Genomic DNA, 57,671 nt, shown 5'->3' on the forward strand with positions numbered 1-57,671 from the left:
CAAAACGCCAGTTGTACCAGAGCCATCATCATCAGCACCATTATTTACTTTGTCAGTTGCATTTGGGTCGGTTACTAAACCAATATGATCATAGTGACCAGTTAGCACCAATACTTCTTTTTTAAGAACAGGATCAGAACCTTCTAAATATCCAAGTACATTTTCGCATCTAACAGGTATTTCATTTTTAGCTGCACTTGCAGAAAAAGGAACATTTAATACCGATGAAGATGGAGCTTGGCTATCTATAATTTTCTTTTGTAAATCTGCAACTGTAGTGTTCGATGCTTTTAATAACTCATTTGCTACAGCTGTAGAAATAGAGATTCGGGGCGTTTCATTTTGTTTTTGCGCTTCAATTGCAGCATTGGTTTTAACCATTACTCTACCTTTATTTTGAGCACTTTTGGTGTTTTCGGTTATTCTATCAACCATTGGGTCGATAAGGATAATTGCTTTTACCTGGTTATCTGCAAAATATTTTGCTCTCTTTTCTAGCATAGCTCGGTAAGCAGCTCTGTCAATTCTTGTTCCCGGTTTCATTGTTGGGTCTCCAGAACTGAACATCATCACAACTTTTCCTTTAATATCTACACCAGAAAAATCGTTATAATTATCTTTATTGATGGCATAACCAACAAAAACAATTTGGTCGGTAGAAAAAGTAAATCCTTTATCGCTAATTAAGCTGGGCGATACAACATAATCTTTTTGGTATTCTTTTGGTTGACCGTTTACAGTTAATTGGCTTTGCTTTAAAGTAACATTTACTAAATCTATTTTCTGAAAATATCCACCATCAACAGGGCCTTTTAAGCCAATAGATTTAAAATAATCGCGGATGTAATCTGCAGCCATCCAGGCACCTTTTGTTCCTGTTTCACGGCCTTCATATTCATCAGATGCTAAAATTGAAAGATGTTTAAGTCCATCAGCAGGGTTTATAGCCTTACTAAATTTCATTGCATCCTTATTCGGCACAAGTGGTTTAACTTGAGCAAAGCAACTCGCTGTAAGAAGCGACGCAATACTTAGGGTTAAAAATTTTTTATTCATTATGTAGTAAAAGTTAGTTATTATTAAATCAGCAAGATATTTTATCAACCCGATTTTGGTGGCGACCACCTTCAAACTCGGTATTTAAAAAAGTTGTGGTAATTTCTTTTGCAAGTTTGTCTGACACAAACCTAGCCGGAATGCACAGAACGTTAGCATCGTTGTGTTTTCTAACTAAAGAAGCAACCTCGTTTTCCCAGCATAAGCCAGCTCGGATATTTTGATGTTTGTTTGCAGTTATTGCTACACCATTGGCCGAACCACAAAGTAAAATTCCGTATTTAAAATCACCACTTTCTACAGCAGATGCAACTGGGTGTGCGAAATTAGGGTAGTCAACAGAATCTAAAGAATGTGTTCCGAAATCTTCAACCTCATAATCTGAAAGGTAATCCTTAAGCATTTCTTTAAATTCAAAACCTGCATGGTCTGCACCAATGGCAATTTTTATCTTATCGTTTGGCATTATTCAAATTTATAGAGAATTATGAAATCTATTCGTAATGTTTTTGTTAGTTAGCATAGAATGCAGCATCGGCTTTTTTCTTCTTTCTTTCGATGTATGCAGAAACAAAAATACTCAACTCATACAGCAAAAATAATGGGGTTGCTACAATAAGCATCGTCATAATATCTGGCGTAGGCGTTACAATTGCCGAAATAATTAAAATAATTACAGCTGCGTATCTTCGGCTAGATCTCATTAGTTTTGGTGTCATCAATCCTAACTTTGAAAGCACAAAAATTATGATTGGCAGCTCGAAAATAATCCCTGTTCCTAAAGTAAGTGTGGAAACTGATGATAAATAAGAATCGACAGTAAATGTATTTTTAATTTCACTACTTACCGTGTAACCCGTTAAAAAATTAACCGATAGTGGACAAACAACGAAATAACCAAATAAAATCCCAACAATAAATAGCATTGATGCGAAAAATACAAAGCCACTTGCCGATTTGCGCTCAACCTCATGTAGTGCCGGTTTAATAAAACGCCAAATTTCCCAAAGTAAATAAGGGAAGCCGGCAACAATACCACACATTACACACACATTCAATTGCAGGTTAAACTGTCCCGCCATTTCGGTGTTAATAATTTCACCATTTATTTTGGTGATACACATATCTTTACCTAGTGATGGAAATTGCTCTACCAGTTTACACATCATCCTGTATGTCCAAAAATCGGGCTTTTTTGGGCCAAAAATTATCTTATCTAGAATTTCTTCGTTGAAGTAAAAAGCGATTCCTGTGAATACAGCGATAGCAATTACTGCTCTGATTAAGTGTTTACGCAATACATCGAGGTGATCAAAAAAGGACATTTCTGCCTCTAAGGTTGTTCCTTTATTCCCGATAGCTTTTAAAAGTGATGATTTGTTAGTGTCGCTCATGTTGAAAACAAAAATACCATTCTAAATGAATAGAATGGTATGTACGTGCTAAATATAGAAATAGTTTAGGTTATTCTGAAAATTCAAACGTTTCCATAAACTTAGTGGTAAAATTCCCTGCTCTGAAATTCGGGTCTTTCATCAATTGTAAGTGAAATGGAATGGTTGTTTTTACACCTTCAATTACAAATTCTCCTAAAGCTCGTTCCATTGTGCAAATGGCTTCTTCACGAGTTTGTGCAACGCAAATTAACTTTGCAATCATCGAATCGTAGTTAGATGGAATTTGGTAACCAGCGTAAACATGAGTATCTACACGAACGCCATGCCCACCTGGCGAATGAAAGTTGGTAATTTTACCTGGTGAAGGGCGGAAATTATTTGCAGGGTCTTCTGCATTTATGCGACATTCAATCGCATGCATATTTGGAAAATAGTTTTTACCTGAAATCGGAATTCCGGCAGCAACTTTAATTTGTTCTTTTATTAAATCGAAATTAATAACTTCTTCTGTAACCGGATGCTCTACCTGGATTCGGGTATTCATTTCCATAAAGTAGAAGTTGCGGTGTTTATCCACTAAAAACTCAATTGTTCCTGCACCTTCGTAATTTACAGCAGTTGCACCTTTAATTGCAGCTTCACCCATTCTTACACGAAGTTCATCCGTCATAAATGGTGATGGAGATTCTTCTACTAATTTTTGATGGCGACGTTGAATAGAGCAGTCGCGTTCTGATAAATGGCAAGCTTTTCCATATTGATCGCCAATAACCTGAATTTCTATATGGCGTGGGTCTTCAATATATTTCTCTAAATACAATCCATCGTTACCAAATGCAGCGCCTGATTCCTGGCGAGCACTATCCCAGGCATTTTCAAAATCTTCATCTTTCCAAACCACACGCATACCACGACCACCACCACCGGCAGTTGCTTTAAGTATTACCGGATAGCCCATCTCATTAGCAATAGAAATGCCCTCTTTTACGCTAGTCAATAATCCCTCAGAACCCGGAATGGTAGGAACACCTGCAATTTTCATTGTTTCTTTAGCAGATGCTTTATCGCCCATGCCATTTATTTGCTCTGGTGTAGCGCCAATAAATTTAATGTTGTATTCGCGGCAGATATTTGAAAATTTAGCATTCTCAGATAAAAATCCGTAACCAGGATGAATTGCATCTGCGTTGGTTAATTCTGCAGCAGAAATAATATTCGGGATATTTAAATAAGAATCTTTACTTGGTGGTGGGCCAATACAAACCGCCTCATCTGCAAAACGTACATGCAAACTTTCTCTATCTGCAGTAGAATAAACAGCAACTGTTTTAATGCCCATTTCCTTACAAGTACGAATGATACGCAAAGCGATTTCGCCCCTGTTGGCAATTAGTATTTTTTTAAACATAGTTTTTTAATTGATGATTATACTGATTATGAGATTACACTGATTTATACAGTGAAAAATAATAGAGATAATCAAATTCTAAATTAAATGCCATGAATCGTGTCTCTACGAGCCATTTTATATTTTATTCGATTTTTATAAATACAAAATCGAGGCGTAAAATAGACAATTTACTAAATAGGTTCTACTAAAAATAACGGTTGGTCATATTCAACCGGAGATGCATTATCTACCAATATTTTAACTATACGGCCAGAAACTTCACTTTCAATTTCGTTAAAAAGCTTCATTGCTTCGATAATACAAATTACTTTTCCAGTACCAATTTCATCGCCAACATTTACAAACATTGGTTTATCAGGACTTGCAGAACGGTAGAAAGTACCAATCATTGGCGATTTTACCGTAATGTAATTTGATGTATCTTCTGCAGCAGGTGCAACTGGAGTAGCGGCAGGTACAGTTGGAGCGGTAGCAACCGGAGCAGCTGCTTGTAAAAGCGGAGCTTGTGGTACGGTAGCATGCACAACTGTTGGTGCCTGATTGGTTTTAATCGTAATCTTAAAGTTTTCTTGCTCTATGGCAACTTCGTTTACACCTGAACGAGAAACAAATTTAATAAGTTCCTGTATTTGTTTGATATCCATTTTTTAAGCTTGTTATGTAAAAAATAGTGTTAATGAATTAACTAAGTTATACTTTTTTTGTTTTATTTTTAGTTGTTTAGTTTTTGGGTTTTTCTTTGTTAGTTATTAATGTTAGATATTTAATTTACAAACACCAACAAACTAAAATAGAAACAACCAACTAACTATTGTAAGCCCATTTAAGGTAAATAGAACCCCAGGTAAATCCACCTCCAAAAGCAGCTAAAATAATATTATCGCCTTTTTTTAGTTGACTTTCCCATTCCCATAAACATAAAGGGATAGTACCATTTGTGGTGTTTCCGTAGCGCTCAATATTTATCATCACTTTATCGGTACTTACACCCATGCGGTTTGCCGTAGCATCGATGATTCGTTTGTTGGCTTGGTGCGGCACTAACCATGCAACATCATCGGCTTTCAATCCGTTGCGTTCCATAATTTCGGCTGCAACATCTGCCATATTAGTTACCGCAAATTTAAATACAACTGGTCCTTCTTGATGCGCGTAATGTAATCTTGCATCAACACTTTCGTGTGTAGCAGGAATAACTGAGCCACCGGCTTTCATGCCTAAGAAATCTCTTCCTGAACCATCAGTTCTTAAAATTGAATCTAAAACACCCAGTCCTTCCTCATTTGGTTCTAATAAAGCACAGCCACAGCCATCACCAAAAATAATGCAAGTTGTGCGGTCTTCGTAATTTATGATTGATGACATTTTATCGCCACCTACAACCAACACTTTTTTATGTCTTCCAGATTCTATGAATGACGCTCCTGTAGATAAGCCGAAAATAAAACCAGAACATGCTGCCTGTAAATCGTAACCCCAGGCATTTATTGCACCAATTTTATCTGCTAAAACATTTGCGGTTGCCGGAAAAGTAAAATCGGGGGTGGTTGTACAGAAAATAATTAATTCAATTTCCTTCGCGTCAATTCCTCTTTTTTTAAGTAAACCATTTACAGCATGAACTGCCATATCTGATGTCCCTAATCCTTCTCCTTTTAAAATTCTACGTTCTTTAATTCCCGTTCTGCTGGTTATCCATTCATCCGAAGTTTCAACCATGGTTTCTAACTCTGCGTTTGTAAGCACATAGTCGGGGACGTAACCATTTACTGCGGTAATTGCAGCGTGAATTTTACTCATTTTAAATATTTTATAAATTATTTAAATGCCATTCTAATTTTTTCTACCAATCCGGTAGTAATCATTTCTCGGGATTGGAGAACCATATTTTTTACAGCACGTGGACTTGAAATTCCATGTCCGATAACTACTGGAGCATTAACACCTAAAACCGGACTGCCGCCATATTGCTCATAGTTAAAACGGTCGAAAAATTCATCTTTCATCCCCTTTTTAACCGTTAATACATAAAATGATTCTGCTAATTTAAGCACTACATTTCCTGTAAAACCGTCGCATACAATTACATCAGCCTTCTCATTAAATAAATCTCTACCTTCTACGTTGCCCACAAAGTTGAATAAATTTGTTTCTTTCATTAAAGGAAAAGTAGCCATACTTAGCATATTGCCTTTTTCATCTTCCTCGCCTATATTTAGTAACGCTACTTTTGGCGAATTTATTTGCCATAAGTTTTCTGCATATAAGCTGCCTAGAACACCAAATTGAAGTAAAATATCGGGCTTGCAATCTGCATTTGCACCAACATCAAGCAATAAGCCTGTGCCACCTTTAATTTTTGGAAGTATGGTACATAAACATGGGCGAATGATGCCAGGAATTGTTTTAACGCTAAAAACTGCGCCAACTAGCATTGCGCCAGAATTACCTGCGCTGGCAAAAGAATCGATTTTTCCTTCTTTTAAAAGGCTAAAACCAACAGCAATGCTCGAATTTGGTTTTTGAACAATTGCTTTTGTGGGATGTTCGCCCATACCAATAACTTCATCAGTATGAACGTATTCAAAATGATCCGGATTAAAACCCTCTTCTGTAAGAATTGGTTTAATCAGTTCGGTATCGCCGATAAGAACTAAATGTTCACCAGCGTTTAGCGATTGATGAGCTGCTATTGCTCCTAAAACAATTGCTTTAGGAGCATAGTCTCCGCCCATTATGTCGAGGCCTATTTTCATAGAAAAAATCTGTCTGTGTTAGTTTTAGGTTTATCCTAAAATTTTCAGTTGACTAAGGTATGACTAAAGCCGCTGAAAACACAAACAATTTTTTAAGAAAATTACCCGATTTGAGTATTTTCGATAACCAATTTACCGTTATAGTATAGGTTACCATCAACGTTGTAAGCACGGTGAGGTACGTGGATAGCACCTGTTGCTGAGCATGTTGCTAAAGAAGGAGTTACTGCTTTATAGTGCGTTCTTCTTTTATTTTTTCTCTGTTTCGAGATTTTCCGTTTTGGATGTGCCATTGGTGTATAATCTAATTATTTTTTTAACTTATTAAGTGCTTCCCAACGTGGGTCGCTATTTTGTTTATTTTCTTCTGCTTGCTTATCGATGGATAGTTGCTCCAATCGCTCAATCATTTCCTGGTCGCAATCTTTACCTGCTTGCTCGCAGTTTTTAATATATGGCACTGCTACGTTAATCATTTCGTATAGCGGACCTGATATATCAATTGCGGTTTCTTTTCTGCTTAATGAAATAATTTCATCATCGTCGCTTTCTAAATCATCACCAGCAAATTTTACAATCTGTCTTTCGTACAAATTTATTGGTAATGGAAATTCAGATAAGCATTTATCGCAATCTAAATTTACGGTGCCAATAACTTTAAATCTTAACAGCAACATGGTCTCCTGTTTATCAAGTTCCAGGTCAACCTTTAAATTACCGCTTTTAATTAATGAGTACTCGAAAGCATTAAAAAAGGTGTCATCAAGCTCATATTCAAACTGATGGATTCCCAATTTTAATCCGGTAAACGGTACTGAAAATTGTTTTAGCGGGTTCAAAGTACTATAAAATTTTAGCCTGCAAATGTAGGGATAAATAAATTAGATAAAAAATGTTTTTTATAAATTGTTATCTGTTAAAAAGCTGTAATTCTTTTAAAATCTCATGGATTTAATTTTTTAGAACCATTTCCTTTTCATTTCTACTCCATTCGCTCCATGAGCCAACGTAAAGTTTTGGAATTTCCAATCCAGCATAATCCATAGCTAAAAGCGTGTGGCAAGCTGTAATACCAGAGCCACAATGAACAATTACGTTTTCAGGTTTAATTTTTCCTAACGCGGAAGTATATTTTTCTTTTAAAATTTCTGAGGGCAAAAACCGTCCTTCTGCGTCAAGATTTTCGGTAAATGGAATATTTATTGCACCCGGAATATGCCCTGCAATTAAATCAATTGGCTCTGTTAGGCCGGCATAACGGTTTGCATCTCGAACATCAACAACTAAATAATCATCTGTTTTGGCAATTTTTTCAACTTCGTGGATATTTGATAACGGTAAGTTCCAATCTTGCACATCGTATTTTTCGACTGATTTAGGTGTTTCAATTTTGCTTGTTGTTGGGAAGCCAGCCTTTACTGCAGCCTGAAAACCACCATCAATTACCCGAATTTTTTGATGCCCAATTGCTTTTAGCATCCACCATAATCTAGCTGCCGCATTTCCGCCATTTTTATCATCGTAAACAATTACATAAGTATTTTTGGTGATTCCAAATTTTTGTAAAACAGCAGAGAATTGTTCGGCAGTTGGTAATGGGTGTCGACCACCAATAGCAAAATCGCTAATATTTGCTAGGTCCTCGTTAACATCTGCAAATAATGCTCCGACTAAATGTTGTGAATCATATCTTGCTTTTGAACCAGCACTGGCATCAATAATAACAATCTCTTCATCCTGATTTAGCCAGGCTAACTCTTCCGGTTTTATAATTGGTGATAATATCATCTCTTTATAAATTTCTTATTGGTTTCAATACTAATGAAATCATTTTATTTTGAAATTAAGTTTAATGCAAAACTTTAACAAAAATAAACCTGATTGGACGAAAAGCCCCAATTCTTCATTGGGCTTGTAGGGAAAGCAGGACTACAGAAACCGATAAAAATAGAACCTTGCTTTACAAAAACGTATTTTAAGAATGGTAATTATCTTTATGTTTTACTTCAAACATTCACACCCTCAGCCTTATGAAGCATCATCCTTAATGTCGAATTGTGTTTCTACCACTTTACCGCCTCCGCGTAATTGGTTGCTGAGCAATTCTTCTTGCTCTCTGCGGTTTTTAACAATATGTATGGCTGCAAATAGTGCTTCGGTAAACGATGTAGAATCTGCTAAATCTTTACCTGCAATATCATAACCCGTTCCATGGTCGGGAGAGGTGCGTACAAACTTTAAGCCAGCTGTATAATTAACGCCATTATGAAAAGCCAAAGTTTTAAATGGAATTAAGCCTTGGTCGTGGTACATGGCTAAAACAGCATCGAACTTTTTATAGCTACCGTTGCCAAAAAAGCCATCCGCGGGGTACGGACCAAAGCAAATAACGCCTCTATCATAAGCTTCTTGTATTGCTGGAGCAATAATTTCTGCCTCCTCGGTGCCTAATAAGCCATTATCGCTAGCATGAGGATTTAAGCCTAAAACCGCTATTTTTGGTTTCTCAATCCAGAAATCCTTTTTTAAACTTTCGTTAATCAATCGGATTTTGTTAACAATTTTTTCTTTTGTAATTGCTGCCGGAACAGCTGACACAGGAATATGACCGGTAACTACACCAACGCGTAAGCTTTCGCTAATTAAAAACATCAGCACATCTTTACTGCCACATTTTTCTTGTAAATATTCGGTATGACCAGGAAAAGAAAAATTTTCTGACTGGATATTGTGCTTATTAATTGGTGCCGTAACAAGGGCATCAATATCGCCGTTTACCAAATCGACAGTTGCTCTTTCTAAAGATAAAAGCGCATATTTTCCGCCTGTTTCTGTAACCTGGCCAAGTTCAATTTTAACATCTTCTTCCCAGCAATTAATCATGTTTGCTTTTTTAAGCTGCGCTTGATTTGCGTGATTAATTACGTTAAAACTAAAGTCGCCAAGATTATTTGCTTTTCTATGAAAAGACGAAACTTTTGTATGACCATAAACAATTGGTGTACAATAATTTAAGATAGCCGGATTAGATAATGTTTTAATAATTACCTCTAAACCTATGCCATTTACATCGCCTATACTAATACCAATTTTAAGTTTATTGCTCATAATTAATGGAAAATTTTAGCGCAAATTACTGATTTTTGTTTAAAGACTTTAAAAAAAATGAAACCGCAAAGAACACTAAGTTATTTGCAAAGAAATATTAAGCCTATCTTTGATACATAATTTAATTTTAAAAGTCCTGATTTATCGGGATTCGGGGTATGAGTTTAGTAAAAGCGAAAAAACATTTAGGTCAGCATTTTTTAACCGATAAAGGCATTGCTAAACGCATTGTAGAAAGCTTGGTAAGTACCGATAAATATAACCAAGTTTTAGAAGTAGGGCCAGGAATGGGGATTTTATCTGATTTTTTGTTGCAACGCGAAGATTTACAAACTTATCTTATTGATATCGACACGGAATCGTTCCATTTTCTGAATGAAAGGTACCCGCAGCTTGGCGATAAATTAATAAATGGAGATTTTCTTAAATTAAGTTTTGATGATATTTTTCCAGATAAGTTTGCCATCATTGGTAATTTCCCATACAACATTTCGTCGCAAATTTTATTTAAGATTTTAGATAATCGCAATAAGGTTGTAGAAATGGTGGGTATGTTTCAAAAAGAAGTTGCCCAACGATGTGCTTCGCCTTCGGGAACAAAAGAGTATGGAATTTTAAGTGTGTTTTTACAGGCGTATTATAAAATCGAATACCTTTTTACCGTAAAACCAGGTACTTTTAATCCACCACCTAAAGTTCATTCTGCAATTATCCGTTTAACAAGAAATGAAATTGAGGCTCTAGATTGTGATGAGAAATTGTTTTGGCGTGTTGTAAAAGCTGGCTTTAATCAAAGAAGAAAAACCTTGCGAAACGCACTTTCGGCAGTTATGCCAAGAGATAAAATGGATAATCATATTTATTTTGAGAAGAGAGCAGAACAATTAACTGTTGAAGCTTTTGTAGAACTGACAAAGCATGTGAGTTCTTTAACAATTTAATTTTTTGAAAAGCAGGTTTCGCAGCTTTTAGGTTACAGCAGCTCCGCTTTACATTTCAAGTCCTCGCTACGCTCTGGGCTTTCCATTTCAATCGGGTTTAGAAACTTACACAGAGTGCATATGGTACAGATTAAAAGTTAGTTGACTTATTAATAGTCGAATATTTTCATTTATATACTTCTTGCAAATCAATGATTATTTTGATTGATTTTCTCCTTTTCTTTGCGCTATAATTTTAATTATCATGATTAATTACAACGAAATTTTTAACGAGCAAGGAATGGATTATTTAACATACCGTGCTTTGATAGATAAACTTTTGTTAGAAGGAAAAGCTACAGGCGATGTAACTTACGATTTGCACTACACAAAAATGAATGTGCAAAGAATGAGTCGTGTTGATAAAACGATAAGCTTAACCAATGAGTTAACATCAACTGTTGAGCATCTTAAAGAGAATTATAAGTTTTTAGTAATTACCGAAGGTTGGTGTGGTGATGCTGCCCAGATTGTTCCTGTAATTAATAAAATTGCAACAGCATCTTTGGGTAAAATTGATTTAAAATTTGTACTTCGTGATAAAAATCTGCCTTTGATTGATGCTCATTTAACAAATGGCGGTAGGGCGATTCCTGTTCTTTTAGTTTTGAATGAAACTGGTGATAAAGTTTTGGCAACTTGGGCACCAAGACCACAGGTTTTGCAAGAACTTTTAAAGGAATGGCGAAAGGAAACTACTGAAATGACAATCTTATCAGAAAAACTTCATGGCTGGTACGCAAAAGATAAAACGCAAAGTACTCAGCAGGAATTAAATCAGCTTTTGAAAGGGTTAATTGCCTAACCAGCTTGCTGCTGGCCAGTTTTTTGTATCAAAGAAATGAGATAGCACTGGCTTCATAATTTTCAATCCGTTGGCGCTATTTGTGAAACATACCAATATTTCATCTTTTTCAGGATTGATCATAAAAAAATTTTGAAAATCGCCATTATCACCCCAATGCCAAAGCATTTTTCCTAATTCATTTTCTTGGATGCCAATGCCCAAGCCCCAAAATAAACTTTTTGCTGAAGGTTTAGGTTCTTTTGCGTCGTAAACAGCAACTGAATCTGAAAGTAAATTTGATAGATATTTATGGCAAAAAGCGTTCAAAAAAGTCTGGTAATCGGAAGCCGTTGTTAAAAGTGAAAAAGCTGCATTTGGTAAAAAGAATGGCACTCGCTGTGTTTGTTCTGATTTGTCATCATGTCCGAAAGCAGCAACAGATTCAAATTCCTCCTTCCAGATGAACGAAGAGTTGTTCATCACTAATGGCTTAAATACCATCTCCTCTGCAATTTGCTCTAAATCCTTCTTTAAAATATTTTGTATTGCCAACTGCAGAAAAACAAAACCTTCGCCAGAATATTTCCAGTAGGTTCCGGGCTCAAAACTAGTACTTAACGGAGATGTTGCCCAAGATTTCTTCAACGGATTTTCCGTCCAGTTTGGTAGTCCGCTCGTATGCATTAAAACCATTCTTGCAGTAATCATTTTAGCTGCAGAATCATTTTTTATTCTCGGATATTCATAATAAGAGATTAGCGGTTTATCTAAATCGATTTGCTTTTTATTAGCCAATTCTAAACAGATGTAAGCTAAAACAACTTTACTTAATGAAGCAGCTTGAAAGATAGTTTTTGATGTAACTTTTTGTTTGGTTTCACTATCTGAAAAACCAGCAATAATAGTTGTGATTTTTCCTTTTTTAGAATAACTGATTTGTAAACCAGTTACACTTGAATCTGCTAATAATTTATCAGCAAATGATTGTGCGTTTGTTTTCTGAACGATAAAAGAGAATATCAAAAAACAAATAACTCGTTGCATTCTAATCAACCGTAACACTTAACCCTTCTTGCTGCAAAATTTTTCTATAAACTTCCATTTCGGTAAATGAACCTTCCAAAACCGGGCATTTACCGTCATTATGAACTTTCCAGGCAATTTTTTCAGATTGAGATTCGTTATAATCCAAATACTTCATCATACAATATATAACGTGTTCAAAAGTATTTACATCATCATTCCACAAAATAAGGCGATGTACGGTTTTTAGAGAAGTTAAAATTTCTTCGAGCGTAAAGGTCTCTTCTTTGGTTTCTGTAGACATGGCGCAAAAATAAACATTAGTATCAAGTATTTAGTATCAAGTATCAAGATTTTGTTCTAACATGAATAATAATACCTTCGCTGATAAATGATTAACTTTGATTAACCAAATTATAATAAACATGCACCAATCCAAAATTGCAGGAATCGGATATTACGTTCCGAAAAATGTATATACCAACAATGATTTAAGTCGCTTTATGGAAACCAGCGATGAATGGATCCAGGAACGTACCGGAATTAAAGAACGCCGATTTGCAGATAGATACGAAGAAACGACTACAACAATGGGCATCGAAGCTTCAAAAATTGCGATAGAAAGAGCAGGAATAACAGCTAAAGATGTTGATTTTATTGTGTTTGCAACTTTAAGTCCTGATTATTATTTTCCGGGTTGTGGTGTGTTATTGCAACGCGAAATGGGTATGGGCGAAATTGGTGCATTGGATATTCGCAATCAATGTTCAGGCTTTGTTTATGCATTATCTGTGGCAGATCAGTTTGTTAAAACTGGCATGTATAAAAACGTTTTGGTTGTTGGTAGCGAAAAACACTCTTTCGCAATGGATTTTGAAACCCGAAGCAGAAACGTATCTGTAATTTTTGGCGATGGAGCCGGAGCTGTGGTTTTACAACCAACTGATGAACCGGGCAAAGGCATTTTGAGTACGCATTTGCATAGCGATGGTGCTGATGCAGAAATATTGGCCATGTACTATCCCGGTTCTCATGCAAATAAATGGATGAAAGATAAACCTGCCTTTCCAGATCAGGAATTGGGAGGTTTGTTTATGACGCCTGAAATTTTAGCAAGTGGTGCTGCATTACCTTATATGGATGGGCCATCGGTTTTTAAAAAAGCAGTTGTAAAATTCCCCGAAGTAATTAAGGAAGCTTTGGCTGCAAATAATTTAACAGAAAAAGATATAGATATGTTGGTGCCGCACCAGGCAAATCTAAGAATCAGCCAATATGTACAGCAATTGCTTGGTTTAAAGGATGACCAGGTATTTAACAACATTCAAAAATATGGTAATACAACAGCTGCATCTGTACCAATCGCATTATGCGAAGCTTGGGAAGCGGGCAAAATTAAAGATGGTGATTTAGTTTGTTTGGCGGCTTTTGGTTCAGGCTTTACCTGGGCAAGTGCGCTTATACGTTGGTAAATTCCATTTTAGTATGTAATTTTTGATATTTCGTGTAAAATAACTGTAATTCAACAAGATAATGTTTAGTTTTATTTCGTCCCTACAGTTACTATATGGCAATAAACGTTTACTCAGGAAATTTCGGGTCTAAAGAATTAAATCATTTATTGAAACGCACTTTATTTGGCGCCAAAAGAAATGATATTAACACACTTGTGGGTCAATCGGTAACGCAGGTTGTCGATTTGCTTTTAAAAGATTTGCCACTTCCAAATCCTCCAATTAATAACTATAATGATACAGGTTACACCGATGCGAATGTTCCAGCAGGGCAAACCTGGGTAAATGCAATTTATACTGATGGAACAGCTAATAGTCGTCGCGTCGCTTCCTTTAAATCTTGGTGGTTAACGCAAATGCTTAATCAACCGATTTCGCTCAGGGAGAAAATGGCGCTATTTTGGCACAATCATTTTGCCACCGAAGCTGATACCGTTGATGATGCGAGATATATTTACAAGCACAATAATTTACTACGCAGCCTTGCTTTTGGCAATTTTAAAACACTAGTCAAACAAGTAACCATCGACCCAGCAATGGTTCGTTATTTAAATGGTTATGCAAGTACAAAATCGGCACCTGATGAGAATTACAGCCGAGAATTACAGGAGCTTTTCACCGTTGGAAAAGGTCCTGATTCTAAATATACCGAAGCAGATGTAAAAGCTGCTGCTCGCTTATTAACAGGTTATAAGTTAGATGGTGTAGCAATAAATACAGTTTTTGATGCCAACAGGCACGATGCTACCGACAAACAATTTTCATCATTTTATGGCAGTAAATTAATTAAAGGAAGAACAGGTGCCGATGGAGCAAAAGAGGTAGATGATTTACTCGACATGATTTTTACACAGGTTGAAGTTAGCAAATACATTTGCCGAAGGCTTTACCGCTTTTTTGTGTATTACGATATTACTTCAGATGTTGAATCGAATATTATAATTCCATTAGCCGAAATCTTTCGAAATGCAAACTACGAGATTAAACCTGTTTTAAAAGCCTTGCTCACCAGTAGCCATTTCTTTTTACCGCAAAATCGATCTTGTAATATTAAATCGCCAGTAGACTTTGTAGTTGGGTTGGCCAGAGAATTCGAAATCGTTTTTCCGGATGCTTCTGATTATGTGAATGTTTATTACATGAGTGATTATTTACGAAGTACAGCGTCGAATTTGCAGCAAAACCTTGGCGATCCGCCCAATGTATCTGGCTGGCCTGCATATTATCAGGTACCTCAGTTTTATGAACTTTGGATTAACTCGGATACATTGCCTAAAAGAAATATTTTTACCGATAGATTTATCAGTACAGGCTATACTAGAAATGGGAAGAAAATAGTAATCGACCCGATAGCGTACACAGCAAAATTTAGTAAGCCCGAAGATCCAAATCTGTTGGTTGATGAAGCCATTGCGCATTTGTACACCATTGATGTAAGTGCAGAGGTTAAAAAGTTTTTGAAAAGCATCCTTCTAAGTAATCAGGTTACGGATAACTACTGGACTACCGCCTGGTTGGATTATAAAGCAGCACCAACAACCATGAAAACTACCATCGTGCAAACCCGATTACAAGAGTTTTATAAATACATCATGAACCTTGAAGAATATCAGCTATCATGAAAAGGCGTGACTTTTTAACCAAGGCAATGCCGGCAGGAGTGGTAATTCCTTCATTACTGGGTGGTTTTTCACTAAAAGCTTTTGGTGCGTCGAGTTTGCTATCTGCAATAACTGCCGCTAATCAGGAAACTGATCATGTGTTGGTTATTATTCAATTAAATGGAGGAAACGACGGGTTGAACATGATTCTACCGTTAGATCAATACGATAATTTAACATTAGCCCGTCCAAATATTATCCTTCCAAAAAACAAAATTATAAAACTATCTGGCTACAATACGGGCATTCATCCTGCTATGGCGGGCTTGGCAAGTTTGTATGATAATGGTAAAGTTCAGGTTGTTCAATCTGTTGGTTATCCTCAGCCAAATTTTAGTCATTTTAGGGCTACTGACATTTGGCTTTCTGCATCAGATTCTGACCAAGTTGTTGATAGTGGTTGGGCAGGAAGATATCTGGCAGAAGAATATACCAACTTCCCGATTGGGTATCCGAATTCGGTAATGCCCGATCCTTTAGCCATTCAAATTGGTTCTTTTATTTCACCTGCGTTTCAAGGTCCATCTGTAAATATGGGTATGGCGATTTCTGATCCGGTAAACTTTTACAATCTGATAAATGGGATACAATCTCCTGCACCAAATTCTAATGCAGGTAAGGAGCTAACTTATGTAAGGCAAGTTGCGCAACAAACCCAGCAGTATGCTTCAGTTATAAAAACTGCTGCGGGCAAAGTTACCAAGCAGGGCACGTATCCAAGCAACAACTCGCTAGCCGACCAACTAAAAGTTGTAGCTCGTTTGGTTGGCGGTGGTTTAAAAACCAGGCTTTACATGGTTAATATAGGTTCTTTTGATACCCATGCATCGCAAGTAAATACTGGTGCAAACGAAACAGGAACCCATGCGGTTTTACTACAAAAGGTAAGCGATGCCATTAAAGCTTTTATGGATGATTTGAAAGGTTTAGGTGCTGCTAAAAGAGTTGCCGGAATGACTTTTTCTGAATTCGGCAGACGGATAAAATCTAATGCCAGTAACGGAACCGACCATGGTGCTGCGGCTCCGCTAATCGTTTTTGGAGATGCCATACAAGGTGGTGTTTTAGGAAAAAACCCAACAATTTCTGCCACAACATCTGTTAACGATAATATTCCGATGCAATATGATTTTAGGTCGGTTTATGCCACATTGTTAGAGAAATGGTTTTGCGTAGATAAAGCTACCTTATCTGGCGTAATGCTTAAAGATTTCCAATCATTACCACTTATACAGGCTGGTACAAATTGTATGTCGACCAGTTTGGCACAGGCAAATCATTTAAGCGGCGAAAGTTTAATATCAAATTATCCGAATCCTTTTTCCACCTCTACAACAATAAAATATTCTTCAAAAGGTGGCCATGTTTTAATACAAGTTTTTAATACCATGGGCAGATTAATTACGACCGTTGTTGATGCCGTAAAAGAAGAAGGGAATTATAATATCACTTTCGAAAATCAAAACTATTCACCAGGGGTTTATTACGCCCGACTTCAAAATGGCGAGTTGCAACAGGTTAGAAATATGCTCATCGTAGCCTAATCTAAAAATCGGTACCTTTGGTGAAATGATGAGATGGGTCATAATCGAACTATCATTAAATTTTGTTACGCTGAGCTTGATTAAACGCTTTAAAAAATAGTTTTACAAGTCTTTCGGCAGGCATAGGATGATATTCGTATTTATGATACAAGCTCTTAATTTAATATTTTTAAGATGAAATTTAAGCTGGGTGATTTTGTGCGTTTTGTTGATGAAAAACGTGAAGGCTATGTAACCAAGGTTATTGATGCGCAAACGTTGGGTGTTACCGATGAAGATGGATTTGAAATTCCGGTAGCCATCAGCAATTTAACTTCTGTTCATGGTCATGGTGTTATTGCCGAAGAAATTGATGTGCCAAAGCCTATTCAGGTAAATGTTGCAAGTGTAGGTAAATTAGAAAATGGAATTTACCTAGCTGTGGCAACAGATGATAAAGCAGGAAATGTAGTGCATTTTCACTTGCTCAATCAATCGGCAAATGTACTTTTAACCACACTTACTACAGTGCGTAAAGACAAATATGAGGGCTCATTTTATGGAGTTTTAGAGGCATATCAACCTAAACTGGTTTATTCTGCTTCACTTGCCGATTTAGATATATGGCCGGAATTTACTTTTCAGGTTTTGTTATTTAGCAAAGCTGATGTAAAACCTGCTGAACCTTTAGTAATTAACAAGAAATTTAGAGCGAAGGATTTTTCAATTGAGCAAAAAGAATTGCCACAATTAAAAAACAAAGGCTGGTTAATTCGTTTAGATGAATTACCTTCTGTTACCATAGATGCCCAAAAATTAAAAGAAAGCTTTTTCAAATCGCCTGCTGAAAAGAAAACTGTTGATGCTCCATCAAAAGAGATTGATTTACACATAGAAAAACTTCGTGACGACCATCACTTTTTAGAAGCTGATGAAATGTTGCAAATTCAATTATCTCATTTCCAAAATGCATTAGATGCTGCGGTTGTTCACCATTTCGATAAAATGATTTTTATCCATGGTTCTGGAAATGGAACTTTAAGAGATAAAATTCATAAACTGATAAGTAAAAACCCTCACATTAAAACCTATATGGATGCTAGGAAAGAAAAGTTTGGTTATGGTGCTACGGAAGTAGTTTTTAAATAATGTTCTAATTACAGAAAGCAATTTATGAAATAACTTTGGGCTTAAACTCTTTAGAAAATAGAGGGTTTTAGTTCCAATACCAATACGATTGCGTTATTACTAAGCGCTTCTAACTCTACTTCATTTGTGTTCCAAAGCGCTAAACCATCTCTGGCTTGCAACAATCTGCCTTCAACTTCAAATGCACCATCAATTATGAAAGCATAAAATTTGCTTTCCGAATTTTGCATTTTGTAAATCGCTTCTACTTGTCCGGCAAAAATTCCGGCACTTAATTTAAATGGCAATTTATTGTTCGAAATAACTTCGATAAGTTGGTTCTTATCTTGGTCGAAACTAAAATTATACAGCATCTCACTATGTCTGAGTAGAAATATATCAGTGCTTATTCCAATTTGAAGATAATTCATAACATCATCTTTATATGGATTGCTGATTTCTAAAACTTCACCTTTGCTAACATTTAGCGCCTGAATTTGCCCGGTTTCTAAGGCATATTCTTTGCCATTTAAAACAACATCTAATCCACCGGTAATTGGCATAAGTATTTGTAACGAATCTTGTTTTGATAGGAAAAAAGTCATTTTTCCACAAGCTATCGAATCATCATTTAATAAAAATATTTCTGCAAAAGGTTCTTTGTGTTCGCTATAAAATTTTTCAAAATTGAAAGTACTGTATCTTCGAAGTATTGACGATTCATCTAAGCCTCGTTGGTCTGCTAAATAAATTTTTCCTGGTGAATCCATTATGCAATTGTTTTGATAGAATGAATGCTTACAAAAGGTTGCAGTTGAAATAAATTTGTAAAAATATCATTTCCTTCTGTTTCCATAACTTGAGAAACTAAAAGGTGTTGTCCTATTGTATCGTGCCAAATTAAGTGTTTTGAAAAGAAGTTTAAAGCAATTTTATGTTTTTCGATGTTTTGCATGTTAGAATTTACTATCTCAAACTTAAAGTTATCAAACAATAAGAATCGCCTGCCTAAATCATCTAAAATATCGGGTATTATGTTTTGGATGCAATGGAATACGAATCACTTAAATAGCTATAATTTGGTGTTTTGTGTAGATGATTTAATTTATCATGAAGCAATATAACCGATAATTTAGAATATATCCTTAATTTTAGCCGCTTATAACTGCCAAACTGACTTAGCAAAGGCTATGGCGTGGTTGTTGTAACACACCAGTTTTTAAAATAAATACGATTTAAAATATAATGTTAGGATTTTTAGCGAAGGTTTTCGGAAGTAAATCAGAAAGAGATATAAAAAGCATACAGCCTTTGGTTGTTAAAATAAACGAAGAATACGCTAAGTTATCTTCTATAAGCAATGATGAGTTGCGTGCTAAAACAATAGAATTTAAAGGTAGAATTTCTGCTTTTTTATCTGATATTGACGGTAAAATTTCGGCTTTGAAAGCCGATGCTGAAAATGAGGATTTAGATCTTCATCAAAAAACAGCTTTATACGATCAAGTTGATGCTTTAGGTAAAGACCGTGATACAGAATTAGAGAAAGTACTTTTAGAACTTCTTCCTGAAGCTTTTGCTGTGGTGAAGGAAACTTCTCGTCGTTTAAGTGAAAACGAATACCTGGAAGTTACGGCAACACAATTCGATAGAGACTACGCAGCAAGAAAAAGCAATGTAAAAATTGTTGGCGATAAGGCACAATGGGCAAACCGTTGGGATGCTGCGGGTACAGAGGTTGTATGGAACATGGTTCATTACGACGTTCAATTAATTGGCGGTATTGTTTTACACAGCGGTAAAATTGCCGAAATGGCTACTGGTGAGGGTAAAACCTTAGTAAGTACGCTTCCTGCTTATTTAAATGCACTTGCCGGACAAGGTGTTCACATTGTAACCGTGAATGATTATTTGGCTCGTAGAGATAGCGAGTGGAATGGTCCTTTATTCGAGTTCCACGGTTTAAGTGTTGATTGTATTGATAAACACGAACCCAATTCAGAAGAAAGAAGAAAAGCTTACGCATCAGATATCACCTACGGAACCAATAACGAGTTCGGGTTTGATTACTTGCGTGACAATATGTCGCAAACACCTGACCAGTTGGTGCAGCGTAAGCAGCATTTTGCTATGGTAGATGAGGTCGATTCGGTTCTAATTGATGATGCTCGTACGCCATTGATTATTTCAGGCCCAATACCAAGAGGTGATGAACATGAATTTTATGAGTTGAAACCACGTATCGAACGTTTGGTAAATGCTCAAAAAGCTTATGTTTCTTCTGCTTTAAACGAAGCAAAAAAATTAATTAATGCAGGCAATACTGGTACCGAAGAAGGTGAAGGTGGTTTAGCATTATTACGTGCTTACCGTGGTTTGCCTAAAAACAAAGCTTTAATTAAATTTTTAAGTGAAAGTGGTGTTCGTGGTTTACTTTTAAAAACCGAAAACTACTACATGGCAGACCAATCTAAGAATATGCCAAAGGTAGATTCTGAATTGTTCTTTTATATTGATGAGAAAAATAATCAGGTAGAGTTAACAGAAAAGGGTATCGAATTGATTACGCAATCTGGCGAAGACCCTAACTTTTTTGTTTTGCCAGATGTAGGTACCGAAGTTGCAGATTTAGAAAAATCTGATTTGCCACTTGAAGAAAAGGTAATTACAAAAGATGCCTTAATGAGAGATTATTCTGTAAAAGCAGAACGTATTCACTCGGTTAATCAACTTTTAAAAGCTTATACTTTATTCGAAATTGATGTTGAATACATCATTGATGAAGGTAAAATTAAAATTGTTGATGAGCAAACTGGTCGTATTATGGATGGTCGCCGTTACTCTGATGGTTTGCACCAAGCGATTGAAGCTAAAGAAAACGTAAAGGTTGAAGATGCAACGCAGACTTACGCAACAGTAACCTTGCAAAACTATTTCCGTATGTACCACAAACTTTGCGGTATGACGGGTACTGCGACTACTGAAGCTGGAGAGTTTTGGTCTATCTATAAATTGGATGTAGTTGAAATTCCAACAAACAGAAATATTTCACGTCTTGATCAGCAAGATTATGTATATCGTACAGTTCGTGAAAAATATAATGCGGTAGCGGATGAAATCGTGAAATTAACGGAAGCTGGCAGACCTGTTTTAGTAGGTACAACCTCAGTAGAAATTTCAGAGTTATTAAGTAGAATGCTTAAACTGCGTGGCATTAAACACAACGTACTGAATGCAAAAATGCACCAAAGAGAGGCGGATATTGTTGCTGAGGCTGGTCAATCAGGACAGGTAACGATTGCTACTAACATGGCTGGTCGTGGTACGGATATAAAATTAGGCGCAGGCGTTAAAGATGCAGGCGGTTTAGCAATTGTTGGTACCGAACGTCATGAATCTCGTCGTGTGGACAGACAGTTACGCGGTCGTGCTGGTCGTCAGGGCGATCCTGGTTCATCTCAATTCTTCGTTTCATTAGAAGATAATTTGATGCGTTTGTTTGGTTCAGAAAGAATTTCAAGCATTATGGTTCGTATGGGAATTGAAGATGGCGAAGTAATTCAACACTCTATGATTACTAAATCTATCGAACGGGCACAGAAAAAAGTAGAGGAAAACAACTTTGGTATTCGTAAGCGTTTATTGGAGTACGATGATGTTATGAACTCTCAGCGTACCGTTATTTATGCTAAGCGTAAAAATGCATTATTTGGTGAACGTTTGGATGTTGACATGAACAACATGGTTTATGATGTTGCAGAAGATATCGTTAACGAGTACAAACAAGAATCGAATTATGATGGCTTTAAATTAGAAGTAATTAAAAACTTCTCATTAGATACGGCAATTACCGATAAAGAATTTTCATCAACAAATGCTGCTCAACTAACCGAAAAATTATTTGAAGAGGCAGAAACTTTTTATGCTCGTAAATCAGAAGCAATTATTCAACAATCTTTACCTGTTTTAACTCAGGTTTACGAAGAAAGAGGTCAGCACATCGAACAGATTGTTGTTCCATTTACTGATGGCATTCGTGGTATTCAGGTTGCGGTAGATTTAAAGAAAGCGATTGATAATAAAGGAAAGGAAGTTGTTCGCTCATTCGAAAAAACAATTGTTTTAGCTTTGATAGATGACAGTTGGAAAGAGCACTTACGTGAGATGGACGATTTAAAACAATCTGTACAAAACGCAGTTTACGAACAAAAAGATCCATTGGTAATCTACAAAATGGAAGCATTTAACTTATTTAAAAACATGCTAACTGCTGTTAATAAAGAGGTTGTAAGTTTCTTATATAAAGGTGGTATTCCAGTTCAGCAAGAAGCTGATGAAATTAAAGAAGCACCAGCACCGGTAAAACAGCCAAAATTGCAAACTACTAAACAAGAATTTGGACATGAAGAGCCAGGTATCGAATTCGGAGATACTCGTGAGGCTGTTCCGCAACAACCAATTCGTAAAGAAGCAACAGTAGGACGGAATGAACCTTGCCCTTGTGGAAGTGGTAAAAAATACAAAAACTGCCACGGAGCGAATTTGTAATTTGCAACAATATTAAAGTTAGGCCACATCATTCGATGTGGCTTTTTTATTTATATAGAAATTGACTACATCCTCGGGAAAATATTTTAAAATATTTTAAAATTTGTACTTTATAGCGTACATTTGCTTGTACAATCGATAAGTTATGAAGGCAGTTACAATTTCCTCTTTAAGAACAAACATGAAAAACTATTTTGATGAAGTTAGTAGAACTGATGATATTTTGATTGTGCCACGTAATAATAATGAAGATGATGCGGTTGTTGTAATTTCAATAAAGGAATACAATGCACTTACAGAAACGGCACACCTTATGTCTTCAGAAACAAATAGAAAACGTTTAGAAAAATCAATTGATAGCTTAAAGAAAGGTAAAGTGAAATCATTTGTTTTAAATGATAGTACAGGCGAATAGCATTAAAAAATGAATATAGTATTTACCGATGAGGCTTGGGAAGATTTCGAATATTGGATGGATAATGACGAAGAAGCAGAAAAGAAAATCAGAAATCTATTAAAAGATATTAAAAGAACTCCATTTCATGGCTTGGGGAAGCCTGAGCCATTAAAACACAATTTAAAGGGTTTTTGGTCTAGACGTATTACAGGCGAACATCGCTTGGTTTATCAGATATCTGGAGGCAAAGGCGTAGATCAGCAGTGTGCAATTATTCAATGTCGTTTTCATTACAATAAATAAAATTCTTATTACAAGTCATATATTTTATTGAAAATTTACTTTACTGGAGACCAAAATAGCAGGAAAACTTCCATTTGCACAACCCACAAAGAATGCCGAATTTTGCAGAAAGTTCGGCATTCGTATTTTTAGCCAACTTTAAGTCAACAAAAATGAAAATAATTTATACCATTGCATTCTTGCTCATCATAATCAATACTTCCTTCGCTCAAAAAGGGGTAGTTACTGTAGTAAAAGATCCTTTAATTGATAGCCTGATTGCTAAACGAATAGAAGTTTACAGAACCGGAGGCGATGTAACAACAAAGCCAAACAAACCAGTTGTGTCTGATTATGGATATCGGGTACAGGTTTTTTATGGCTCCGATAGAAGGGAAATTTTTAACCAGCAATCACGTTTCAAAGGTAGTTATCCAAAAATTAATACCTATATCATCTACAAAGAACCTAATTATTATTTGCGTGTAGGTGATTTCCGCACACGTTTGGAGGCTCAACGTCTAATGAGCGAACTTCGGTCAACCTTCCCAACATTATTTATTTTTAGGGAAAAAATTAATGCACCAACTTTAGATACAACAACTGATGATCAAAGATAAAATTAAAGACTTAGCCGGAAGCATTTTTAATGATGTGGTAGGCTATCGTCGCCATATACATGCAAATCCCGAATTATCTTATAAAGAATTCGAAACCTCATTGTTTATTAAGGATAAACTAACAAAATGGGGAATAGAATTTACTGATTGTGCAAATACAGGTGTAGTAGGTTTAATAAAAGGAAATCTTGCTTCAGATAAAGTTATTGCACTTCGAGCTGATATGGATGCTTTGCCAATTCACGAAGCTAACGATAAACCTTATCGTTCCAAAAATCAAGGTGTAATGCATGCTTGCGGTCATGATGTTCACACTTCCTCATTGTTAGGAACCGCCTATATTTTAAATCAATTAAAAGATGAGTTTGGCGGAACCATTAAACTGATTTTTCAACCTGCAGAAGAATTGTTACCGGGTGGAGCAAGCATAATGATTAAAGAAGGTGTTTTAGAAAATCCTAAACCAGATGCAATAGTTGGCCAGCACGTTATGCCTTTAATTGATGCTGGTAAAGTAGGTTTTCGTTCTGGTATCTACATGGCTTCAACTGATGAATTATACGTTACAGTAACGGGTAAAGGTGGTCATGGTGCACAACCGCACCAAAATATCGATTCGGTTGTAATTGCATCACATATCATTATTGCCTTACAACAAATTGTAAGTCGTAATGCCGATCCGCGTTTACCATCCGTGCTTTCTTTCGGAAAAGTAATTGCAAATGGTGCAACAAACATCATCCCTAATGAGGTTAAAATTGAAGGAACTTTTAGAACTTTAGATGAGGACTGGAGAAACGAAGCGCATAAACGCATGAAAAAAATGGCCGAAGGTATGGCAGAGAGTATGGGCGGAAGTTGCGATTTCGATATTCACAGAGGTTATCCTTTTTTAATTAACGAAGAAAAGTTGACCGCAAATGCTAGAAGTTTTGCAGAAGATTTTTTGGGCAAAGAAAATGTAGTTGATTTAGATATTTGGATGGCTGCTGAAGATTTTTCATTTTACTCTCAAGTAACTGATGCATGTTTTTATCGTTTGGGAACAGGAAATTTAGAGAAGGATACCAGCTATTCTGTACACACACCTAAATTTGATATTGATGAAGACGCACTTAAATTATCTACAGGTTTAATGGCATACATTGCTGTTAAACAGTTAGGGAACTAATTAAGATGTAATGGATGTAAAATGTAATAATGTAAGATGGAGTTTAACTTTCCGTCAACCATTTTACATTTTCCATTTTAAAAGGGCATCATTTTTGAACACATAGCCAATACATGAAAAAATTACTTTTTTTAATAACCTTATCGCTTTTCTTTCTACAAAGCTACAGTCAGGTTATCGATAGATTTAACCCCGATACAGTTAAAACAATTACTTTAGATTCGACCGTAAATATTAAAGCCGAACGGTTAAACGTTGAAACTTTTATTAAAGCAGTGATGAATGATACTTCTTTCTATCAAGCTTTTCGAGATATGAAGCGATATACATTTATTGCCGAAAATCGTATTTATAGTTATGATAAGAAAAACAAAGTTGATGGGAAGATTTATCGTAAAATAAGACATAACAATAGCGGCCCTTATAAAATGGAATATCTTGTAAAACAAGATGAAGGCAAAATGTATAAAAAGAACGGTAAGTACCAACTTTACACGGTAGAAATGTTCGATTACATTTTTATGAATGCTTACAATACCGATTTTGTTCCTAATGCACCTGCTGAAGATGGTAAAGGTGGTACTAACGAGAGCTACAAAAACAAACTAAAAACTTTAATTTTTAATCCTGGACGCCCGGTTAAAGTACCATTTATTGGCAGTAAAACAGAAATATTTTCGGCCAATATGCGCCAATACTATGATTACGCTTTTACAAGCGGAACCTATTTAGATTCTATTCCGGTTTATCGTTTTAAAGTTTCTGTAAAGCCTGATTTAAGCAGTTGGACGAAAGATGGACTAATGATAAAAGACCTAGTAACCATTTTTGATAAAAGAAATTTTAATATTTTGGGGCGTTATGTTGATATGAAATATAGCAATATGATTTTTGATTTTGATGTTCAAATGAATATTGAAATGGGTTATTTTGGAGAAGATAAACTGCCTACAAAAATTACTTATCAAGGCAATTGGGATTATCCTTTTAAAAAGGAAGAACGAGCAAGTTTTCTTATTCTCCACAAAGATTATAAGCTGGAAAAGGGAAAGTAACATCACCTTTTGGATTAAAAGATTTATTATCTTTATTAATATAAAATGATAGATAATGCAATCTAGCTTTTCATCAAAATTTATTAGCTGTTTTATTTTTAATTTGTTAATTATTTGTGCTTTGCAAGTTCAGATTTTTACAAATTATTCCCTCCCTAACGAAATTAAATTGGAAGCAATTTAGCCGCTAACGATTTTAGTTTTGATTTTTAAGACCTAGATTTCAAAAAACAAATACAAAATAATCACTATGAGAACCACATTAAAAATCACCCTATTTTTTGCAGTTTGTATCTTATTATTTACTTCAATGACATTTAAACCGAAGCGAATTATATTTTTTGGCGATTCGATTACTCAACAAGGTGTATCTGCAAAAGGCTATGTTACCTTAATCAAAAAATCGTTAGATTCTACTAAATACACGGTAATGGGCGCTGGCATCGGTGGCAATAAGGTATATGATTTGTACCTGCGTTTAGAAGATGATGTATTGAATAAGAAACCAGATTTGGTAGTAATTTATGTAGGCATTAACGATGTTTGGCATAAACAATCATCGCACACCGGAACCGATTACGACAAGTATTTAAAATTCTATCAAGCATTAATCAACAAAATTCAAGGTATTGGTAGTAAAGTTGTTTTGGTAACACCATCTGTAGTTGGCGAGAAAAAAGATGGTACAAACGAATTGGATGCCGACTTAAACAAATATGCGGAAGGGATTAGGCAACTTGCTGCAAAAAATAATTTACCTGTTTGCGATTTGAGAAAAATTTTTGCCGAGTATGAAGCTAAAAATAATCCTGAAGATAAAGAAAAGGGTATCTTAACAGTAGATAGAGTTCACCTAAACGAAACCGGAAATAAATTAGTAGCCGACCAATTATTACCTTTGGTTAAATAAGTTGTGGTATTTTTGGGTCTCTCAAACGTTTTATTTGTCATCACGTCTTGATACCTAATAATACATACTTGATACTACATTCTTAATACTAATTTCTCAATAATAAATTGATAAACCGCGAAACTATAGATAAAATCATGGATACCGCTCGAATTGAGGAGGTAGTTGGTGATTTTGTGCATTTAAAAAAACGCGGAACCAGTTTAATTGGAAATTGTCCTTTTCATGGCGAAAAAACCCCGTCATTTCATGTATCGGTAACAAAGGGAATTTACAAATGCTTTGGCTGTGGTAAGGGTGGCGATTCGGTTCGTTTTATAATGGACCACGAGAAATACAACTACCCAGAAGCACTTAAGTTTTTAGCCAACAAATACAATATAGAGGTTGAAGAAACCGAATTAACACCTCAAGATACAGAAGCTCAAAATGCTAAAGAAAGCTTATACATTGTTTCGCAATTTGCGGCATCTTTTTTTGTAAAGCAACTTTGGGAAACCGATGAAGGTAAAGGTATCGGACTAAGCTATTTTAAAGAGCGTGGTTTTAGAGAAGATATTTTAAAGAAATTTGAGGTTGGCTATTCGCCCGATGTTTGGGATGCAATGACTCAAAACGCTATTAACAGCGGTCATAAATTAGAGTTTCTGGAGCAAACAGGTTTATCTATTAAAAATGATAATGGTAAAATTTACGACCGTTTTCGCGGTCGTGTAATGTTCCCCATTCATAATTTTACCGGTAGGGTTATAGGTTTTGGTGGTAGAACTTTAAAAACCGATAAAAATGTTCCTAAATATGTAAACTCGCCAGAAAGTGAAATTTACCACAAGTCGAATGTACTTTATGGTTTATTCCATGCTAAAAAGGCCATTCGCGATTTGGATAATTGCTATTTGGCAGAAGGATATGCCGATGTGCTTTCGGTTCATCAAGCCGGTATTGAAAATGTTGTTGCCTCATCTGGTACTTCATTAACGGTTGAACAAATCAAACTTATCGGTCGTTTTACACAAAATGTTACCATTCTTTTTGATGGAGATGCTGCTGGTATTAAAGCATCGCTTCGTGGTTTGGATATGATTTTGGAGGAAGGCTTAAACGTTAAAATCGTTTCTTTTCCTGATGGCCATGATCCTGATTCATACATGCATCATGTTGGTGCAGGTGCCTTTAAAACTTACATCGAAGAAAATCGTAAAGATTTTATACTCTATAAAGCAAACGTACTTTTAAAAGAAGCAGGAACCGACCCCATCAAACGGGCAGGAATTATTCGTGATATTGTAGAGAGCATTGCTAAAATCCCTGACCAGATTAAAGCTTCGGTTTTTATTCGGGAGTGTAGCAGTTTGTTGGAAATAGAAGAGCGTGTTTTGCTTTCCGAATTAAACAAAATCCGTTCAGCAAAAAGCAAGAAGTCTTTTGAAAGCAATCAGAGGGCAAATAACTCTAATCAGAAACCATATACTTCGGGCGCACCAGAACCACTTGGTCCACCAGATGATTTGTGGGATGATAATGCTGGTACTCCTGCCGAAACCCTAGATAGCGACGAACACCAGGAAAAGGAAATTATCCGTTTGTTACTCGCCTACGGGCATGAATTTGTGAACTGGGATAACATTGATGATATGGTTATCGGTTCTTTTGTGATGCAAAATTTAGCTGACGTAGATTTTGAAAACCAACTTTGTAAGAAGATAATCGATTATTATAAATCAGAAATTGATAATGGAAGGTTGCCAACTGCAAACCATTTTATAAAACATGAGGATAGAGCAATTGCAGATTTAGCAATTACACTTTCTACTTCCGAGTATTCGTTAAGTGAAAATTGGTTAAACAAACATCAGATTTATGTTAAAGATGAAACCATGCATTTAAAGGCTACAATTCTTGGTGGTATTTTTCACTTAAAGAAACGTAAAGTGGATAAAATTTTATCTAATTTATTAAAGGAAATTAAGGATGAAACAGATGGCGATAATCAGATGATTTTAATGCAACGGTATGGCGTTATAAAAGGAGTGGAGCGTGAAATTTCGAAATTCTTGGGTTCAGTTATCGTTAAATAGGGAACATCATTTATAGAATAATTTCATTCTATAATTATGAGTTGTGTTTTATCGAACTAAAAGATTTATTATATTCACTCCATTAATACTTCATAAGTGGCTACTCACAACGAACTTGGTCAGAAAGGCGAATACATCGCAAAAAAATATCTTGAAGACAAAGGGTATGAAATACTTGATGAAAACTGGGTTCACGGTAGAGCAGAAATTGATTTAATTGTTTACAAAAATGGAATCATAATTTTTGTTGAAGTTAAAAGCAGAACTTCAGTAGCATTTGGTCAGCCTGAAGATTTTGTTCAGCAAGCAAAACAGAAGCAAATGGAAATTGCTTCGCTCGAATATATTGAAATTATGAACCATCAAAATGAAATACGTTTTGATATAATAGCAATAACTTTTAAAAAGGATAATACTTACACATTAAAACATATTGAAGATGCTTTTTGGCCTCAAGATTAATCAAATTAAAATACTGTTCCTTATCGCTATAGCTATAAACCTGGCTAGTTCTTGTAAAGATGAACCTGCTGTTGGGTATAGTAGTTTTGTATCCCCATCAGCTGGCACCAATGTTACATCAGGTAAATCAATTGATGTCAAAATCGACTTTGCTAAAACTAGTAAAATAGATTCTGTAGTTTACTTTATGGATTCAACTAAGGTTGCGACAGCAAAAGATACTCTTGGTTTGCAAGTAAAAACATTAGGATTAAAATTGGGAAATCACCTGGTAACTGCGAAGATTTATCAAGGAGATAAGTCAGATGATATTACCTCAAATATTGTGGTTTTAGCATCAAAAGCACCAGATTTATATACATACAAAGTAGTTGCAAAATTGACACACGATACCGCGGCTTATGTTGAAGGTTTAGAATACCACGACGGTTTTTTTTATGAAGGTACAGGAGAAAAAGGTAAATCAGACTTGCGAAAGGTAAATGTACAAACTGGCAAAATATTGCAGCAGGCTAAATTAGATACTGCTTATTTTGGAGAAGGCATTACAGTTGTCCGCAATAAAATACTACAGTTAACATGGCAAGAGAAAACAGCTTTTGTTTATGATAAGGATAGCTTTAAATTATTATCAAAATTGCCTTACACAGTTGGGAGAGAAGGTTGGGGATTAACCTTTGATGGAGAAAAAATTTATACTTCGGATGGTTCCAATACCATTTACTTTATGGATAAAAACACCTATCAAAAAACAGGTTCTATTGATGTTTTTGATGATAAATCCGCGATAGAAAGTTTAAATGAATTGGAATACATCGATGGTAAAATTTATGCTAATGTTTACCAAACTAACACAATAGTAATTATAAACCCACAAACTGGCGCTGTAGAAAGTAAAATTGATTTAACAGGATTGTTCTCTGCCGATAATTTTAAAACCGACTGGGAAAGAGGTAATAATGTTTTGAACGGAATTGCTTATGATAAGGCAAATAAACGCTTATTCGTAACAGGCAAAAAATGGCCGTACATCTATGAAATAAAAATGATTAAAAAGTAGTTAGATTGAATGAACAAAAACAATCTCAATCGTAAAAGTTTTTCTAGACAGCAATAAATAATTTTTTAGTAAGTAACTTTTCCTGTCATCAAATAATGCCATAATTGTTCTGTGAGCATCTGTGATTCCGTGGCAAAAATGATACTATAAAGATTCTGATTTCTTTTTCTTTGGTTCCTCTAAAAATCCATTAAAATTAATAGACTGTTTATTTACACTGTTTACCATCAACGATGCATAACCATTTTGTGATATTCGAAGAAACATTTGATAATTCTCAGTTTTTAAATCATTGGTGTTTATGCTAATCGTATAACCGCCTTTTTTAACTTTTTCTTCTTTATAAGTGAAATTTTTTGAAGTAAACTTTATACCACCATCATTTGGGTTATACGGTGCATTAAAAGCTCTACCGTAATATGGTAAGTACGCAACGATGCTATCTTTAGTAACTATCAAATCATATTGAGAACCTGTTAAGTTTATGGTTCCGCCTCCACCATTCATGCCTGGGAAACGCATCATAATTCTATTTATATCGTTACTGGCTAAAGGCATTGCGCTATTTGCTGTGAATACGTAATTTTTATCGGCTACAATTTTAATTGTAGTTGCTTTATCTGTTTGTGAAAATGCTTGAGATATTGTTAAAGTAAACAGTATGCTCAAAATAAATTTTATGTTTTTCATGTGTGTTGTTTTGAATGTTAACAATTTTAAGATGCCGAAGTTTAATGTTTTCCATAAAACGAATTTAAATTACAATCCTTTGTATAAAGATAAGTGATTCATTACCAATAACAATTGGGTCTAATGGTTGGCATTTTAAGAACAATCTTGTGTAAATTTTCGTATAGAACAAAAATACAAAACACAAAAAAACCGCTCATAACTTAATATGAAGCGGTTTATTATTTTTATATAAGCTTAGTTAAATTCTGCAGCTTGCATTGCAGGATTTACTTTTGTTTCTTTAATAATGATGTTAAATTCTTGTCCACCTTTTGCGGTTTGTACGCTTTGATTAAAAGTATGTGCAAATAAAATATCGCCAACTTTTTTATAGTCAGAAAACTCTGTAGTAGATGTTACTTCAACACCGTCTTTTGTAGTTACTTTTTCTTCCTTAAGTAATAAGCCAGTATTTACATCGTAATATTCTGTTTTCTTTTTGCCTAGTATGTTAGTAACAATAAGTTTATAAGCGTCTTTTGTACCAATTTTTGTTGTACCAGCTAACTCTAGTTTGGTGCCATCCGTTGCATAATACAATTGATTAAATAAACCTTTATCAGCTTTTGCTTCTTGCACTTCATCAGCTGTCATTTCAACCTTTTTGCCCATTTGCATGGTATAACCTGCTGTGCCGTTAAAAGCTTGTTTCATAACGCTTTGGCCCATCATGGTTGCATCCATGCTACTCAAATTAGGAGCTAGTTTTTTCATGGTTAAGCCTAACTTATTACCTTGAATGTCCATGTCTGCTGTTTGTTCTATAGCAGTAATTTTTTTCAAGGCCGCTTCTCCACCAAGTGCGTTAATGTAATTATTAATTATCTCTTTAGCTGATTTTGATGGTGCTGTACTGGTTGTAGCAGATTCTGCTTTAACTGGATTAGCGAAATTATCAAATTGATTTACAGTGAAACCGGCTTTTGTTAAACCTGGCACAAAAGCATCAGTTTTACCAACAACAACTACCCTTGTATCATCATAATTAAAGTATTTTTTAGCAACCCTTAAAATGTCATCAGTGGTTACCGCATTTAATTTTTGCAGGTAAGTGCGGTAAAAATCTTTAGGTAAATTATTAATCAAAATACTGCTTGCAAAACCAGCTGTACGAGCCGGATTTTCTAAACCTAATGCAAAAGAACCATTATATAAGTTTTTAGCATTTTGCAATTCTTCTGCAGATACTTTGGTTGTACGGATGATGTTTATCTCTCTTAAAAATTCTACAACTGCACTATCAACTTTTTCATTTCTTACGGCAGCAGTTGCCGAAAATTTAGATTGAAAACGACCAGAACCTGTGCTTGCATATGCACCGTAAGTAAATCCATGTTTTTCTCGTAGGTTTGTAAACAATCTCGATTCTGCACCGCCACCCAAAATTTGATTTGCTAATAAAACTGCAAAATAATCAGGGCTGCTAAGTGGCAAATCTAAAAGATTGGTAACGGTAATTTCAGATTGAACCGCATTACTTACATTTACAACATCAACTTCGGTTTTAGCAGGGTTTTTCACTTTCGCTAAAACAGGTAAGGTTAATGTTGAGCCTTTCCAATCGCCAAAAGCTTTTTCGGCCAAGGCTTTTGCAGCCTCAGGCTTAATATCTCCAACAAAAGTTAAATAACCTCTTGATGGCGTAACGTATTTCTTGTAAGCCGCTTTTACATCATCTAAAGTAATTCCATTAATAGATGCTTCGGTTGTAAATTCGCCATAAGGATTGTTTTTTCCATAGGCTAATGCATTTACAACACGTGATGATATTGCTTTTGCACTTTTCTCACTCGATTTTAAACCAGTAATCGTTTGCGATTTAATTTTCTCAAATGATGCAACCGGAAAAGCAGGTTGGCGAATGCTTTCTGCCATTAACATAAAAGCAGGACTAAAATAACGTGTTAAAGCCGAAGCTGTTCCACCTGAGGCTCCAGCACTTACATCTGCGCCTAATTGGTCAACCGCTTCATCAAACTGTGCTTTAGTTTTTGTAGTTGTGCCTTCATTAAGCATGCTTCCCATTAAGCTCACAACGCCAGCTTTAGCGCCTTCTGTAATTGGTCCGGCATCGATGCTATAACTTGCGGAAACCTTTGGGAGTTTATGGTTTTCGACTACCAAAACGGTAATACCATTAGCTAATTTATAAATTACTGGGTCGGCAACGGTTATAACTGGTGCTGGCCCTGGTTTTGGTTTTTGGCTGCGATTTATTGTTTGTGCTGATATACCTTGAGCCAATAAGGAAAATGCAGCTATTATGAATATTTTTTTCATTGTTTTTAGTTTTTTAACGCTGATGAAGCCTGAATAATCGAATAAATGTTTCGCTAATGATTAATATTTAGCAAGTAAAACCAATTATTTTTTTGGTAAGTAATACAAAACAACTCTTTGGTTTTTATTTAAATATTTTTTTGCAACATCTCTAATCTCTTCGCGAGTGATTGATTTTATAACGTTCAATTCTTCATTAATATCGTTTGTATCCTTATTGTGGAAAGTATAACCATTTGCCAAATTTTCTGCCACACCGAGCATTCTGCTGTTTGCACTTACATAGCTGTTTTCAAATTGATTCTGCAATTTTTTATAGTCGCTTTCGCTAATTAAATCCGTTTGCAAACGCAAAACTTCTTCATCAATATCTTTTAATAAATCGTTAAGTGTTGTGTTTTTATTCGGCAGCGCTAAAGTGATGTAGGCACCATAATCTTCTAATGTATAATTAAATGCTGCAACTTGTAAAGCTGTTTTCTTTTCATCAACCATTTTAGTGCTTAATCTCGAGCTTCCACCGCCTGATAAAATTGAGCTAATCATACCCAAAACTTTACTTTCTCTACTTTGCATACCTGGAACGCGGTAGGCAGCAAAAATTGCAGGGATTTGAATGTTTGCATCATAAGCTGTATCAATAATTTCTTTAGTAATTTCGGGCAATTTATAAGTTGTACGAACAACTGGAGCACCCTTCGGAACTTCGGCAAAATATTGTTTAACCAAGGTTTTGGTTTTTTCAATATCTAAATCGCCTGCAATAGTTAATACGGCATTATTAGGCGTATAGAATTTTTTATTAAAAGCAATAAATTCATCCAATTTGGCTGCATCCAAATGTGCCATCGAGCCAATTGGCTGCCACCTGTACGGATGACCGGCAAATAAATGAGAGAATATTTTTTCGGTAAACTTGCCATAAGGAGAATTATCTACACGTAAACGTTTTTCTTCTTTAACAACTTCGTTTTGAGTTTTTACACCTACCTCATTTATAACTGGTTGTAACATGCGTTCGCTTTCTAACCACAAACCTAATTCTAATTGGTTAGATGGAAATACTTCGTAGTAAAAGGTACGGTCTTGAGAGGTATTGGCGTTGTTTTGTCCGCCGTTACTGCTCACCAACTTCATAAATTCGCCCTTTTTTATGTTTTTAGAGCCTTCGAATAATAAGTGCTCAAAGAAATGAGCAAAGCCAGTACGAGTGGTATCTTCATCTTTAGAGCCGACATGGTACATTACCGAAACGGCAACTACAGGAGCTGTTTTGTCTTGATGTAAGATTACATGGAGACCATTGTCTAAATCAAATTCGGTAAACTGTACTTTTTGAGCAGAGGCGCTTAAGCACAGACCGGAAATGGCCAGAGCAAAAAGAATTCTTTTTTTCATTAGATAATTTGTTTGGATAACCGTACAGTTAACGTACAGATATCAATTTTAATAATAAGTTAATTGGTTATTGTTTAAACTAAACAGATAGGTGATTATGCTAAAGTAACATTTTTAAAACAAAAAAAGCGAGTGTTTAAGTCGCTTTTTTTGTGTTTCCTATCTCCAAGATTTATATTGATTGATTAATCCGTTGGTTGAGCTATCATGACTAGAAACCTTATCACCACCATCTAATTCGGGTAAGATTTTTTTAGCCAATTGTTTGCCAAGTTCTACGCCCCACTGGTCGAAACTAAAGATGTTCCAGATTACGCCTTGTACAAATATTTTATGCTCGTACATGGCAACAAGGCTGCCCAAACTGTATGGAGTAATCTTTTTTAGTAAGATTGAATTTGTTGGTCTGTTCCCTTCAAAAACCTTAAATGGTGCCAGCTTTGCAATTTCATCTTCAGTTTTGCCATCTTTTTTTAATTCTGATGATACCTCTTCCTCAGTTTTCCCATTCATTAAAGCTTCCGTTTGCGCAAAGAAATTTGATAATAAAATTGGATGATGTTCGCCAAGAGGATTTAGACTTTGAGCAGGTGCAATAAAATCAGCAGGAATAATTCTTGTTCCTTGATGAATTAACTGGTAAAAAGCATGCTGACCATTTGTGCCTGGTTCACCCCATATAATTGGACCAGTTTCGTAGTCAACTTCATTTCCATTTCTATCTACATGTTTACCGTTACTTTCCATATCACCTTGTTGAAAATAAGCAGCAAAACGATGCATGTATTGGTCGTAAGGTAAAATTACCTGAGTTTCTGCATTGTAAAAGTTGATGTACCAAACACCCAATAATCCTAAAATTACAGGAAGGTTGTTTTCAAATTCTGCAGTTCTAAAATGATTATCAGTTGCATGTGCACCAGCAAGTAATTCTTTAAAATTATCAAAACCAATGCTTAAAGAAATTGACAACCCGATTGCGCTCCATAACGAATAACGACCGCCAACCCAATCCCAAAACTCAAACATATTTTCAGTATCAATACCAAAAGCTGATACATCTTTAGCATTTGTAGATAAGGCAGCGAAGTGTTTAGCAATGTCATCTTCTTTACCACCTTTATCCAAAAACCATGAACGGGCAGAGTGTGCATTAGTCATAGTTTCTTGCGTTGTAAAAGTCTTAGATGCCACTAAAAACAAGGTAGTTTCTGCATTTAAGCTAGCTAATGTTTCTGCGATATGAGTACCATCAATGTTAGAAACAAAATGAATATTTAAATGATTTTTATAGTGTTTTAATGCTTCTGTTACCATTACCGGGCCCAGATCAGAACCACCAATGCCAATATTTACAACATCGGTAATGGCTTTTCCGGTATAGCCTTTCCAATCTCCATTAATAATACTGTTGCTAAATTTTTCCATTTTGGCTAAAACCGCATTTACATCTGGCATAACATCTTTCCCATCAACAAGAATTGGCATGTTACTTAAATTACGTAAGGCAATATGAAGCACAGAGCGATCTTCTGTTTCATTTATTTTATCGCCCGCATACATCGATTTTATTGCTTCATCCAATTTACATTCTCTAGCAAGTTGAATTAATAATGCAAATGTTTCATCATTAATTCTGTTCTTACTGTAATCCAATAAAATATCTTCAAAAAAAACGGAGAATTTGCTGAAGCGTTCTGCATCACCAGCAAAAAGTTCTTTCATACTTTTTTGGTTTATATCTATAAAATGGTCTGCCAAATATTTATATGCGGCAGTTTCTGTGAAATTTATTTTAGGTAACATATTTTTTTCTTTTATGTAAAAGTAATAAAGCAAATATTTAAAACAGTCTTTTTAATGTTCAAAAAATAACATTTCATTATTTATTTTAAACAAGTAACTTAGGGCTAATATCCCCATAGTTTTACATACATCCTATTTTGTATTTGTTTAACTAAAAAAAATATGATAGAAAATTTAAATGAATTGGTGCGTGAAAACGTACAGGAAAGTGTTGTTAACAATAGCGCAATTCCAAACGAAAAGAATGAAGCTGTAATTCAAGCGGCTTCGGGTTCTATTTTTGACACGTTGAAAGATCAACTTTCTAATGGGAATGTAGGTGGATTAGCAGAAATTTTTAACACTGGTAATGCACAAGGTTCGGCGGTAACACAACAAGCAGCTGGGAGTTTTACCGATAAGTTGGCAGGATTGGGTATTAATGCAGAAACTGCAAAAGGTTTAGCGGCATCAATTATTCCGGTTATTTTGGGTAAATTAACTCAAAAAACTGCTGATCCAAACGATAGTTCTTTTAATATAAAGGATGTTTTGGGCAGCCTTGCTGGTGGTGCCGATGGTAAATTAGACATTGGCGATGTTATTGGAATGTTTAATGGCGGCGGCCAGGCACAACCTGGTGGAGCCGCTGCAGGTGGCGGCATAATGGATAAGCTTAAAGGCTTGTTTAATTAGAAATATTTAAAAGAGTTGCTGTATCATAATTTACAAATCATCAAACGGTAAGAGATTAGAATAGATGCCATTTACCAATTGAAGTTTGATGATACAGCTCTCATTTACAATTATTAAAATCAATTCCCTTTAGATGAAAAAAATCTACTTCCTATTTCTACTTACAGTTTCTTCAGGCGTTTATGCTCAAAAATCACCATTAAATGCTACTGTTTCTAAAAAGTCTGATGCTATTGAGCAGAAGGTTATTTCCTGGCGTCGGGATTTTCATGAGCATCCTGAACTTGGTAATAATGAAGTTAGAACCGCTGGTATAATAGCAAAACATTTAGAATCTTTAGGTATAACGGTTAAAACCGGTGTTGCAAAAACAGGTGTTGTTGGTATTTTAAAAGGAGGAAAACCTGGTCCTGTTATGGCTTTGAGGGCTGATATGGATGGCTTACCTGTTACAGAAAGGGTAGATTTGCCTTTTGCATCGAAAGTAAAAACTCAATATAACGGACAAGAAGTTGGTGTAATGCATGCTTGCGGGCATGATAGTCATGTAGCTATATTAATGGGGGTTGCTGAGGTTTTAGCTTCTATGCAAAAAGATATTTCGGGTACTGTAAAATTTATTTTTCAACCTGCAGAAGAAGGTGTTTCTGCTGGTGAAGAAGGTGGTGCTGCTTTGATGATTAAAGAAGGCGTTTTAGAAAATCCGAAGGTTGATGTAATTTTTGGTTTACACATCAATTCTCAAACAGAAGTAGGCGATGTTACGTATAAACCGGGAGGTACAATGGCTGCTGTAAATGATATGAAAATTACCGTAACAGGCAGACAAGCGCATGGTGCATATCCTTGGAGCAGTATCGATCCTGTTGTAATTTCTGCCCAAATTGTAAACAACTTGCAAACAATTGTAAGCAGAAATTTAAATGTTACAGAAAACCCGGGTGTGGTAACCATCGGAGCTATTAATGGTGGTGTTCGCTCGAATATTATCCCCGAAAAAGTAGAGATGCTTGGTACGGTTCGTAATTTTAGCAAAGAAGATGAGGCAATGTTTATCGATAGAATAAAAACCATTGTTACCAAAACCGCTGAAGCTGGTGGTGCCAAAGCCGAGGTTAAAATACCTTACAGCAACCATTATCCGGTTACCTTTAATGATATCGCACTAACAGAAAAAATGTTACCGAGCATGCAGGCTACTGCAGGCGCATCACATGTAAAATTAAGACCGCCAGTTACAGGGGCCGAAGATTTTTCGTTTTTTCAGGAAAAAGTGCCGGGCTTATTTGTCTTCTTAGGTGGAATGCCAAAAGGAAAAGACCCAATTAAAGCGCCCTCGCATCATACACCAGATTTTTATTTAGATGAAAGTGGTTTCGTGTTGGGCGTAAAACTACTATCCAATTTAACGTTGGATTATATGGCTTTGAAAAAATAGTTAACCATGTAAAATTTTGTGGCTTGCTGATTTAAGCTTTCTACATTTTATTAATTTTTTCAGGATTTAGGGTACTACTCATGTGCTAAAAAGCTACATTTGCAATTATGACCAAAGAACAAATACAGGATTTAAGAGACAGAATAACGTCTCTGAGGAGGCATCTTTGACGTCGATGAGCTACTTTACGCCATTCGCGAGGAAGAAAAATTAACCATGGCGCCCGATTTCTGGGACGATCCAAAAAAAGCAGAAAAAATTCTTGCCGAAGTTAGTTCAAAGAAAAAGTGGACTGATGGTTTTGAAAAAACAAATAACGCTGTAGAAGATGCAGCCGTTATGTTCGATTTTTTTCAATCTGGTGATGCATCAGAAGAAGAATTACAAGAGCAATTTGAAAGCAGCAAACAGGCTGTTGCCGATTTAGAACTCAAAAACATGCTTCGTAATAAGGAAGATCAGCTTTCTGCAGTAATGCAAATTACGGCAGGTGCCGGTGGAACTGAAAGTTGCGATTGGGCTTACATGCTCATGCGTATGTACATGATGTGGGGTGAAAAGAATGGTTACAAAATTACAGAACAGGATAGTCAGGAAGGTGATATAGCCGGAATTAAATCGGTTACACTTCAATTCGATGGCGATTTTTCTTATGGATTTTTAAAAGGTGAAAATGGTGTTCATCGTTTAGTACGCATTTCTCCATTCGATTCTAATGCTCGCAGGCATACCTCATTTGCATCAGTATATGTTTATCCATTGGTAGATGAAACTATAGAAATATATATTAATCCGGCTGATGTTGAATTTGAAACATTTAGAGCTGGTGGTGCAGGTGGACAGAACGTTAATAAGGTTGAAACCGCTGTACGTTTATACCACAAACCATCAGGAATTGTGATTAAAAACCAAGAATCGAGGTCTCAATTGCAAAATAAAGAAAATGCATTACGTTTGTTAAAATCTCAGCTTTATGAGATAGAACAGCGGAAACGAAATGAAGAGATTGCTGCTATCGAAGGTTCTAAAAAGAAAATTGAATGGGGCTCGCAAATAAGAAGTTATGTTTTAGACGATAGGAGGGTGAAAGATCATCGTACGAATTACCAAACTTCAAATCCACAGGCCGTTTTAGATGGAGATATTGATGAGTTTTTAAAGGCGTATTTAATGGAGTTTTAATAATTAAGCAATGAATAAATCATTCCTGTTCACAATCTTATTTGCTATGTCTATTTCTGTTCTACATGCTCAGCAAGTTATTCCGCTTTATTCTGGAGCAATTCCAGGAGCAAAGCCAACTCCTGATAGTTACGTTGAAAATACGGAAGTTCGGCAGAACGGTACACTAAGCGTAACAAAAGTATCCATCCCAACACTTACGGTTTTTACAGCCCCACAGAACATATCAACTGGTACTGCCGTAATTATTTGTCCGGGTGGTGGTTATGGTGCCTTAGCTTTTAGCCATGAAGGCATTGATGTTGCAAAGCGTTTTAACGACATTGGTGTTACTGCTTTTGTACTTAAATACCGTTTGCCTAGCGATGAGATTATGATTGATAAAACCTATGCACTTTTGCAGGATATTGAACAGGCTATTTATCTTGTTAGGAAAGATTGTAAAAAATTCAACATCAAAAAGAATAAGATCGGTGTGATGGGTTTCTCTGCTGGTGGACATTTAGCTTCAACATTGCTAGCTCATTATAACGATACCAAAATTCCTAATCCCGAAAAAATATCTTTAAAACCTAATTTTGCAGCGTTAATATATCCAGTAATTAGTTTTGAAGAATCTGTACATGCCGGAACGATGAAAAATTTACTGGGTTCAAATCCATCTGATGAACTGAAACATTATTTTTCTGCAAATAGTAATGTTCATAGAAATACATCACCAACATTTTTAGTACATGCTAAAGATGATAAATCTGTTCCCGTAGAAAATAGCGTTATGCTGAGCAATGCATTAAAAGCAAATAAGGGTAAAACAGAAATGTATCTATACGAAAAGGGTGGACACGGCTTCGGTTTAAATAATCCAACATCAGATGTGGATTGGTTTACTTTATTAGCCAGTTGGATAAAAAGGGAAAAGTTGTAGCAATTGTAGTTTTATTAGCTTTTGAGTATTTGGTAGTAAATAACCACCATAAAAAAATCAAAAGCCTTATTTTTTTATCATCTACTTAATCGTATTATCAATAACACTCAACAACCCATTTGAGTAAGCATCATCCGTCAGCTCCCAAAACATTATTCCATTAAGCTTTCTATCTTTAACGTATTTAGTTTTTAAAGCTATTGATTTCGGATCATCAAAAGTTGCTATTCTACGTGTTGTAGCATTGTAGAAGTAGGGCGCCTTAGCTATATCATCCCAATAGTATTTGTATCCGTTTTCTTCTGAGAATTCGGTTTTAAAGTTTTTGTAAGACACACCACTTAAAAATTTGGTAGGCTGGTACAAACCTTTGTTAGCATCTATTGTATTTTCAAAAATCCTAGCGTAAAATGCAGCTCCTAAAGCTATTTTATTTGCAGGAACACCTAATTTAATTAATTCGTTAATAGCATAATCTGCAGAAAGTGGTAGTTCTTTGGTAGAATATAATGGCGTGTGATGCCCACTTTTTGTAGCATAACCACTCACCAAATCATAACTCATCAAGTTAACCCGATTAACTAACGGCATTACTTTATCCCATTCGAAACAAGAATCAATACAATTTTTTGTTCCTCCCGCTGCAAAACTAATTTCGGCTTTTTTGCCAAGTTTTTTACGCAATTCTGCAATTAATAAAGTAAAATTATGCTTGTCATCTTCGGTATATCGGTGTCCGGGATAGCCCACAACCGCAGGATACTCCCAATCAATGTCAATCCCATCAGCCTGAAAGTAATCGAGCAAGTTCTTAGTTGTCTTGGCGAAAGTTTTTCTTCCTTCAGCTCGGCTAAATACTTCTGAACAATTTGCACATGCACTCCAGCCGCCCATAGCCATCATAACTTTTAAATTGGGGTTGCGACTTTTTAATGAAACCATTTTAGCAATCAAAGCAGAATCTTTTGCAGAACTGATATTCATACTATCGCCTTTTAAATGCCCGAAACTATAAACCAAGTGGCTTATTTTTTCAACGGGAAAACTATCGAGAACTGTTCCGCCGCCACCTGTGTAATATGCAATAACATTTGGTTTTGCTGTTTCTTGGGCGCTCAAACCAATGCTGCAAAAAACAAATAATAAGATGGCAATGGGAAATTTTAATTTGGGATGTGTGTTCATAAATACGGAAGGATTGGGATAAAATAATTTAGGAATAAGGGTATTAATTATCGTCTTTTATGGCATAAGGTAATATTGTTACTTGTGGTTTCAAAAATTAAACTATTCTTTACCATCCTGTGAAATGATTTTTTGCAATTCATTAAGCTCCGCAACTTTTTCTGTAGCACCAGCATTTTCATAAGCAGATATTAAGTTTCTAATTACCCGGCGAATAATATCGGTGTTGCTACATGGTCTGTAATATTCTGGTAAAGCTTCTAAATTCAACTGGCGAAGAAATTGGTCAACATCATGCTTGCCGAAAATATTACCTCGATTAAAAGCATTTATGTAAAATAGAACGCCATATTCTTTACTCTCTTGTTTGCTTTCATCAATAAAACCCAAAATAAAATGCTGCGGTAAATTGATGCCGTAAATAGGCATATCTAAGCGCTGGGCTAGGGTAGAGTAGATAATCGCTAGAGAAATTTGATTCCCTTTCTTGCTTTCTAAAACCTGATTAAGATAAGAATTTTGCGGGTCGTGATGGTTCTTGGTATTGCCTCCAAAGCCAAACTGTTGGTACAAAACATGATTGATGAGTTTAACTTTTTCAACAGAACTCATTTCATACTGCAAGCCCAACCAAATTTCACGCTTTATTTCTTCTAACTGAACGATAATTTTCTGCTCATCTAAATCGGGATACTGATAGCGATTAATGATTAACGCACCTTGAAGCAAATCGAAAGCACCACTTAAATACCATAAATTTAAATCTTCTTTTACGGTATTAAATTGAATTTTATGAACAATATTTTCGATTCGCTCTTGTAAAAGTCCATCGAACGATTGTTCCCAGGCGTTCTCTAGAAAATGAATTACTTCGCCACCATATTGCAAAAGTTTTTGCTCAACATGGTGAAAAACCTCTTCATCAGGGTCATCAAGCAATTTAACTAAGGCGCTTATTTCTGTGTTATTTTCCATAAAACATACATACGTTTGCGGCGATTAATTACTTTTGCAATATATGATAATTCAATTTATTACAGATTACTTAAAGCACCGTTTAACTGCAAAAACCAGGCATGGTACGCATTCGCCTTTTGTTTATAAGCTTGCAGACGAGGTAATTTACGATTTTAGCGACAAAAGCGAATATAAAAATATAGAAGCACAACGAAAAAAACTTTTTAATGACGATTCTATTATCACCGTAACCGACCTCGGGGCAGGCTCTCATTTGAATAAAAATAGAACCAAAAAAGTAAGTGAAATTGCTAAAAATGCATTAAAGAGTCCACGATTAGCTAAATTAATTTATCGTTTAGCCAAGCAAACAAATCCGAAAACAGCAATTGAATTGGGTACTTGCTTGGGTATTACCTCTGCTTATTTATCAAAATCAAACCCACAAGCAAAAATAATAACTATAGAAGGTTGCCCGGAAACGGCTAAAGTAGCAAAGCAAAATTTTGTTGACTTGGCACTGCGTAACATCGATTTACACGTGGGTAACTTTGATTTAATTTTGCCTGATATTATTGATACGCAGCAGACTTTAGATTTTGTATATATAGATGGAAACCATCGTAAAGATGCAACTTTGAATTATTTTAAGTGGTGCTTACCTAAAATTACCGAAAACTCTTTGCTTATTTTTGATGATATTTACTGGAGCCAGGGTATGAAAGAAGCATGGACTGAAATTAAAAATCATCCTGAAGTTACCATAACCATAGATTTGTTTTGGATCGGCTTGGTTTACTTTAAAAAAGGACAAGCAAAAGAACACTTTAAATTAAAGTTTAAACAATGAAAACAGAAGCAACATTAAGCGGTATTCAAAAGCGTTCTGCATTGCATACGTTATTAATAAGTTTCTGTATTGGGCTGGGTGTGTACCTCGTTTCGTTTTTATTTAGCATAGGTGTATTGGCCCAAATAATGTTAGGCTGGGATTTTTTCTGCATCACGCTTATCTCCCTTCATTGGTATATGTTTTTTCATACATCTCCTGCTCAAACCCATCTTAAAGCTAAAATGCAAGATGAAACGCGTGGAGAAATTTTTGCAATTGTTGTAGTATCAACCTTTGCGGGTCTGCTTGCTGTAATTCTAGTACTGCTCGATAAAGAAGTTAAAACCCTTGATTTAATTGTAGCCATAGCGGGCATGTTTTTATCATGGTCTTTGGTGCACACAACTTTTACCATGCGTTATGCACATTTGTTTTACGGCGACAGCAAACTTGAAGGAACAGGTTTAGAATTTCCAGGCAATGAGAAACCCGATTTTATAGACTTTGCCTATTTTTCATTTGTAATCGGTATGACTTTTCAAGTTTCCGATGTCGAAATATCTTCCAGAAAGATTAGACGAGTTACATTATTGCATAGCGTAATTGCATTCATTTTTAATACTGTAATTGTTGCGCTAACTATAAACTCACTTGCCGGCATGAGCAAATAAAGTTTAATCTTTTGGTTTAGGTTAACATCGTTGGACCCAAATACACTATAAGCCATTATTTTTCTGGAAATTAACGGTTCTGTGTGCTTGGAGGTTTATAGTCCCGCTCCTGCTCCCGATGAAATATCGGTAGCATCTCGCTTCGATCGGGTTTAAGTACAAAGGTTAAGTGCCGTTGGAGGCATTAATCTTATGAATTTTAATGTTGTGCCATCCTTTAACTCTAAACCTGGCAGAAGCGGCAGCCCCGAATTTCTTCAATGAGGGCTATAGCGAAAGACAGGACTGCTATTTGCGATGAAAAACGGAACGCTCATTTCCAAAAAAAACTTGCTTTCATGGTCGTCAAAATTTATCTATGAGTGTTTATCAATACTATATTATCTAAAATTTGCTAATCAATAATCTAAAAAGATTTTTCTGAAAATTAACGGTTCTGTGTGCTTGGAGGTTTTCAGTCCCGCTCCCGCTTCTGCTCCCGATGAAAAATCGGTAGCATCTCACTTCGATCGGGTTTGGATACAAAGGTTGAACGCCGTTTTAAGCGCTAACCTTACGAACTTTGATGTTGTACCATCCTTTCAAAATAAACCTGGCAGAAGCGGCAGCCCCGAATTTCTTCAATGAGGGCTACAGCGAATGACAGGACTGCTATTTGCGATGAAAAGCGGAACGCTCATTTCCAAAAAATAGAAGCGTACTAAAATCTTGTGTAATCGTGTCCAATGGCATCATTTTCAAATTTTCAAATTTTAAAACTGATTTTTAAGGTAATTAACTTAAATTTAAGTTGTATAACTGAAAAATAAGTTATACATTTGATTATGGAAGAATTAACCAAAACGGAAGAGCGCATTATGCAGATTTTTTGGAAGCTGCAAAAGGCTTTTGTTAAAGATATAATTGATGTATTAGATGACGAACCAAAACCACCATATAATACCATATCATCAATTGTTAGGTTGCTAGAACGAAAGGGCTATTTAAAATATAAAGCCTACGGTAAAACCTACGAGTACTTCCCTGCTATAACAAAAGAAGAATACGCAAAAACAACCTTTTCGAAATTGTTTTCGGGTTATTTTGACAGCTCTCCAGCTAGTTTACTATCGTTTATGGTGAGAGAAGAACAACTGAGTGAGCAGGATATAGAAGAGATAAAGAAAATTATTAACCAAAATTAAATATGATGTTAATTTATCTTTTAAAAGTATCGGCTTGCACAGCAACATTTTTAGCAACCTATCAATTCCTTTTGGCTAAGCTTACATTTTTTAAGCTAAACAGAGCTTATTTAATTGTTACGCTCATCATTAGTTTTATAATACCTGCTTTAACGATCGAAAGCACTCAAGAGGTTTTTGTAAACAAAAATTTAAGCCAATTAAATGTGGCTTACAGCACCGATACTTCCTTCGAAGAGAACATAAATAACAATCTTGGTAATATCTCAAATCAATACAATTGGATGCAGATGATGGAGTACTGCTATTGCGCAGTTTCTCTATTATTTCTATTAAAGTATTTACTAGCTATTGGATATATAAAATATAGTTTGCACAAGCGAAAAATCTCACAATCAGGCTCTGTTATTTTGGTAAACAAGGTTTCGCAATTTAAAAATTGCTCTTTCTTTAATAAAATTGTTGTTGATGCTTCACTTCCTGAAGAAGAAAAAAAATTGGTTATAAAACATGAAATGGTGCATGTTGCCCAGATGCACAGTGTTGATAAAGGATTAGTTAATGTGGCAATTTGCATTTTGTGGTTCAACCCAATAATTTATTTCTGGCGATTGGCGGTAGAGGCCAACCATGAATTTCTAGCAGATGAAGAAACCACCTCCACAACTGATAAAAAACTATACGCTTCATTATTATTGAATTTAGCTAAACCGTCGAATAATTTTGCAACACATAACTTTAGTAAACTACCATTAAAAAAACGAATTACTATGATGTTTAAAAAACCCAATACACCCGAAAAAAGAATTGTTTATCTAGCAATTATTCCCATAATGTCTTTGTGCTTTATGGCATTTATCAATAAGAAAGAGGTAATTATTGAAAAGCAAATACAGAGTAATGGTTCTGCTGTTGAAAACAGAATTATACCCACGAAGGAGCAGTTGCCTAATAGTTTATCAGATAAGAAACTAGAAAGTTCTACTAGATTGGTTAAAGCTAAATCAGATGTTAATATAAATCAATTGGCTGCAATTGATATGGATAATACATTAAATATTAATGAGCATCAAAATTCTTTATCGATTAATACAGATATTAAGGCTTTGCAAATTGGGAAAGAAATAATACTGATTGTAGATGCTGGTCACGGCGGTAGAGATGGCGCTTCGGAAGGTGTTGGAGGTGTGAAAGAGAAGGATTTGAACTTAAGAGTTGCTCAAATACTTAAAGAAGAAGCTGATAAAAGAAATATAAAAGTTGTTTTAACCAGAAATAACGATACAATGCTGGGTCTTCGGGAGCGATTGCCTAATGAGAATGCAACCGCTTTCATATCTATTCATCATAATTCAATGCCAAAAGCTAACATTAAACCTAATTTTGAAGGAATAGAAATTTTTGTCACCAAGACGAACCCTAACATTTTATTGGCAGAGAAATTTGGTATTTCTTTACTAAGTTCTTTAAATCAATTGGGAGATGTAGAAGTTCGAGATAGTCTAAAAAATGCGAATCTGCTTTTAACCAGAGAATCAAAAATACCTGCTGTAATTATTGAAATGGGTAACATCAGCAGCGAAAAAAGCTTATCGTACTTTAATAATGAAAGAAATTTAAGAAGGATTTGTAATTTGATTTTAGATGGTTTCGTTAAGTTTTCGAAATCTTAATGTTTGCATTTATACTAAAACTTGCATCCAGATTTAAGACTAAACAAGATTAAAGAATTGAGAATTAATAATTTTAAGTGATTTTTTGGAAATTTATGGTTCTGTGTGCTTGGATGTTTGCAGTCCCGCTCCCGCTTCTGCCCCCGATGAAAAATCGGGAGCATCTCGCTTCGATCGGGTTTAAATACAAAGGTTTGTGCCTTCGATTGCGTAAATCTAATAAGTGGTTTATCAACAATTGCACTCAATTTGGTTAAAGTTATTAGGAATTTTATATTGGTGACTTTGTACTATCCATTCAAAATAAACATGGCAGAAGCGGCAGCCCCGAATTTCTTCAATGAGGGCTACAGCGAATGACAGGACTGCTATTACCTATGGAATATTGAACGTTCATTTCCAAAAAAAACACTAATTTTTCCAGTTCGTCAAAATCTATTGATATGCCGTTTAACGATATTAAAGAATAGAGAATTTACAGAAATTTTTTGGAATTTTATGGTTCTGTGCGTTTGGAGGTTTTCAGCCCCGCTCACGCTTCTGCTCCCGATGAAAAATCGGTAGCATCTCGCTTCGAACGGGTTTAGATACAAAGGTTGGATGTTGTTGGGAACAATTTAAATAGCTTAAAGGATGTTTTTGTTGTCCTATCCATTCAAAATAAACCTGGTAGAAGCGGCATGCCCGAATTTTTTATGAGGGCTAAAGCGAATGACAGGACTGCTATTCCCGATGAAAACTAAACGTTCGTTTCCAAAAAAATCTACGCTTTTCTATTTATATTCATTTACATTCTGAAGCTCTAAAACGCCTCTGCTAAACTTATATAAAATCCACTTTGGCGTTTTTCATTTGGTAGTTTCTCACCTAAACCATAATCAACCCGCACACTTAAACCTTTTGCGGTATCGAAGAAATACCTGCCGCCAACCCCATAATTTGGCTTTAAGCTTTTTAAGTTAACATTATTATTATCGAAAACTTTACCTGCTCCCGCAAAGGCAACTATACCAAATCGGTTCATAAAACGATAACGCAATTCAACTTGCGATGCAAGAAGATGCTCATCACGGTAACGTCCGCCGTAATAACCACGCATTATTTGGTCGTTACCCAATTGCTGTAATAAATAAAATGGCGTATTTGTGCCTTGAATAGTGTAATAAACACCTTGAACACCAATAATTAACTTTTTACTTATAGGCCAGAAGTTTCTTACATCAAGTTTTATCTGGCTTCCGGTAAAATTATCACCGCCAAAAAAATGAGGTGCAAATTGATAGGTAACGCGACCAAAAAATCCTTTTGATGGGTAATTATTTGAGTTTCTGGTATCGTAACTTTGGCTCAGCCCGACATAAATAACAGAACCTCCATCTCTATCTAAAACCGCAGGGTTACTAAAAATCCCTCCAGCAACCTCATCTGTAAATTTATAGTTTTCAAAACCCAAAGAAATGCCCGTGTAAGCATTCTTTAAGAAAGTTTTTTCGACATCAAAAAGCGCTTTGATTTGGTTCATCACCAATTTATCTTCATCTGTTTTTTTGGTGTTATTCCCCAAACCGTAAAAATTAAAAGGCATGCGTTTAAATCGAACATCACCAATAAAATGATATTTATTACCTGGCGACCATGCATCGCCTTTTAAAGAAATATTATATGTTTTTTTTGTAGAATACGTTGCATTAAGCGAAAAATTAGAACTTCTGGTTAAGGTATCTTTTCTATCGGTATAGTAAGAATAAATTGCGCCTACACCAAATTCAAGCCCGGTTTCTTGAGAATAGCCAAAAGTTGGAATTGGTAGAAAACTGGCTTTTCTGGTAGTATCTTTTTCATTTGAAAGCATCTTTTTTATTAGTTTCATTTGAGCCATTCCTGAAAAAGAAATTGCGAATAAGGAAAGTAAAAGTCCCAGTTTTTTCATTTTGCAAAGAAAAGAAAATTACAGCATACCAAGAGTCTGTAAAGTGTTTGAATTTTTGCCTGAACCTTTTAAGCTTGAACAGTTTATTGCGAATTGAAGTTTGTTTATCTATTTTTGCGCCAAATAGATAAATAAAATGAGCAACACAAGAGGACCAATATCTCAATTCATGGAGCGTAATTACCTCCATTTTAACGCTGCAGCAATGATGGATGCGGCTAAAGGATATGAAACACATTTGGATGAAGGTGGCAAAATGATGATTACTTTGGCTGGTGCAATGAGTACGGCTGAGTTAGGTATTTCGCTTGCAGAAATGATTCGTCAGGATAAAGTTGCAATTATATCATGCACTGGAGCCAATCTTGAAGAAGATATTATGAACCTGGTTGCGCATTCTCATTATAAACGCGTTCCAAATTACAGAGATTTAAGTCCGCAGGATGAGTGGGATTTATTAGAAAATCATTACAACCGTGTTACCGACACCTGTATACCAGAAGAAGAAGCATTTCGCCGTTTGCAAAAGCATATTCATAAAATATGGAAAGATGCAAACGATGCCGGTGAAAGATATTTCCCACATGAATTTATGTACAAAATGCTTTTAAGTGGCGATTTGGAACAATATTATGAAATCGATCCAAAAAACTCATGGATGTTGGCTGCAGCCGAAAAGAACTTGCCGATTGTAGTTCCAGGATGGGAAGATTCTACAATGGGTAATATTTTCGCATCGTATGTGATGAAAAAGGAAATGACGGCTACTACAATGAAAAGTGGTATCGAATATATGGGTTGGCTGGCCGAATGGTACATTGCTAACAGCGAAGGTAAAGGAATTGGTTTCTTTCAAATTGGTGGTGGTATAGCTGGCGATTTCCCGATATGCGTTGTGCCAATGCTTTATCAGGATATGGAAATGCCTAATATTCCTTTTTGGAGCTATTTCTGTCAGATTTCAGATTCAACAACATCTTACGGTTCATATTCTGGTGCAGTACCAAACGAAAAAATAACCTGGGGTAAGTTGGATATTCATACGCCAAAATTTATTGTAGAAAGCGATGCGACTATCGTTGCACCTTTAATGTTCGCCTGGATTTTAAAGCAGTAATTATAAAATATTATAAAACCAAATGGTTTTATGCATGCCCATTGGAGATAAAATCGAAAATGGGCATTTTAGTTGATTAGATGGGCAGAATCGGCATTTGTTTAGAATGATTATAAATTGTATTTCAAGTCAGTATTATGTCATGGGAATTCCTAATAAGTTATACTTTTGTTCAAGTTTTGGTGGGGATATATCAGTCTTAGCATCAATTTCACAACAAAAAGTAAATTAAATAAGTATAAAGTGTTCATTATGAGAGATATCTCGATGATTTTAAAAAATGTTTGGAAGTCGTTATTACTGTTTACAGCTATTTCTGCTATAGCGGTTTCTACCGTTAGTGCGCAAGATGCTGCAGCTGGAAGAACACTATTCAAGGCAAAGTGTACATCTTGCCATGCGTTAGATCAAAAAATGGTTGGTCCTGCGTTAACAGGTGTAAGCGATCGTCACTCCGAAGCATTCCTATTAAAATGGATTCCAAACTCACAAGGTTTAATTGCAGCAGGCGATCCTGAAGCTGTTAAATTGTATAACGAGAATGGTAAAGTTGCAATGACTTCTTTTCCTGAATTGGATGAGACTAAAGTTAAAGACATCTTAGCATACATTAAAGAAGGAGAGCCAAAACCAAAAGCTGGTGTTGCTGGTGCTGCTGAAGCTATTGATAATGGCGATGTATCTGGATTATCAATTGCAGGTATCGTTGCTATCGTAGTAGTTGCTATTGTTATCTTAGTAATATTAGGTCGTGCTTCTAAATTATTAGAGCGATTAATTTTACAAAAACAAGGTATCGAGACAGAAGAAGATGTGCCTTTGAAAGTTGGTGTTCGCAAAATGTTTAAGAACAAAAAGTTTGTAATGTTCTTTATTTTGTGTTTAATCATCGCTTTAGGTTCTTGGGGATGGATGGGCATGTGGAACACAGGTGTTCATACAGGTTATCAACCAGTTCAGCCAATTAAATTCTCTCATGAGTTGCATGCTGGTATCAATCAAATTGATTGTCAATATTGTCACAACGGAGCATTTAAATCTAAAAACTCTACAATTCCATCATTAAATGTTTGTATGAACTGCCACAAAGCGGTGCAAGCAAGAGATAACTACGAAGGTGAAATTTCTCCTGAGATTAAGAAAATATACAATGCTTTAGGTTACGATCCTGAAACTCAAAAATACGATAAGAGCAAAGAAAAACCAATGGAGTGGGTACGTGTACACAATCTTCCTGATTTTGCTTACTTTAATCACTCTCAGCACGTTGTTGTTGGAGCAGATGCAATTCGTAAAGCAAAGGGGTTACAACCAAATGAGCCTGTATGTTTCGCATGTCACGGTCCGGTTAATACAATGGAAGAAATTTATCAATATTCTCCGTTAACCATGAAATGGTGTATTAACTGCCATAAGGAAACAGATATTTCTGGTCAGAAAAATAATGCTTTCTACGCTAAAGTTATTGAAGCGCATGAGAAGATTAAAAAAGGCGAGAAAATTACACCAGCTTTATTGGGTGGTTTAGAGTGTGGTAAATGCCACTATTAATAGATTAGAGTTTTAGTAAGAACGTTCGATAAACAGTAATATAGCTTAAATGGAAAGCAATAAAAAATACTGGAAAGGCTTAGAGGAGTATAACAATACACCCGATTTTGTTAAAAATAACAAAAACGAATTCGCCGAGCCACTTCCAATAGAAGATGTTTTAAATGAAGCAGGGTTAAGTACCGTTACCCCACGCCGCGACTTTTTAAAGGCGTTAGGTTTTGGTTTAGGTGCTGTAACTTTAGCGGCATGTCAAAGTACACCTTTAAAAAAATCAATACCTTACCTGATAAAACCTGAAGAGGTAACTCCTGGTATTCCTAATTATTATACTTCTAGCTTCAACGGCCAAAGTATCTTAGTTAAAACCAGAGAAGGTAGGCCAATTAAAATTGAACCAAACCCTAATGCAGGTGCTTATTTTCGCGGAACAGACGCAAGGGCACAGGCTTCAGTTTTAGATTTATATGATGTATCAAAATTAAAAGCACCAGTTCTTAAATCAAAAGAAGCAACATGGGCTGAGGTTGATACATTCGTGAAATCAGAATTAGCTAAAGCGCAAGTTTCTGGTAAAAAAATTCGTTTAGTTGCTTCAACTATAAACAGTCCATCTACTAATGCAGTTATTGCTCAGTTTGTAGCAAAATATCCTGCTGCAAAGTTGGTTCAATATGATGCAGTTTCTTACACTGGTATTATTCAAGCAAATCAAAATAGCTTTGGTAAAGCTGTTTTACCAAAATACAATTTTGACAAAGCTGATTTAATAGTAAGTTTTGGTGCTGATTTCTTAGGTACATGGATTAGCGGTGAGGAGTTTACAGCTCAATACACATCTAACCGTAACTATAAATCGTTAGAAAATAAAAAAATGAGCCGCCACATTCAAATTGAAAGTGGAATGAGCTTAACAGGTACTAATGCAGACACTCGTATTCCGGTTAAATTATCAGAAGAAGGACCTGCGTTAATCGCTTTATACAATGCAATTACTGGTCAGGCTTTACCTGGTGGAACATTATCAAACAATGCTACTGCAGATAAAGTAATTAAATTAGCTGCTAAAGAGTTGGTGCAAGCTAAAGGTAAATCTTTAGTAGTTTGCGGTTCTAATGATGTTTCTAAACAAATTTTAGTTAATGCAATAAACGCTGCAATCGGTAGTTATGGCACAACTATAGATTTAGATAATCCTTGCTACCTGTATGCTGGTAACGATGCCGAATTTAGCGGTTTAGTTGCAGAAATGGGTCTTGGTGAAGTTGGAGCAGTAATGTTCTTAAACAGTAACCCTGCTTACGATTTTATCGACAGCAAAAAATTCGCCGATTCACTTTCGAAAGTTCCTGCTAAAATATCTTTTGCAGATAGAGCTGATGAAACTGCGTCATTATGTGATGCAATTGCGATTAATCACAATTACCTAGAATCTTGGGGAGATGCTAATGCATACGAAGGATATTATTCAATCGTTCAGCCAACCATCAATCCTGTTTTCAATAGCCGTCAGGCAGAAGAAAGTTTATTAATTTGGGCTGATGCTCCAGTTAAAGATTACTATCAATTTGTACGTAGCAATTGGGAAACTCAAATGCTTCCTGCACTTGGATTAAAATGGAATGATGTTTTAGAGAAGGGTGTTGTTAACGCTACTGCAAAGCCAGCAGGTGCATATTCTTTTAGCCTTTCATTAGCAGCAGTTGCTACCTCAATTGTAAACAGCAGCAAAGCTTTAGTAAAAGATGTACAATTGCAAGTTTATGAAAGTGTTCCAATGCGTGATGGTAAAAATGCAAATAACGCATTCTTGCAAGAATTACCAGATCCGGTTTCGAAAGTAACTTGGGATAACTTTGTTGCAATTGCACCAAAATACGCTGAAACTTTAAAAATTAGTGAATTTGATGTTGTAACTGTAAAAGGAAGCAATGGATATTCAATAGATTTACCTGTTCTTATCCAACCAGGACAAGCACAAGGTACTGCTTCTATAGCTTTAGGTTATGGCCGTACTAAAGTTGGTAAAGCTGGTAACGATGTCGGTAAAAATGCTTTTCCTTTCGTTTCATTTGTAAATGGAACAATGCAATATGCCACAACTGTAACCATTACTCCAACAGGTGGCACTTACGAATTGGCACAAACACAAACACACCATTCATTTGAAGGTCGTAATGTGATTCGTGAAGCTACATTTAAAGAATATTTAAAAAACCCAGCAGCAGGTACAGGTAAAAGCGAAGAAGGGCATAAAAACTATGACCTTTGGGATAAATACGAACAACCAGGCAATAGCTGGGTTATGGCTATAGATTTAAATGCTTGTACAGGTTGTGGTTCTTGTATTGTAGCATGTAATGTAGAAAATAATATTCCTGTTGTAGGTCGTGATGAGGTTCGTCGTCGTCGTGAAATGCACTGGATTCGCATCGACCGTTATTATAGCTATGAAACACCAACTGGTGATGTAACAAGAGAAAAAGAAATTGCTAAGTTGGAAGATTTAGATAACGTTTCTGTTGTTCACCAACCAATGTTATGTCAGCACTGTGATCATGCTCCTTGCGAAACTGTTTGTCCGGTATTAGCAACAGTACACTCATCAGACGGGTTAAACCATATGGCTTATAACCGTTGTGTTGGTACTCGTTACTGCGCAAATAACTGTCCATACAAAGTTCGTCGCTTTAACTGGTTTAACTACTGGAATGATTCTCGTTTCGATAACTATTTAAATAACGAGTTTACTCAATTGGTTTTAAATCCTGATGTAACTACACGTTCTCGTGGTGTTATGGAGAAATGCTCTATGTGTATCCAAAGAATTCAAGGTGGTAAATTAAAGGCTAAATTGGAGAAACGTCCATTAAAAGACGGCGATATCAAAATGGCTTGTCAGGAAGCATGTTCAGCAAATGCAATCGTATTTGGTGATGCGAATGATCCTAACTCTGAAGTTTCAAAAGCTTTACGTTCTGAGCGTATTTACTACGTTTTAGAAGAAATAAACGTGAAACCAGGTATCGGATATATGACAAAAATTAGAAATACAGATACAACAGTACAAGCGTAAGCTTTAGTATAAAGAAAATACAAATTATGTCAGGACATAACGAATCAATACTTAGAGAACCATTAATTACCGGCGATAACATCACGTATGCAAAAATTACGGATGATATTTTAGGCCCGGTAGAGAATAAGCCAAATAAAGCTTGGTGGATTGGTTTCATCTTTGCCTCATTGGGTGCCTTACTTTGGGTTGTAGCAGTCAGCTATACTTTCTGGACAGGTATCGGAGCTTGGGGTTTAAATAAAACTGTTGGATGGGCATGGGATATCACCGGTTTCGTATGGTGGGTAGGTATTGGTCACGCAGGTACACTTATCTCTGCAGTATTATTACTTTTCCGTCAAAACTGGCGTAACTCAATTAACCGTTCTGCTGAGGCAATGACCATCTTTGCGGTAATTTGTGCAGCAACTTACGTTGTATCTCACATGGGTCGTCCTTGGTTAGCATATTGGGTATTACCATTACCAAATCAATTTGGTTCACTTTGGGTAAACTTTAACTCACCATTGGTTTGGGATATGTTTGCAATCTCAACTTATTTCTCTGTATCATTATTATTTTGGTACACTGGTTTATTACCAGATATTGCTACCATCCGCGACCGTGCTGTAGGAACACGTAGAAAAATATATTCTATCTTCTCTTTTGGATGGAGCGGAAGTGTTAAAACTTGGCAACGTTTTGAGGCTGTATCTTTAATTCTTGCAGGTATTTCAACTCCACTAGTATTATCGGTACACACAATCGTATCAATGGACTTTGCAACATCTGTAATTCCTGGATGGCACACTACAATTTTCCCTCCTTATTTCGTTGCAGGTGCTATCTTTTCAGGCTTCGCGATGGTATTAACTTTATTATTAGTTGCACGTAAGGTATTAGGTTTAGAAAATTACATCACCATGTTTCACATCGAATCGATGAATAAAATCATCATTTTAACAGGTTCGATTGTAGGTGTTGCATATTTAACTGAGTTTTTTATTGCTTGGTATTCTGGTTCAGAATATGAGCAGTATGCGTTCATAAATAGATCAACCGGGCCATACTGGTGGGCATATTGGATGATGATGACATGTAACGTAATCTCACCACAATTGCTTTGGTTCAAGAAGATTCGTTTAAGCATCAGGGCAACTTGGATTTTATCAATCGTGGTAAATATTGGTATGTGGTTCGAACGTTTTGTAATTATCGTTACTTCACTTCACCGTGATTATATACCATCAAGTTGGGCAATGTTTTCACCAACTTGGGTTGATGTAAGTGTATTCGTTGGTTCAATCGGACTATTTTTTACCTTGTTCTTATTGTTTTTAAGAGTATTACCATCTATAGCTATTGCAGAGGTTAAATTATTATTGAAATCTGCAAGTGAGCAAGCTAAGATGAAACAGATTAAAGAAGGACATGAGAATAAAGAATATGTTGCTGAATACATAGAATCTTTAGAGAAATTTGATAGTGTTAAACAAGAAGAATACGCAAAAATATAACAATGAGTAATATCAAATATATTTTAGGCAGCTTTGGCGACCCTGATGAAATGATGCATGGCATCGAGAAACTTCAGGAAAATAACATCACCATACATGATGTATATACACCAATGCCTATACACGGAATAGAAGCCAAATTGGGAGTTAAAAGATCGAGAATCGATATCGCTGCATTTTGCTTCGGTATTACTGGTACCTGTGCAGCATTTGCTTTAATTTATTTTTGCGCAGTAATCGATTGGAAAGTTAATATTGGTGGTAAACCATCATTTGCATTGCCGGATTTTATTCCGATAATGTTCGAATTAACAGTTTTATTCTGTGCATTCGGTATGGTTTTAACTTATTATGCTTCTACGCATTTGTTTCCAGGAAGAGCACCAAGAGTGATGGATCTTCGTGCAACTGACGATCGTTTTGTTATCGCTGTTGATGCACAAGAAAATGTATCTCATACGGTGATTGATGGTTTATTAAAAGATGCTGGTGCATTAGAAGTAAAGTATAATGAAAGGAAGTACATTAGCTATGAATAAGAATAAATTTGTTTATGCCGCGTTTTTAGCTATCGCTTTTGCAGCTACTTTTTCGGCTTGTAGTGATAAACGCAGTACAGGATTAGAATATGCA

52 protein-coding genes (2 of these 52 running past the window's edge) are annotated in these 57,671 nt (G+C 35.6%); 30 read left to right on the forward strand and 22 right to left on the reverse strand.

The features are described 5' to 3' along the window. From ACFOWA_RS13685 to pdxA, 11 genes are all read right to left on the reverse strand, one after another. On the reverse strand, positions 1-1,056 hold the 5' portion of the coding sequence (locus ACFOWA_RS13685) for a M28 family peptidase (protein ID WP_378986019.1). It extends 579 nt beyond the left edge of the window; only the first 1,056 of its 1,635 coding nucleotides appear in the window; the start codon lies at positions 1,054-1,056; its stop codon lies off the left edge, out of view. A 28-nt stretch (positions 1,057-1,084) separates the two neighbouring features. Next, the gene (rpiB, locus tag ACFOWA_RS13690) at positions 1,085-1,522 is read right to left on the reverse strand and encodes a ribose 5-phosphate isomerase B (protein WP_378986021.1); all 438 of its coding nucleotides are present in this window, start codon (positions 1,520-1,522) and stop codon (positions 1,085-1,087) included. A gap of 46 nt (positions 1,523-1,568) precedes the next feature. Further along, on the reverse strand, positions 1,569-2,450 hold the full coding sequence (gene tatC, locus ACFOWA_RS13695; RefSeq protein ID WP_378986023.1) for a twin-arginine translocase subunit TatC: 882 nt from the start codon (positions 2,448-2,450) through the stop codon (positions 1,569-1,571). Positions 2,451-2,520: 70 nt separating this feature from the next. After that, complete coding sequence (gene accC, locus ACFOWA_RS13700; protein ID WP_123204846.1) at positions 2,521-3,861, reverse strand: acetyl-CoA carboxylase biotin carboxylase subunit; 1,341 nt, start codon at positions 3,859-3,861, stop codon at positions 2,521-2,523. Between the two features lie 173 nt (positions 3,862-4,034). Next, positions 4,035-4,508: an acetyl-CoA carboxylase biotin carboxyl carrier protein gene (gene accB, locus ACFOWA_RS13705; protein WP_123204845.1), complete on the reverse strand. Its 474-nt coding sequence runs from the start codon at positions 4,506-4,508 to the stop codon at positions 4,035-4,037. Between the two features lie 160 nt (positions 4,509-4,668). Further along, positions 4,669-5,664 (reverse strand): beta-ketoacyl-ACP synthase III, encoded by a 996-nt coding sequence (locus tag ACFOWA_RS13710; protein ID WP_378986026.1) that lies wholly within the window; start codon positions 5,662-5,664, stop codon positions 4,669-4,671. Positions 5,665-5,681: 17 nt separating this feature from the next. Continuing rightward, positions 5,682-6,620: a phosphate acyltransferase PlsX gene (plsX, locus tag ACFOWA_RS13715; RefSeq protein WP_378986027.1), complete on the reverse strand. Its 939-nt coding sequence runs from the start codon at positions 6,618-6,620 to the stop codon at positions 5,682-5,684. A 101-nt stretch (positions 6,621-6,721) separates the two neighbouring features. Continuing rightward, positions 6,722-6,913 carry a 50S ribosomal protein L32 gene (gene rpmF, locus ACFOWA_RS13720; RefSeq protein WP_025143959.1) on the reverse strand — a complete coding sequence of 64 codons (192 nt, stop codon included), beginning with the start codon at positions 6,911-6,913 and terminating at the stop codon, positions 6,722-6,724. Positions 6,914-6,928: 15 nt separating this feature from the next. Then, complete coding sequence (locus ACFOWA_RS13725) at positions 6,929-7,459, reverse strand: YceD family protein (protein ID WP_378986029.1); 531 nt, start codon at positions 7,457-7,459, stop codon at positions 6,929-6,931. Between the two features lie 112 nt (positions 7,460-7,571). Continuing rightward, a complete protein-coding gene (locus ACFOWA_RS13730; RefSeq protein ID WP_378986031.1) occupies positions 7,572-8,408 on the reverse strand; it encodes a sulfurtransferase in 837 nt (278 codons plus the stop codon). 240 nt (positions 8,409-8,648) lie between these two features. Beyond that, entirely contained in the window at positions 8,649-9,728 is a 1,080-nt protein-coding gene (gene pdxA, locus ACFOWA_RS13735; protein WP_378986033.1) for a 4-hydroxythreonine-4-phosphate dehydrogenase PdxA, read from the reverse strand. Between the two features lie 158 nt (positions 9,729-9,886). Between pdxA and rsmA the strand changes: the two genes are divergently transcribed. Then, positions 9,887-10,669, forward strand: coding sequence for a 16S rRNA (adenine(1518)-N(6)/adenine(1519)-N(6))-dimethyltransferase RsmA (gene rsmA, locus ACFOWA_RS13740; protein WP_378986035.1), 783 nt, complete (start codon positions 9,887-9,889; stop codon positions 10,667-10,669). A 244-nt stretch (positions 10,670-10,913) separates the two neighbouring features. After that, positions 10,914-11,513, forward strand: a complete 600-nt coding sequence (locus tag ACFOWA_RS13745) for a thioredoxin family protein (RefSeq protein ID WP_378986037.1) — start codon at positions 10,914-10,916, stop codon at positions 11,511-11,513. Here the strand turns inward: ACFOWA_RS13745 and ACFOWA_RS13750 are convergent. Then, entirely contained in the window at positions 11,502-12,539 is a 1,038-nt protein-coding gene (locus ACFOWA_RS13750) for a serine hydrolase domain-containing protein (RefSeq protein WP_378986039.1), read from the reverse strand. The genes ACFOWA_RS13745 and ACFOWA_RS13750 overlap by 12 nt on opposite strands. Position 12,540: 1 nt before the next feature. Beyond that, positions 12,541-12,822 carry an ATP-dependent Clp protease adaptor ClpS gene (locus tag ACFOWA_RS13755; protein WP_378986041.1) on the reverse strand — a complete coding sequence of 94 codons (282 nt, stop codon included), beginning with the start codon at positions 12,820-12,822 and terminating at the stop codon, positions 12,541-12,543. Positions 12,823-12,943: 121 nt separating this feature from the next. On the opposite strand from ACFOWA_RS13755, the gene ACFOWA_RS13760 reads away from it, so the two are divergent. The 4 genes from ACFOWA_RS13760 (at position 12,944) to ACFOWA_RS13775 (ending at position 18,365) form a co-directional block, all read left to right on the forward strand. Continuing rightward, entirely contained in the window at positions 12,944-13,990 is a 1,047-nt protein-coding gene (locus ACFOWA_RS13760) for a 3-oxoacyl-ACP synthase III family protein (RefSeq protein WP_378986043.1), read from the forward strand. Between the two features lie 95 nt (positions 13,991-14,085). Beyond that, complete coding sequence (locus ACFOWA_RS13765; protein ID WP_378986045.1) at positions 14,086-15,654, forward strand: DUF1800 domain-containing protein; 1,569 nt, start codon at positions 14,086-14,088, stop codon at positions 15,652-15,654. Further along, a complete protein-coding gene (locus tag ACFOWA_RS13770; protein ID WP_378986047.1) occupies positions 15,651-17,237 on the forward strand; it encodes a DUF1501 domain-containing protein in 1,587 nt (528 codons plus the stop codon). Before ACFOWA_RS13765 ends, ACFOWA_RS13770 begins: the two co-directional genes overlap by 4 nt. Positions 17,238-17,411: 174 nt before the next feature. Next, positions 17,412-18,365, forward strand: coding sequence for a Smr/MutS family protein (locus ACFOWA_RS13775; RefSeq protein WP_378986049.1), 954 nt, complete (start codon positions 17,412-17,414; stop codon positions 18,363-18,365). Positions 18,366-18,415: 50 nt separating this feature from the next. On the opposite strand, the gene ACFOWA_RS13780 is transcribed toward ACFOWA_RS13775, so the two are convergent. Further along, entirely contained in the window at positions 18,416-19,114 is a 699-nt protein-coding gene (locus ACFOWA_RS13780; protein WP_378986051.1) for a pirin family protein, read from the reverse strand. Beyond that, on the reverse strand, positions 19,114-19,299 hold the full coding sequence (locus tag ACFOWA_RS13785) for a hypothetical protein (protein ID WP_378986053.1): 186 nt from the start codon (positions 19,297-19,299) through the stop codon (positions 19,114-19,116). Before ACFOWA_RS13785 ends, ACFOWA_RS13780 begins: the two co-directional genes overlap by 1 nt. 290 nt (positions 19,300-19,589) lie before the next feature. Between ACFOWA_RS13785 and secA the strand changes: the two genes are divergently transcribed. From secA to ACFOWA_RS13835, 10 genes are all read left to right on the forward strand, one after another. After that, positions 19,590-22,892: a preprotein translocase subunit SecA gene (gene secA / locus ACFOWA_RS13790; protein ID WP_378986055.1), complete on the forward strand. Its 3,303-nt coding sequence runs from the start codon at positions 19,590-19,592 to the stop codon at positions 22,890-22,892. Between the two features lie 145 nt (positions 22,893-23,037). Beyond that, positions 23,038-23,307, forward strand: coding sequence for a type II toxin-antitoxin system Phd/YefM family antitoxin (locus ACFOWA_RS13795; RefSeq protein ID WP_378986057.1), 270 nt, complete (start codon positions 23,038-23,040; stop codon positions 23,305-23,307). 9 nt (positions 23,308-23,316) lie between these two features. Continuing rightward, entirely contained in the window at positions 23,317-23,592 is a 276-nt protein-coding gene (locus tag ACFOWA_RS13800) for a Txe/YoeB family addiction module toxin (RefSeq protein WP_378986059.1), read from the forward strand. Between the two features lie 92 nt (positions 23,593-23,684). Next, positions 23,685-24,191: an SPOR domain-containing protein gene (locus tag ACFOWA_RS13805; RefSeq protein ID WP_378986061.1), complete on the forward strand. Its 507-nt coding sequence runs from the start codon at positions 23,685-23,687 to the stop codon at positions 24,189-24,191. Further along, a complete protein-coding gene (locus tag ACFOWA_RS13810; protein ID WP_378986063.1) occupies positions 24,178-25,362 on the forward strand; it encodes a M20 metallopeptidase family protein in 1,185 nt (394 codons plus the stop codon). The genes ACFOWA_RS13805 and ACFOWA_RS13810 overlap by 14 nt, the downstream gene beginning before the upstream one ends. Positions 25,363-25,475: 113 nt before the next feature. Then, entirely contained in the window at positions 25,476-26,417 is a 942-nt protein-coding gene (locus ACFOWA_RS13815; RefSeq protein ID WP_378986065.1) for a hypothetical protein, read from the forward strand. Between the two features lie 250 nt (positions 26,418-26,667). Then, the gene (locus tag ACFOWA_RS13820) at positions 26,668-27,327 is read left to right on the forward strand and encodes an SGNH/GDSL hydrolase family protein (protein WP_378986067.1); all 660 of its coding nucleotides are present in this window, start codon (positions 26,668-26,670) and stop codon (positions 27,325-27,327) included. Between the two features lie 137 nt (positions 27,328-27,464). Further along, a complete protein-coding gene (gene dnaG, locus ACFOWA_RS13825; protein WP_378986069.1) occupies positions 27,465-29,405 on the forward strand; it encodes a DNA primase in 1,941 nt (646 codons plus the stop codon). Positions 29,406-29,501: 96 nt separating this feature from the next. Further along, on the forward strand, positions 29,502-29,867 hold the full coding sequence (locus ACFOWA_RS13830) for a YraN family protein (protein ID WP_378986071.1): 366 nt from the start codon (positions 29,502-29,504) through the stop codon (positions 29,865-29,867). Next, positions 29,845-30,927: a glutaminyl-peptide cyclotransferase gene (locus ACFOWA_RS13835; RefSeq protein ID WP_378986073.1), complete on the forward strand. Its 1,083-nt coding sequence runs from the start codon at positions 29,845-29,847 to the stop codon at positions 30,925-30,927. The genes ACFOWA_RS13830 and ACFOWA_RS13835 overlap by 23 nt, the downstream gene beginning before the upstream one ends. 144 nt (positions 30,928-31,071) lie before the next feature. Here the strand turns inward: ACFOWA_RS13835 and ACFOWA_RS13840 are convergent, their stop codons facing one another. The 4 genes from ACFOWA_RS13840 to pgi form a co-directional block, all read right to left on the reverse strand. After that, positions 31,072-31,617, reverse strand: coding sequence for a DUF4251 domain-containing protein (locus ACFOWA_RS13840; protein ID WP_378986075.1), 546 nt, complete (start codon positions 31,615-31,617; stop codon positions 31,072-31,074). A 237-nt stretch (positions 31,618-31,854) separates the two neighbouring features. Then, positions 31,855-33,939: a M16 family metallopeptidase gene (locus tag ACFOWA_RS13845; RefSeq protein WP_378986077.1), complete on the reverse strand. Its 2,085-nt coding sequence runs from the start codon at positions 33,937-33,939 to the stop codon at positions 31,855-31,857. Positions 33,940-34,023: 84 nt separating this feature from the next. Beyond that, entirely contained in the window at positions 34,024-35,337 is a 1,314-nt protein-coding gene (locus ACFOWA_RS13850; RefSeq protein WP_378986079.1) for a M16 family metallopeptidase, read from the reverse strand. Between the two features lie 159 nt (positions 35,338-35,496). Beyond that, on the reverse strand, positions 35,497-37,143 hold the full coding sequence (gene pgi / locus ACFOWA_RS13855) for a glucose-6-phosphate isomerase (RefSeq protein WP_378986081.1): 1,647 nt from the start codon (positions 37,141-37,143) through the stop codon (positions 35,497-35,499). Positions 37,144-37,305: 162 nt separating this feature from the next. Here pgi and ACFOWA_RS13860 point away from each other — a divergent pair, with 162 nt between their 5' ends. The 4 genes from ACFOWA_RS13860 (at position 37,306) to ACFOWA_RS13875 (ending at position 41,363) form a co-directional block, all read left to right on the forward strand. After that, complete coding sequence (locus tag ACFOWA_RS13860) at positions 37,306-37,818, forward strand: hypothetical protein (protein WP_378986083.1); 513 nt, start codon at positions 37,306-37,308, stop codon at positions 37,816-37,818. 133 nt (positions 37,819-37,951) lie between these two features. After that, the gene (locus ACFOWA_RS13865; protein ID WP_378986085.1) at positions 37,952-39,256 is read left to right on the forward strand and encodes an amidohydrolase; all 1,305 of its coding nucleotides are present in this window, start codon (positions 37,952-37,954) and stop codon (positions 39,254-39,256) included. 107 nt (positions 39,257-39,363) lie between these two features. After that, positions 39,364-40,438, forward strand: a protein-coding gene (gene prfB / locus ACFOWA_RS13870) for a peptide chain release factor 2 (protein ID WP_378986087.1) whose coding sequence is annotated in 2 segments (ribosomal slippage) — positions 39,364-39,423 and positions 39,425-40,438 — 1,074 coding nt in all. Because the reading frame shifts where the segments join, the coding sequence is not laid out codon by codon here. Between the two features lie 10 nt (positions 40,439-40,448). Beyond that, positions 40,449-41,363 (forward strand): alpha/beta hydrolase, encoded by a 915-nt coding sequence (locus ACFOWA_RS13875; RefSeq protein ID WP_378986089.1) that lies wholly within the window; start codon positions 40,449-40,451, stop codon positions 41,361-41,363. An 81-nt stretch (positions 41,364-41,444) separates the two neighbouring features. Here the strand turns inward: ACFOWA_RS13875 and ACFOWA_RS13880 are convergent, their stop codons facing one another. Then, positions 41,445-42,548 carry a glycoside hydrolase family 18 protein gene (locus tag ACFOWA_RS13880; protein ID WP_378986091.1) on the reverse strand — a complete coding sequence of 368 codons (1,104 nt, stop codon included), beginning with the start codon at positions 42,546-42,548 and terminating at the stop codon, positions 41,445-41,447. A 102-nt stretch (positions 42,549-42,650) separates the two neighbouring features. Then, a complete protein-coding gene (locus ACFOWA_RS13885; protein WP_378986093.1) occupies positions 42,651-43,523 on the reverse strand; it encodes a transglutaminase-like domain-containing protein in 873 nt (290 codons plus the stop codon). Between the two features lie 43 nt (positions 43,524-43,566). Here ACFOWA_RS13885 and ACFOWA_RS13890 point away from each other — a divergent pair, with 43 nt between their 5' ends. The 4 genes from ACFOWA_RS13890 (at position 43,567) to ACFOWA_RS13905 (ending at position 47,865) form a co-directional block, all read left to right on the forward strand. Next, entirely contained in the window at positions 43,567-44,355 is a 789-nt protein-coding gene (locus tag ACFOWA_RS13890) for an O-methyltransferase (protein WP_378986095.1), read from the forward strand. Continuing rightward, the gene (locus ACFOWA_RS13895; protein WP_378986097.1) at positions 44,352-45,008 is read left to right on the forward strand and encodes a DUF1345 domain-containing protein; all 657 of its coding nucleotides are present in this window, start codon (positions 44,352-44,354) and stop codon (positions 45,006-45,008) included. The genes ACFOWA_RS13890 and ACFOWA_RS13895 overlap by 4 nt, the downstream gene beginning before the upstream one ends. Positions 45,009-45,832: 824 nt before the next feature. Next, complete coding sequence (locus ACFOWA_RS13900) at positions 45,833-46,192, forward strand: BlaI/MecI/CopY family transcriptional regulator (protein WP_378986099.1); 360 nt, start codon at positions 45,833-45,835, stop codon at positions 46,190-46,192. A gap of 2 nt (positions 46,193-46,194) precedes the next feature. After that, on the forward strand, positions 46,195-47,865 hold the full coding sequence (locus tag ACFOWA_RS13905; protein WP_378986101.1) for an N-acetylmuramoyl-L-alanine amidase: 1,671 nt from the start codon (positions 46,195-46,197) through the stop codon (positions 47,863-47,865). 802 nt (positions 47,866-48,667) lie between these two features. Here the strand turns inward: ACFOWA_RS13905 and ACFOWA_RS13910 are convergent. Beyond that, positions 48,668-49,795 (reverse strand): BamA/TamA family outer membrane protein, encoded by a 1,128-nt coding sequence (locus ACFOWA_RS13910; protein WP_378986103.1) that lies wholly within the window; start codon positions 49,793-49,795, stop codon positions 48,668-48,670. 136 nt (positions 49,796-49,931) lie between these two features. Here ACFOWA_RS13910 and ACFOWA_RS13915 point away from each other — a divergent pair, with 136 nt between their 5' ends. From ACFOWA_RS13915 to ACFOWA_RS13940, 6 genes are all read left to right on the forward strand, one after another. Then, the gene (locus tag ACFOWA_RS13915) at positions 49,932-50,912 is read left to right on the forward strand and encodes a deoxyhypusine synthase family protein (RefSeq protein ID WP_378986105.1); all 981 of its coding nucleotides are present in this window, start codon (positions 49,932-49,934) and stop codon (positions 50,910-50,912) included. Between the two features lie 252 nt (positions 50,913-51,164). Further along, positions 51,165-52,463, forward strand: a complete 1,299-nt coding sequence (locus ACFOWA_RS13920) for a c-type cytochrome (RefSeq protein WP_378986107.1) — start codon at positions 51,165-51,167, stop codon at positions 52,461-52,463. A 49-nt stretch (positions 52,464-52,512) separates the two neighbouring features. Then, positions 52,513-55,539, forward strand: coding sequence for a TAT-variant-translocated molybdopterin oxidoreductase (locus ACFOWA_RS13925; RefSeq protein WP_378986109.1), 3,027 nt, complete (start codon positions 52,513-52,515; stop codon positions 55,537-55,539). Between the two features lie 26 nt (positions 55,540-55,565). Next, positions 55,566-57,038, forward strand: a complete 1,473-nt coding sequence (gene nrfD, locus ACFOWA_RS13930; RefSeq protein ID WP_378986111.1) for an NrfD/PsrC family molybdoenzyme membrane anchor subunit — start codon at positions 55,566-55,568, stop codon at positions 57,036-57,038. A gap of 2 nt (positions 57,039-57,040) precedes the next feature. Then, the gene (locus tag ACFOWA_RS13935) at positions 57,041-57,577 is read left to right on the forward strand and encodes a DUF3341 domain-containing protein (protein WP_378986113.1); all 537 of its coding nucleotides are present in this window, start codon (positions 57,041-57,043) and stop codon (positions 57,575-57,577) included. Next, positions 57,549-57,671 carry the 5' end (the start) of a c-type cytochrome gene (locus ACFOWA_RS13940; protein WP_378986115.1) on the forward strand. The gene runs 483 nt beyond the window's last position, so only the first 123 of its 606 coding nucleotides appear in the window; it begins with the start codon at positions 57,549-57,551; the stop codon falls past the right edge of the window. Before ACFOWA_RS13935 ends, ACFOWA_RS13940 begins: the two co-directional genes overlap by 29 nt.

Origin of the sequence: Pedobacter lithocola, from assembly GCF_042650845.1 — a bacterium.
GTDB lineage: Bacteria > Bacteroidota > Bacteroidia > Sphingobacteriales > Sphingobacteriaceae > Pedobacter > Pedobacter lithocola.

What these genes read in the sequence shown, in the direction of transcription:
- dnaG (WP_378986069.1), top strand. Translation starts at nt 27,465, where the DNA reads ATGGATACCGCTCGAATTGAGGAGGTAGTTGGTGATTTTGTGCATTTA.
- ACFOWA_RS13770 (WP_378986047.1), top strand. Translation starts at nt 15,651, where the DNA reads ATGAAAAGGCGTGACTTTTTAACCAAGGCAATGCCGGCAGGAGTGGTA.
- ACFOWA_RS13865 (WP_378986085.1), top strand. Translation starts at nt 37,952, where the DNA reads ATGAAAAAAATCTACTTCCTATTTCTACTTACAGTTTCTTCAGGCGTT.
- ACFOWA_RS13800 (WP_378986059.1), top strand. Translation starts at nt 23,317, where the DNA reads ATGAATATAGTATTTACCGATGAGGCTTGGGAAGATTTCGAATATTGG.
- nrfD (WP_378986111.1), top strand. Translation starts at nt 55,566, where the DNA reads ATGTCAGGACATAACGAATCAATACTTAGAGAACCATTAATTACCGGC.
- ACFOWA_RS13925 (WP_378986109.1), top strand. Translation starts at nt 52,513, where the DNA reads ATGGAAAGCAATAAAAAATACTGGAAAGGCTTAGAGGAGTATAACAAT.
- ACFOWA_RS13795 (WP_378986057.1), top strand. Translation starts at nt 23,038, where the DNA reads ATGAAGGCAGTTACAATTTCCTCTTTAAGAACAAACATGAAAAACTAT.
- plsX (WP_378986027.1), bottom strand. Translation starts at nt 6,620, where the DNA reads ATGAAAATAGGCCTCGACATAATGGGCGGAGACTATGCTCCTAAAGCA.
- ACFOWA_RS13840 (WP_378986075.1), bottom strand. Translation starts at nt 31,617, where the DNA reads ATGAAAAACATAAAATTTATTTTGAGCATACTGTTTACTTTAACAATA.
- ACFOWA_RS13775 (WP_378986049.1), top strand. Translation starts at nt 17,412, where the DNA reads ATGAAATTTAAGCTGGGTGATTTTGTGCGTTTTGTTGATGAAAAACGT.
- accC (WP_123204846.1), bottom strand. Translation starts at nt 3,861, where the DNA reads ATGTTTAAAAAAATACTAATTGCCAACAGGGGCGAAATCGCTTTGCGT.
- ACFOWA_RS13805 (WP_378986061.1), top strand. Translation starts at nt 23,685, where the DNA reads ATGCCGAATTTTGCAGAAAGTTCGGCATTCGTATTTTTAGCCAACTTT.
- ACFOWA_RS13835 (WP_378986073.1), top strand. Translation starts at nt 29,845, where the DNA reads ATGCTTTTTGGCCTCAAGATTAATCAAATTAAAATACTGTTCCTTATC.
- ACFOWA_RS13935 (WP_378986113.1), top strand. Translation starts at nt 57,041, where the DNA reads ATGAGTAATATCAAATATATTTTAGGCAGCTTTGGCGACCCTGATGAA.
- ACFOWA_RS13910 (WP_378986103.1), bottom strand. Translation starts at nt 49,795, where the DNA reads ATGAAAAAACTGGGACTTTTACTTTCCTTATTCGCAATTTCTTTTTCA.
- tatC (WP_378986023.1), bottom strand. Translation starts at nt 2,450, where the DNA reads ATGAGCGACACTAACAAATCATCACTTTTAAAAGCTATCGGGAATAAA.
- ACFOWA_RS13900 (WP_378986099.1), top strand. Translation starts at nt 45,833, where the DNA reads ATGGAAGAATTAACCAAAACGGAAGAGCGCATTATGCAGATTTTTTGG.
- pdxA (WP_378986033.1), bottom strand. Translation starts at nt 9,728, where the DNA reads ATGAGCAATAAACTTAAAATTGGTATTAGTATAGGCGATGTAAATGGC.
- ACFOWA_RS13895 (WP_378986097.1), top strand. Translation starts at nt 44,352, where the DNA reads ATGAAAACAGAAGCAACATTAAGCGGTATTCAAAAGCGTTCTGCATTG.
- secA (WP_378986055.1), top strand. Translation starts at nt 19,590, where the DNA reads ATGTTAGGATTTTTAGCGAAGGTTTTCGGAAGTAAATCAGAAAGAGAT.
- ACFOWA_RS13745 (WP_378986037.1), top strand. Translation starts at nt 10,914, where the DNA reads ATGATTAATTACAACGAAATTTTTAACGAGCAAGGAATGGATTATTTA.
- ACFOWA_RS13710 (WP_378986026.1), bottom strand. Translation starts at nt 5,664, where the DNA reads ATGAGTAAAATTCACGCTGCAATTACCGCAGTAAATGGTTACGTCCCC.
- ACFOWA_RS13730 (WP_378986031.1), bottom strand. Translation starts at nt 8,408, where the DNA reads ATGATATTATCACCAATTATAAAACCGGAAGAGTTAGCCTGGCTAAAT.
- accB (WP_123204845.1), bottom strand. Translation starts at nt 4,508, where the DNA reads ATGGATATCAAACAAATACAGGAACTTATTAAATTTGTTTCTCGTTCA.
- rpiB (WP_378986021.1), bottom strand. Translation starts at nt 1,522, where the DNA reads ATGCCAAACGATAAGATAAAAATTGCCATTGGTGCAGACCATGCAGGT.
- ACFOWA_RS13915 (WP_378986105.1), top strand. Translation starts at nt 49,932, where the DNA reads ATGAGCAACACAAGAGGACCAATATCTCAATTCATGGAGCGTAATTAC.
- ACFOWA_RS13920 (WP_378986107.1), top strand. Translation starts at nt 51,165, where the DNA reads ATGAGAGATATCTCGATGATTTTAAAAAATGTTTGGAAGTCGTTATTA.
- ACFOWA_RS13785 (WP_378986053.1), bottom strand. Translation starts at nt 19,299, where the DNA reads ATGCAAAACATCGAAAAACATAAAATTGCTTTAAACTTCTTTTCAAAA.
- ACFOWA_RS13760 (WP_378986043.1), top strand. Translation starts at nt 12,944, where the DNA reads ATGCACCAATCCAAAATTGCAGGAATCGGATATTACGTTCCGAAAAAT.
- ACFOWA_RS13890 (WP_378986095.1), top strand. Translation starts at nt 43,567, where the DNA reads ATGATAATTCAATTTATTACAGATTACTTAAAGCACCGTTTAACTGCA.
- ACFOWA_RS13905 (WP_378986101.1), top strand. Translation starts at nt 46,195, where the DNA reads ATGATGTTAATTTATCTTTTAAAAGTATCGGCTTGCACAGCAACATTT.
- ACFOWA_RS13820 (WP_378986067.1), top strand. Translation starts at nt 26,668, where the DNA reads ATGAGAACCACATTAAAAATCACCCTATTTTTTGCAGTTTGTATCTTA.
- ACFOWA_RS13875 (WP_378986089.1), top strand. Translation starts at nt 40,449, where the DNA reads ATGAATAAATCATTCCTGTTCACAATCTTATTTGCTATGTCTATTTCT.
- ACFOWA_RS13880 (WP_378986091.1), bottom strand. Translation starts at nt 42,548, where the DNA reads ATGAACACACATCCCAAATTAAAATTTCCCATTGCCATCTTATTATTT.
- ACFOWA_RS13765 (WP_378986045.1), top strand. Translation starts at nt 14,086, where the DNA reads ATGGCAATAAACGTTTACTCAGGAAATTTCGGGTCTAAAGAATTAAAT.
- ACFOWA_RS13815 (WP_378986065.1), top strand. Translation starts at nt 25,476, where the DNA reads ATGAAAAAATTACTTTTTTTAATAACCTTATCGCTTTTCTTTCTACAA.
- pgi (WP_378986081.1), bottom strand. Translation starts at nt 37,143, where the DNA reads ATGTTACCTAAAATAAATTTCACAGAAACTGCCGCATATAAATATTTG.
- ACFOWA_RS13755 (WP_378986041.1), bottom strand. Translation starts at nt 12,822, where the DNA reads ATGTCTACAGAAACCAAAGAAGAGACCTTTACGCTCGAAGAAATTTTA.
- ACFOWA_RS13850 (WP_378986079.1), bottom strand. Translation starts at nt 35,337, where the DNA reads ATGAAAAAAAGAATTCTTTTTGCTCTGGCCATTTCCGGTCTGTGCTTA.
- ACFOWA_RS13885 (WP_378986093.1), bottom strand. Translation starts at nt 43,523, where the DNA reads ATGGAAAATAACACAGAAATAAGCGCCTTAGTTAAATTGCTTGATGAC.
- rsmA (WP_378986035.1), top strand. Translation starts at nt 9,887, where the DNA reads ATGAGTTTAGTAAAAGCGAAAAAACATTTAGGTCAGCATTTTTTAACC.
- ACFOWA_RS13810 (WP_378986063.1), top strand. Translation starts at nt 24,178, where the DNA reads ATGATCAAAGATAAAATTAAAGACTTAGCCGGAAGCATTTTTAATGAT.
- rpmF (WP_025143959.1), bottom strand. Translation starts at nt 6,913, where the DNA reads ATGGCACATCCAAAACGGAAAATCTCGAAACAGAGAAAAAATAAAAGA.
- ACFOWA_RS13845 (WP_378986077.1), bottom strand. Translation starts at nt 33,939, where the DNA reads ATGAAAAAAATATTCATAATAGCTGCATTTTCCTTATTGGCTCAAGGT.
- ACFOWA_RS13860 (WP_378986083.1), top strand. Translation starts at nt 37,306, where the DNA reads ATGATAGAAAATTTAAATGAATTGGTGCGTGAAAACGTACAGGAAAGT.
- ACFOWA_RS13780 (WP_378986051.1), bottom strand. Translation starts at nt 19,114, where the DNA reads ATGGATTCACCAGGAAAAATTTATTTAGCAGACCAACGAGGCTTAGAT.
- ACFOWA_RS13750 (WP_378986039.1), bottom strand. Translation starts at nt 12,539, where the DNA reads ATGCAACGAGTTATTTGTTTTTTGATATTCTCTTTTATCGTTCAGAAA.